A 57,671-nucleotide genomic window follows, 5' to 3' on the forward strand; every position below is an offset into this window, starting at 1 on the left:
TGGCGCTCGGTGCGGCTGCGCCGCACCATCGCTTGTGACAGTTGCGTAAGTCCTGGAAACATTAGAGTCCGCGTAGCTTGGACAAGCTAGTGGCAAAATCGCGATGAGGCGTTGTTCTCAGTTCTAAAGCTTGCTAATACAGGGGTTAGTTAAACTTCGCTGTAGCGTCCGGCGAGATTGTTCAAGCTATTAGCGACATGGGGATGATTATCTCCCAGCAGGCATTGTCTCAATTCTCAAGCTTGCTGAAACCTGAGAATTTATATTTTTCCTCTACCTAGAACTACGGTGTACACACAAGTCAAGTTGGGAATCAAATGGACGGAAAAGAACGGAAATTCTTTTTAAGATCCTTGATTTTACATTAGAACCTGTCAATAATGTGACATTATTGATAATCAACTTGCTCAACTCAAAACCTTACCTACTAAGGCTTGTATTTTACCAGGTAAGGTTTTTAGCACTTGTGCGTACACTGTAGCTACCTAGAGGAAGCACAAGGGTTTAAGATCCCACTGTTGCGTATGGGCTGGCTGTGTTACTGCCTCCTACCTTCTTTAATTATTCGCTAGCAGCACTATCTATCACCAACAGCATTTTCTAAAATTCATCCCTAAGAATCATATGCTCCCCCTTACCAGCTGCCACATACAGTCCTAAACTGAGAGTGAGAGTTGAAAGGCAGTCGGGAGAAATTTTGTGAAGAAAGTATTATCAATCATTCTTGGTGGTGGTGCGGGTACTCGACTTTACCCACTAACGAAACTACGCGCTAAACCAGCAGTGCCAGTGGCGGGGAAGTACCGCTTAATCGATATCCCTGTCAGTAACTGCATCAATTCCGAAATATTCAAAATCTACGTCCTGACACAATTCAACTCAGCTTCCCTGAATCGTCACATCGCCCGTACCTATAACTTTACTGGCTTCAATGAAGGGTTTGTGGAAGTGCTAGCTGCACAACAAACACCAGAAAACCCCAACTGGTTCCAAGGTACAGCCGATGCTGTCCGTCAGTACTTGTGGTTAATGGAAGAATGGAATGCAGAAGAATATCTAATTCTCTCAGGCGATCACCTCTACCGGATGGATTATCGCCAGTTTATCCAACGCCATAGGGAAACGGGGGCTGATATTACTCTCTCAGTCATCCCCATTGATGAGCGCCGCGCCTCAGATTTTGGTTTGATGAAAATTGACGATTCTGGTAGAATAATCGATTTTAGTGAAAAACCCAAAGGTGAAGCGTTAATCAAAATGCGTGTTGATACAAGCGTACTGGGATTAACAAAAGAACAAGCCCAGGAACAGCCTTATATCGCCTCAATGGGGATTTATGTCTTTAAAAAAGAGGTTTTGTTCAAGTTGTTGAGAGAAGGTATAGAAAGGACTGATTTCGGTAAAGAAATTATTCCTGATGCCGCTAAAGATTACAATGTTCAAGCTTACCTTTTTGATGACTACTGGGAAGATATTGGAACAATCGAAGCATTCTATCATGCCAATTTAGCCCTAACTCAGCAGCCTCAACCACCATTTAGTTTTTACGATGAAGAAGCGCCAATTTATACCCGCGCTCGCTACTTACCTCCAAGTAAACTTTTAGATTGCCAAATCACAGAATCAATTATCGGCGAAGGTTGTATTTTGAAGAATTGCCGCATTCAACATTCAGTGTTGGGAGTGCGATCGCGAATTGAATCTGGTTGTGTCATCGAAGAGTCCCTACTCATGGGTGCAGATTTTTATCAAGCTTTTGTAGAACGCCAATGTAACGTAGAAAAAGGTGATATCCCTGTAGGTATTGGTACTGACTCGATTATTCGCGGTGCCATCATTGATAAAAACGCCAGTATCGGTCACGATGTCAAAATCATCAATAAAGATAACGTGCAAGAAGCTGACCGCGAAAGTCAAGGTTTCTACATCCGTAGTGGCATCGTCGTCGTGCTGAAAAATGCTGTAATTCCTGATGGAACAATCATTTAATAGTGCTGAGTGCTGAGTTGTGAGTCCTGAGTTAGGAGTTATGAGTTATGAGTTATGAATAAAATTTCTAATCACTCTTCACTCCTAACTTCTTACTCAGCCCGGGCTGAACGCCCCGCTACCGCTAACAGCACTCAAAACTCAGCACTCACTTTGCTGATTGGTCTTCCAGGTAGCGGCAAATCAACTTTGGCAAAACAATTATTGGCAGAATGTCCCCAAATGCAGATGATTTCTACAGATGCCATCCGGGGACAATTGTTTGGTTCCCAAGCCGTTCAGGGGCCGTGGCTGCTGATTTGGCACGAAATTGAGCGGCAATTTCAGCAAGCTATTTCCACTAAGAATACAGCTATTTTCGATGCCACCAATGCCCAGCGCCGCCATCGTCGTGAGGTCATTACTTTAGCCCGTAATTTGGGCTTTACCCAGATTACGGGAATTTGGGTTGACATGCCAGTTTGGTTGTGTTTGGCACACAATAAAAGGCGATCGCGCCAGGTTCCAGAAGAAATTATTTTGCGGATGCACCGTCAACTCCGGGATGCTCCCCCAAGCTTGGAAGAAGGACTAGACAACCTGATCCGCTTATCAGAAAAATCGGAGTACGGAAATTGCGATCGCTTGGTGAGCGAGAACCACACTTGATTTTATATATTTTTTGTTAATTTAAAATCAGATTCTTTTTGTTTGGCACTCTACCAGGCAAATTAAACATCTCTGATCTTAAAAAAAAACATAACGGGAATTTCTATAGGAGGCTGGTAGATGGCTGCAACCGACTTCAAAGACTATTACGCTATTTTGGGAGTCAGTAAGACTGCCAGTCCAGAGGAAATTAAACAAGCTTTTCGTAAACTAGCTCGCAAATATCACCCTGATGTCAACCCAAACAACAAACAGGCAGAGGCACGCTTCAAAGAAGTTAGTGAAGCCTACGAAGTTGTATCAGATCCAGATAAACGCAAAAAGTACGACCAATTCGGTCAATATTGGAAACAAGCTGGTGAAGGTTTCCCATCTGGCGGTGTTGGTGCCGATATGGGTAACTTTGACTTTAGTCAATACGGCAATTTTGATGAGTTCATTAATGAGTTGCTAGGACGCTTTGGTGGTGCTACCCCTCGTGGAGGGCGACAAAGTAACTCACAAAGTTATTCTTACCGCACTCCTACAGGTGCGCCAAGTGGTTTTAGCGGCTTTAACGATTTTGGGTTTCAAGATGCAGGTGCAGGTACCGCCCAAGATAGTGAAGCTGCGATCGCTCTAACTTTTGCTGAAGCATTTAATGGTGTGCAAAAACGCTTCAGTTTAGGTAACGAAACAATAGATGTCCGCATCCCATCTGGGGCTAAAACTGGCACTCGCCTGCGCGTGCGGGGCAAAGGTCAAATCAACCCTATGACTCAACAACGTGGGGATTTATACTTAAAAGTCGAACTTCAGCCGCACTCGTTCTTCCAAATGGAAGGCGATAACTTGGTGTGCGAAGTAGCAATCACACCAGATGAAGCCACTCTGGGAGCGTCTATTGATGTACCCACTCCCGATGGTTCTGTTAATGTCAAGCTACCAGCAGGAGTCCGTTCTGGTCAATCTCTGCGTTTACGTGGCAAAGGTTGGCCTCTAGCTAAGGGTGGACGCGGCGATCAGTTGGTGAAGGTGGCGATCGTGCCACCAAAAGACCTCAGCCAACAAGAGCGGGAATATTATGAAAAAATCCGGGCTATACGTACTTATAATCCCCGCAGTCATTTGAACCAAGTCAGGCTTTAAAAAGTAAAAAGTAAAAAGAGAATCCCCATAAATTAAAGTTTGTAGTCAGGATTTTAGTCCTGAAAATCCTTGTATTGAACCATGAATTGCTCAATACAAGGATTTTATTTTATGTTTAACTTTTGCCTACTTAGTAAATTGCAAGGGTCTTATTTTACGTTGCCATTTTTGCGATCTACAAGAATCTTAAGAGTTCCCAATCCCTACTCCCTAGTCTCTAGCACCAAATTCTATTTATTTTTAATATTTATAATCAATTGAATTGTTCTAACAAAGTCTCAACACTAGCATTGTGATCCAAAAAAGAAAATAAATGCCAGTAGCGGAGTTTTCCTTCTTTATCTAATACAAGCTGTGCTGGTAAAGGCGCTCCTAGTGCTTGTCCTACTTGATATGTACGAAAGACTCGACAACTAGGATCGCTCAATAATGGCATTTTTAACCCTAAATCTCTGACAACAATTTGACTCTGCCGTTCATCGGTACTAGTAATCATCAAAACTTCTACACCAAGTTTTTTAAATTGCTCGTAGTTCTCATTCAAGGCTTTGATGTGAGGGAAACAAAAGGGACAATATTGCTTTTCAGTAAAGATCCGAGTAAAGGCAAGTAACACTGGTTGTTTGCCTTTATAATCAGACAATTTTACTAAAGTCCCGTTGGTAATATCTGGCAATTGAAAATCTGGCGTTCCCACTCCCAACCTGAGTTTATTGCTAGCTGGAACTGGTAAAAAATTTCGGAAGAATCGCTCATTTAATAAGCCACTAAAATCAGTTGAAGTCAGCATATTTTTAACCCTGATTATTTCAATACAATTTTATAAAAAAACCACAGATATATACGGAGGTTGACATTGTTTAATGTGTATCTCTGTTTATCTGTGGTTTTCATTGATTTTGCTCTCAACTCCAACAGTATGGATTAGAGTTTGCTAGCTAGCTAAATTTAGACAGCAGAGAAGTAAACTTTAGACTTCACTGGGTCAGGATTCATTGTCTTGTCACCAGGTTGCCAACCAGCTGGGCAAACTTCGTCGGGGTGAGACTGAACATACTGAATTGCTTGTAATGTCCGCAGGGTTTCATCAACGCTGCGACCAAAAGCTAGGTTGTTAATGGTGGCGTGCTGTATGATACCATCTTTATCGATGATGAACAAACCACGCAAGGCAATGCCTGCTGCTGGGTCAAGAACGTTGTAAGCGGCGCTAATCTCTTTTTTGATGTCGGAAACTAGAGGATAATTTAGGTCACCGACGCCACCAGACTTACGATCTGTTTGAATCCAAGCGAGGTGGGAGAATTCACTGTCAACGGAAGCCCCAAGGATTTCCGTATTAATTTTCTTGAATTCTTCGTAGCGATCGCTAAATGCTGTAATTTCAGTAGGACAAACAAAGGTAAAGTCTAGTGGGTAGAAAAACAGGACGACATACTTACCGCGATAATCGGAAAGTTTGATTGTCTTAAATTCCTGATCTACCACAGCCGTTGCTGTGAAATCGGGAGCTTGTTGACCAACGCGGAGGCTTCCTTCGGTTCCGTAAGTAAGGGACATTAACCTAATTCTCCTTTATCGGTTTAGTAGCGTTGGAATTTGGGTCAAGTAAAACTCACCCATCCACGCTCTCACAGTTTAATTACGATCTGTTACGACTATATCATACTCATAACGATTTTGAGTAGCAAATGCTTGATTTAGATACAAGAGAATGGTTGCTTACCAATGGCTTGGGAAGTTTTGCCAGCGGTACAGTTTCTGATGTCCGCACACGCACTTATCATGGTTGGCTGTTTGCCGCGACAAACCCACCTTCTGGGAGAACTCTGCTGTTTTCACACCTAGAAGCTAGCTTGGAAGTACTAGGGAACGTTGTGGCACTAGGGACAAATTTTTGGGGTAATGGTCAGATTGAGCGGGCAGGCTACGAACTGTTACGTCATTTTGATATTAACCCAGTTCCAAAATGGATTTGGGGTCAAGATAACTGGCAGTTAACCAGACAATTGGTGATGCCCTATGGTTTAGTGGGGACTGGGGACTGGGGAATGGGGGCTGAGGACTGGGCACAAGAAGCACAAGGGAGAATAAGTAATGCCCCATACCCAATGCCCAATGCCCAATGCCCAATGCCCAATGCTTCTGCCCAATTTTGCCATCGAATTTTAATCCAATATCGCTACGAGGGAAGTCATACAGCAATTTTACGGTTGCGACTGTTAATAGCAGAACGTGACTTTCACCACCAGCAGACTGCTAGTCCAGAATTAAAGTTCTCACAATTGCTAGGGCAACAGCAAGTCTGCCTGCAAGCAGTGAATTCTGGGCGTTTCGGTATACCTTGGCACTTGCGCTGGACACAAGGAAATTATCAACCAGATGCAGTTTGGTATTGGCATTATGGATTGCCCGAAGAGACGAAACGGGGATTAGGCGATAAAGAAGACCTCTACAGTCCTGGTTACTTGATAGTCCCCCTCCAACCAGGAGATACGGTGACTCTAGAAGCACGAGTGGGTTTTCCCGACTCGGTGCCAGGTATTCTTACCCCCGAAACCTTTGCAGAAGCCGTAGAGGCAGAGCAAGAAAGGCTCTCACATATTTTTGGATGGAGTAAAGGAGCAACTGAAGGTTGGGGACTGGGGACTGAGGAAGAGTTTTCCAATCCCCAATCCCTAATCCCCAATCCCCAATCCCTAATCCCCAGTCCCCAGTCCCTACTCTGGCAACAACTAATCAAAGCAAGCGATCAGTTTATCGTTTATCGAGCATCAATTGCAGGCCCTACAGTTATTGCTGGTTATCACTGGTTTAATGATTGGGGACGCGATACATTAATTGCCTTACCGGGGTTGGCACTAGTTCCACAACGCTTTGACCTGGCAAAAGGAGTATTGCGAACTTTTGGGCATTATTGTCGCCACGGTTTGATTCCTAATGCATTTCCTGATGTCAATGGCGAACCAATTTATAACAGTATTGATGCGGCGTTGTGGTGGATTGAAACTCTAGGACTTTATTTAGAAGCTACCCAAGACTGGGATTTTTTGGCAGAGCAATTCTCTGTAGTACAGCAAATCTACAAAGCATTTGTGGGTGGTACACATTTCAATATCCAGGTCGATGCTACTGATGGGCTAATTAGTTGGGATACTCGTGGTGTAGCCCTCACTTGGATGGATGTGGTAATTGGGTCACACCCTGTCACTCCCCGTCACGGGAAGCCAGTGGAAATCAACGCGCTGTGGTATTCTGCTTTATGTTGGCTGAGTCAATGGGCAAAGCGCTTGAGCCAGCTTGAGTATGGTGAGCCAGTGCGTCTCACTAAGCAAGCACAGCGTTATGCTCAACAAGCACAACACGTGAAAACCTCGCTGCAAAAGTTCTGGAATCCTCAGCTTGGTTATTTGTACGATACTATTGAGCCGGACGATCGCCGGAATTTTCAAATTCGTCCCAATGCTGTTTTGGCGCTGTCGCTACACCATTGTGGATTTTCTGAACAGCAAGGGTGTCAGATATTAGATTTGGCAACTGCCAGTTTGCTTACCCCCTATGGTCTTCGCAGTCTCGATCCAGGAGATCCCGAATATAAAGGGAAATATGAAGGCAACCAAGAGCAACGCGATCGCGCTTATCACCAAGGCACTGTTTGGGCTTGGCTAATTGGGCCATATATTCGGGCTTGGCAACGTTTTTATCCACAGCGATCGCTGCCTTTTAATTGGCAATCTCTGCTAGATCACTTTCTATTTGATGCTTGTCTTGGTTCTATTTCTGAGATTTTTGATGGCGATTCACCTCACACACCCAGAGGAGCGATCGCTCAAGCTTGGTCAGTTGCCGAAGTAATCCGCCACCTTAAATAGTGCTGAGTACTGAGTTTTGAGTCCTGAGTATAGATCGTGTACATTCACAAATTGAATGTCGCTATTTCACAAATTAATGTCGCAGTTTTTAAGCCATAAAACCTTTGCTAAGCAAGGGTTTTCTCAATTTATACGAGTAACCAAAAGTCACTATAGATTTTACCCTATTTCACAAATTCAGGTCGCAAAACCAAAAATTTCACATTTTAAGGGTCGTTTATTTTTTTCAGTAAGAAAGTGTGCTAAAAAACTTCACAAATTAGATGTCGGATTATTTTTTACCACAATGACAGGTAAATTACTGAAGCTTTCTGACTGGTTGGTAGCTTTAGAGTGCACGCACGTAGCAATGGAGAGTACGGGAGTTGTTAGCTGCGGTTAGATTTTCAAGTCAGTGTCTTTGAGACACAATACTACGTCGTATTCCGCAACAGTTTCCGCCGTCATTTGGCAGTGCGGCTGTATTAGGTTTAAAAATTTCACTTTTGGGTTGGCAAAAACTCATAAGCTCTCTTGAGTACTGTTTCACTGTTGATGATTTATGACAGTGCTTTGCCAAATCCTTGACTTAGCATCCCTGCGGGAATAAATTAAACAAACCTTCGATACCTCACGATTAATAGTGTGGCCAAAACAGATACTCCAAAAAAGGTTTGTTCAATTTATTTTTGCTCAACCCCTTAGAGCATAACCTATCGATATTGCACGCTCATTCAATCTGCGATCGCCTAACTCACAGGTTGCAAAATTTTTCTCCTACCAATCCAGCATTGCTCGTCTCCTTTAACACCCGATTTCAATTACTGTATTGTATATGCTGTGCTGTTTCTTAAATTCTTTGCCAGTCTGCCTTTCAAGACTTAACGGGAAAAGTCAGATATGAGCCAAGCGATCGCCAGTCTCCAAGTTAGATTTATCCCCTTTTCCCGTACCCTCTTGACAAATGTGCAATCCCTTAATTCTCATGGCTGCACAGGATCTACCAAGTGTGTATGAATAGAGTACATTTTCTTCTTCGTAAAGTTTCCTAAAGAAAAATGATCAAAATCAGTTACTTTTTTCGTAGCTACATCAGTTCTCTCGTATACTTTCTGTTATAAAAATTCAACCGTACTCTCAATAAAGCTACTGGACATCAGTAGGTAAAAGGCAAAGCGAGTAGTACTTTATATTAATATTATTAAATTATGGCCTATCCCTTTCGTATTAATACCTCCAAGGTTAGCGGCGATGCGTTAACCTCAGATACAGTTAGCGCTGAGTATTCAGAGCGCCTCCTGAAACTTATTCCATCAGAGGTACTTAGTCTTTATGTTGCAGTACGAGGGCTTTGGATAGATCCGTTGAAATTAAATTCTTCGCCCGCTGAAGGTGCTTCCCTAAGCTTTCTGGACTTTTGGCCGATTATTTGTATTGTGCTCCTTATCCTTTTCCGTTTATGGGGAACCCGACTTACCACAGACTGGAAAACCACCCAACTGAAGGCGGTTGCAATCTCTGCTATTTCCTTTGTTATTTGGGTTTATACGCTCGGCGACGATATTTTAGGATGGCACCTGCCTGACACGCGCTATGCCGCCACTGCAGCTATTGTATGGGTGTTTGCGATTCCCATCTTCTTTCCCTATTTAGTTACTGACACTAGCAAATCCTGAAAGGCATAGTTTTTTGTAATGCTGTGAGTATCTCATTCTCAAAGTTAGAAAATAAAAGTAGAAAACTAGGGTATGGATGAGAGTCAAATACTAAAAAATGAGTAAGCTAATGAGCATTTAAGTTGCATAAAACCAGGGATAAAGCCTTTACTACAAGCGAATCAGTCTGGAAAAATGAATGACGATTAGCTTATCTCAAACAGTGGGCACCCATAGTATCAGAGAAGATGCCACATCTGTCGATACCGCAAGTGGTGGGGCTGGCGACATGGAGTTTTGGCATGGTAATGACCAAAGAAGTGTCTCATGTAACAAAAATTACGATAATCATATTAATACTTATAAATAAAAGCACCTTACCTTACCAGCGAATTTGAGCTAAGTAAAGATAACAACAAAAAACTTGACGGAGACCAACTTATGCAATTCGACTCGGTTCTTGAGCTTAAAAACGAATTTTTAAGTAAAAACTTTAAAGACGATTTGGAAAGTAAGCAAGATAAAGACGATTTGCAGCCCAAAGCACATACAGATCACGTAAGTGAATTTAGCCTTATGAGGTCTTCAATGGGATATTTTGGTTTTGGCTACATAGCCAAGGGCAGGAATGATTATGAGCTCGATCTACGCCTTCAAAACCCAGACAAGGAGATGTATAAGGAAGCCGAAAAATTTAGGGATGAGAGAGCAAAGCGCGAGGCGCGCATAGCAGTTATAAAGGATGTAAAAATCCCTTCTCGAGGTACCCTTCCACAATCAGGAAGCGGTAATGGACATCTTCAGCTAATCGCCACAATGCGTCCACTTCACATAGGTTTATCAGTAGCGCATCTACATGGCCAGGCGGGCACACTAGGTGCATTCGTTCGCACATCCAACAGAGATATAGGAGTATTGTCCAATAACCATATTCTTAGCTCAATATCTACACTAAGACATTTAATAATTCAACCGAGCGCGCTAGATATAAAGCTCCAAAGTCAAGAGATCCAAAGGCACCACGAGATTGGTTACTTTGAGAACTGTATCCATATCTCTAAACGTGTAGATAATAAAGTGGATGCGGCTTACGCCATTCTTAATAAGGACATTTCTCATGAGGGTAATTTACTGCCAAGAGGATTCGCCATTCCGGATGAAGGACGGAGAATTGCGGAAGCCGCAGATCCTCTCGATCCTGAAGTGCTAGTCGGCAACAGCACTGTTGCGAAATTTGGTCGTACTACTGGATACACTAGTGTATCTGGAAATACTGATAAACCACTAGTAGCAGTAGCGAGTGTGTCAGTTAAGTTCGCAGATGTTGGGGAAATCAACTTTTGTGATGTCATTGAAATCCCTTGGGAATCAAATAATATTCCATTTAGTCAAGGCGGAGATTCTGGTAGCTTAATTTTCCTACCCGGTTCTCTTAGGGCTATTGGTCTCCATTTTGCAAGCGGTGAAAGAAAAGACCTTGATACTGGTAGATCGATAATGGTGAGCTATGCCTGTAATTTATCTTATGTTCTAAGGCATTTAGAACTTACTTTAGTGACGTAATTAGGGGTTCAGCCGAAATACATGGAAGTACGATTAGTTCTGGAGAAAACCATCCTAAAGGGAGAATTCCAGGCTTCAGTAGACTAACCCCAACAGGGGTTGAATTGGCACTTTAATCCTCTGCTGATGACAACTTGATATTCATGTAAGTGAAGTGAAATTTTCAACCAAATCCTATCCCCTGGTGCAGGGTTGAAAGCATCTAAAACTATTTAGATACTAGTAGCTTATACGGAGGAGACTGACTATCAAATTCGTAAAGCGGGGACAAAAGCGGTTATGAATCGTACCTATTATTGCAGTCTTTTGATCGGAAGTTAACATGAATTAAACTGTTTCCGTTTCATCTGGATAACAAGTATGTAGGCTCTTTATGCGTAGATAAGGAAGAGAAAAGGGGTAGCTAAACGCTACCCCTTTTCTCTGCATAAAATGATCATCATTAGAGAATCCTATCTATTTTTTTTTGTACAGATAATTTCTTACCTAGAAGTCCCTTATGAAAACCTCTAATCAGCTCGTGCGTAAGTCCTGACACAGTCAATTTTTACTACAGTGTTGGGCGGGTTTATATTCTTTAAATGTTTCTCTATCACCTCACGCCGAGTACCAGGGTCTACATCAATGCGAAGAACAGGTTGATCAGGGTTATCCCAGTATGCACCAATACTAGTAACTCCCGATACTCCTGTTAAAAGTTGATTTGCTTGGCTTTTTAATGAAACTAGACTTATTTTAGACATAAAAACGCAATCAAAATAAGGTTTAAAGCGTTTGGAAATTATTCTTCTTCAAATACCATCAAACCCTATATTTCTTAACTCTTGGTCGGACAAAGATGTAAAACTTGTGTAAAACTTGTGTAGAAGCTATCATCATAGCATGGGCAGATCATTCCAAGCATCGAAAGATGGGCTTCAAAAAGCTGCGAAAGCGTTAAAACTTAAAGGGTGGACGCAAGAGTACCTGGCGGGGGCTGTAGGTTGTACTCGACAGACCATAATCAAATTTTTTGCTAGGCGACCTATTGAAAAGCACTTGTTCCAAAATATATCTAATAAACTAGGCTTGGAATGGGGTGAGATTGTGGAACTGGAGTCAGCAGAAGAGCAAGCCAGGATGAGTCTTGGTATGGAGACAGAACGAGGGAAAACCTCTGAGGTTGTCCAGGAGGAGCGCAGCGCTACACAGATATTGACTTCTCCAGTATCCCTAGTAGAAAAACAAAATGCTAACTATAAAGAACAACTTGTTATTACACTTACTGGAGATGTAGAAAGTCTCCTTAATAATCCGGATGTTCAGGCAGCTTTGCTAGTGTTGATGCAACAGGCTTCAAAGGATGCAAGCTTAAGAATTGATAGGATTGAGAAAGGCAGTATAAAAATAACCTTCAGCGGTTCAAAAGAAGGTTTTAAAAGGCTTAATGAGCAAATCGAATCAGGCAATTTGACTGAAGTATTGGGTATTCCTGTTGAAGATGTACAGTTATTACCTAGCAGCACTACAAGTGAAGAGCAATATAAAATTCGTCTAGTCCAAGAAATTATTGCTCAGGGAGCTAGTGGTCGAGACCTAAGTGATTCTAACTTTAGTGGTTTAGAGCTATAGCTCACGACTCACTACTTATATTTTTTAAAGTGGCTCAGGTCGGAGTTGAACCAACGACCCCAGGCTTATGAGTCCCAAAATAAAGCCAACTATATAAGGAGCTTCAGCTCCAGGTATCTTATTGCATAGTCAGGTAATAGTCAATACCTATCTTATTTTATTGGTGTTTATTGAAACTAATAAATTCACTGATTAATATTGATACAGCTTAAAAGTCAGGATTAAAAACTTTATGAATATATACAAATCAGGTGATGGTTACAGTGACTACAAAGACATAACCCTTCAGGTAGTACTAAAATCAGGAAATACGTACCCAGAAATCAAGTGCCCTTGGTTTCGTATTTTCTCTCCTCCATTTAATGCTCTATTTGAAAACCCTTCTGTTTCGTATGATGCTAGTGTTCCAATTTATTATAGTGAAATAAATAGTGTAAGACTAGATCACAATAAAGTTGGCCCTGAAAATTATGTAAGTTTTATTGATGACGAAGGAGAAATTTGGAATATTGTTAGTTATGAAAAATTGAATAATATTCCAGATCCACCTGGGTTGGCTTTTCATTTAAAAAAACAAGAAAACTAAATAAAACATCTTTAGACAAAAAGGAAGGAATGTTATTTCCTTCCTTTTTGTCTACTTAGCTTAAGCAACTCTATCCATTAAATAGTCTGCTGCTTCCTCTTGATCGTAATAGGTATTATTACTCTCTCTTCTCTTCCAAGCATAGCTAGCTAAAGCCAAGCTCATAACTGTATCTGTAGGTAAACCTCGATCATCCAATTTATAAAATCTCATTTCAGTTTTAAGTTGCTTCAGACGGTCTAACTCATCATAAGGAATTACAAGTTTACCTCTCTCTACAATCCCTGCCAAGTTAGACAGCATAAAAGTTTTATGGTTATGTTTATTATTTTTAGCTGGCTTCTTAGTTGAATTGATTGGGGTACACATTAATATCTCTTCAGGTGTAAGCTCCTTCTCTATAGCCTCTTTCAGGTACTGACCAGCTAGGGCTGTCGCATCATAATAAAGTTCACCAGGGAATTGGTTTAACCTTCTTCTAATTCTTTCAATAGTGCCATCTTGTTGAAATAGTGGAGTCTTACTAATTCTTTCAAAAGCTACTATTCTTAATTCTCTATCAATATATTGAAGAGTAGTAAGTACAGTTGAGTCACCATTAGTACAACCAGCTACATCAACTCCAGTAAAGAATTGTGAAGTTGGTCCTCCTTTAGGGAGATAAGGATAGTCAGGATGAGTACCATGTTCAGGTAAACAGAAGCCTGTAACTGGGTCATCATAAGGGAAGAAGCAAGTATGCCTCTCTCCTTTTTCAACAGCAATATCAAGCCAATTACCAGCAAAGAATGTAGAACCATAGTTGGCAAACTTACCATATACCTCTTCCCTGATCTGAGCCTGGGTCATATTGACCATGTTGGCTTGGATAGTTTCAGGGGGATTGACAGGGTTATCAAACTGAGAAAACTCTGCGATCACAACTGAATTATCTTTTTTAAGTTTGCGCTCTTTAAACTCTGCCCATAGCTTTCTAAAATAAATAGCTCCCTGCCCTGCAGATTCCCCTTCTCCTTGAGGGGTAGAGATAAAGTACTTACGCCCACTAACTTCAGTTCCTCTGACATTAAGTATTTTCATACGTAAATGTTCTAAGGCATACTCAGAAGCAGACTCATCTAAAGTGGCTATATCTAAATAGAAACCTAGAATGAATCTTCCTCTTTGAACAGTAGCTTGAAACCAAATAATACTATTTAAACAAGTTTCTATAAAAGGTTGCTGTCCATCAGAGATGTGCTTAATGAAGCCTATGCTGGTCAGGAAGGGGCTATCATTAACTAGGTTGATTATTTCATCCTTTACTAACTTTGCTTGCTTCAGAGAGGGCGCACAGTTAATAGATTGAAACCTTTTACTATAGTCACCATAGAAGACAGAAGTAGTAGGGCGCTTTCTATAAAATAAAAACCATAAATGCATAAGAGCAGTAACAAAAGTCTTACCACTTCTACTACCTGCTTTTAATATTCCTTCTTGAGCATTAACAGCTTGCCTTAACCATTGTCTTTGTTTAGGGTGCCCTTTAACTGTCTCACCTGTTTCAGGATGTAAACGCTCAACTTCATTTAAATATAAGTTTACCTTTTCCCCTAAAAAGTATTTAACAAATAACACAGGATCATTTGCTCCAGCTAAGAATTGTTGTCTTAATGTTTCTGACTTTAATATACCTTCTAAATCTGATGGGATAGCACTCATTAGTCATCATCCCCTAATTCATATTCAACTTCTATATCAGCAGGTTTGAGAGCTAATAAGTCATCTAACTTAGCTTCAGGATTAGCAGACAAATAACCTCTAACCATATCTTGAATTAACATTACAGGGTCAACACTTATCTGGTCATATAAAGATTTAAGGATAGCTTCATTCTCATTTCTATCACGTAATTCTTTTCTAGTCTTTAAGGTGGAATTAATCTGAGCTTGATGGACTTGAATAACTTTAGATATATCAGTTATAGCTTTACTTAGTCCGTTAATATTATTAGTTAAAACTTCTAGTTCCCGTGGTTCTCTTCTTTTAGAACCAGATAATAATTCAACAGCAGTGTTATATCTTTCTATTATTTCAGACTGATGCTCAATTAATCTGCTAATCATGGCATCAGTAAGCATTAAACTATTATCTAGTAAGCTTTCTTTATTATAGTCAGTAGCTAATAGTTCCTTCTTTTCTTTACTTGTTAGTGATTTAATAGCTCTCATATTTTCATATTTAATTAATTTAGAATTTAAACCATGTGTAATCTTAGCTTTAGCTGCTTTACCTCCATGAGATGCACAACACTTATAGCCAAGCATTACTTTATTTTTACATTGTGTGCCATCTTTTTTAATAACAGAACATCTAACTGGTTCCTCTCTTTTACCTGATAAATATCTATGTTTATATACTGCACTTTCTTTATATGATGACAAAAGATATCCTCCAAATACTTACATAATTAAAGGATATCATATCGAGATTTAGCATAAATAGGATAATTATACCTTTACTTATTGCCTATAATTATTTTAATTTCTTTGACATCTAGCTCAATTGTTTCTAATTTAGTAATTATTTTATTATGAGCTTCACTTGCATCAGTTTCTATTACTATAAGATTTTTTTTAATATCTTCTGAATTAGAATTAATAGCTTTGATAAACTTTTCTTGAGTAGACAAATAAGACCTTAATTCAGGTACTATATGTTTACCTATAACCTGACTTATTTTTTTACCTAAAAAGAATATCCCTACTCCTACAATTGATAAAGTAATTAAGACAGTTAAAGCATTACTAGTAACTGAGTTTTTACCTATTTCATAAATATCCTCTTGGATATCAGCTTTATTAATTTTTTGAGTTTCTATTATTTTATTTAATTTCTCTATACCAGGTTGAGAAGTGGATTTTTGTATTTGGGTTTCCATTTACTAAACTCCATAGATATTGAAAGTAGAATTTAAATAAATATATAAATAAATCATTTTTTGTTTGTTGTTGAATAGATATAAACATACTTTTTAAGTAGCAGTTTTAAAGAACATAATTGGAACACCAAACGTTATATTACTAAGTCCATCTACGGGGGCATTAGTAGGTAAAGTACTATTAGCATAAGTCAAATTATTTCTTAACCCATATTGAACAATACTAGTAGAAAAAGTTGAATTAGATAGATAATAATTATAAGCAGGATATGCATTTTCACAAGAAAGACTTGGAGCTACATTTCCATTTATAGCCTTCCAATACCATCCTGGTGTAAGACTAATATTAGTATCAAATCCTTTTTCTCCTGTACCAGTTGCATTTATTTCTGTACTACTAGCTAATAAAATGTCAGGTAGAGCGGTACTATAGTTATTACTATAAATGCCAATTCTAAAACCCCCAGTGGCAGTAGTACCTTGATTAAAAGCAAATCTTACTATATTTACAGTTCTAGGAATTTGAAAAAGAAAATAACTTATAGTGTTAATAGCAGTTGTAGTAGTTACAGCACTATAGGCATCAAATAAAATAGTATCATTATACCAACTATTAGCCCTGTAACCTGGGTGTAAAGTGTTTTCCGTAGCTAATTGTTCAGTACCATTTAATTTAATAATACTTGAGCCACTTCTATTTAAAGTAGGTCCAGCTTTACCTATTTTAAATGAATCAATTGTTGTACCTTTTAAATCAAAATAAGAAGCCATATATTTTAGTTATCTTTTATTTATAAAAAAGTCATCAGGATAATTTTTAATTACCCTGATGTTAATCTCACATAATAGAATTTATTATTAACCAGGATTGCTGTAATAAACTAGGACTCTTGCAGCACCAGCAGAAGAAGTAGAAGCAGCATAAGTAATGATTAAAGACTCAGCAGAACCATTAGCAGTTTCACCAGGAGTAGATACATAAATATCTTTAGCTGTTCCATATAAATCAATTAGGTTGCTACCTGCATATTTAGCAGTAGTACCTGAAACTCCTACTGTCATTGTAGCAGTTCCAGTAGCCCAAGGTGTATCAATAATAACTTCAACTCTCTGAACAATTGCGTTAGCAGGTAGAGTAAACATTGATACAGAAGAAGCACTGTTAAAGGCTAAAGAGGTTGTGTCAACTAATTGACCATTAGCAGTACCACCTGAAGAAGTTGTCCAACTTGTATTACCACTACCATCAGTAGTAAGTACTTGAGAAGGTGAACCAGCACTAGTAGGTAAAGTCAAAGTGTAATTAGCCGTCATACCTGAGGAAGGTCTAGCTACTGTAATCTTCCAATCTGCTGCACTACCTGCTGCATCTGAATTAATTACTAAACCAATATCATTAGTTGATTCAAACTGAGATGCTGTAACTTTAGTAAAAGCAGAATCACCAGAGTTTTTAACTTGTAAATCACCAGTACTATTTTTTAGTCTTACACCTGCTTTTTCAATTTGCAGTGAAGAAATAGAAGTTCCTTTTAAATCTAAAATCTGAGCCATAATATTTATTAATTAATTTTATTATTATTTACTTTCAATTATAATGTATCCACTACCTTGAGTAGCTCCAGCACCAGGAGTTATTATTAAGTTAATAGGGGTAGCTGAAGTGTATTTGTAAGTAGGATTGATAGAATATTCTCCTACTTCATTAAGGTAAATCTGGGTATTGTTAGCCAACCTATCTGTTACTGTTGAATCTCCTATTGAAATAGAAGCTCCTGTTCCATTAAAAGGTATTAATATAACTACAGTTACAGTTAAAATTATTTCATTGATACCTGTAGTGTAAATTAATCTTGAAGTTACATCTGCATAAGTAAAATATATATCTTTTTCAGATGTATCAACTGTGTCATTTGAACCTAAAGCTAACACATCCCAATCAACACTATATGAGGAAGGTGTTTGAGTTGTAGTTTTATTTGCCCTATAAGAAGAACCTAAATAACTAACAGCTTGATTCTTTCTATATGTTTTTGTATTTAACCAATTTCCTGCCCATATTACTGATAAACCATTTACGGAAATAGTGTCATTAGTAACTTTATCAGGAGTAATTTCTATTGCCATTAAAAAGCAACCTCCATATTACAGATATTCCATTATTCATATTAGTTACTATGTAATTGTCCAGATAGTACAAGTTCAGTATTAGCTTCTAAACCAGTAATTACTATTTTTATAAGAGAAGTATTAACTAAAGAATAGCTTTTTACTATTGCATTATCTGTTAATTCTAGGCTGACATCTTCCCATTCAATACCTACAAGTTCTTGTAATTTGAAAGTAATATTAGCAGAAGCTACTATTGAAATATCTAATCTCTTATAGTTAATAACTGGTATTGAAGCTTCATAATTACCTGTTTGTAATATAGAAGGAATACCATAATCTGAGTTAGTAAAATCTTTAACAATTAAAGATACAGTATCTTCTAAATCAGTTGCATAGTAATCTAAGTAGCTAATAGTAAACTGTCCTGCTGAAGTCCATGCTCCATTAGTTGCAGTTCTTTCAATAAGAGCAGCTTTATTTTCTAGTTCATAAGCTTTATCAACTTGCTTTAATTCAATAGAAGATAATCTCTTCTGATCGCCTATAGCTAAAGCTTTATCTTCTTCTCTAGCAATCTCTTCTAACTTAGCATTCTTTTCAGCTTCAATAATTGCAAGTCTTTCTGCTAATGTTAATTGTCCAGATGTATTAGCAGTTTGGGTAGAAGAAACTTGTAACTTTTCTTTCCAAAAAGCAGAAGCAGTTATCTCATTAAGAATATGTATCCTTAAATAAGCAAGAATTAATGTCTCATAGTTTGCTTTACAAGCAGTCGTTAATGCTTCATTCTTTTGAATATCTAAACCAGCAGCAGTTTGTAATTTAACTACAGGGTCAGATACTAAAAAGTATTTAACTCCAGCAGCTAAAGTAGTAAAAGCATCTGCATGATCAGCAGTTAGTATTGTTAAATCAGTTACTAATAATTCAGAGTCAGTGGCTTCATTATTAATAATTAATTCTAATACAGGATTACCAGTACCTAAATCTCTTTCAGCTAATGTATAAAATTCTTGTGATTCTCCTAAGTTAGTTCCTACTAATCTTATTCTGGTAGAATCGTCATAAGCTGTAAACTTAGTATTAAAAGTAGAGTTTGCATTTATTAAACTAGTTAAGTTTGAAGTTACATTTCCAACAGTTGCAGCAGTAGCTGTAAAAGAAATAGAAGTATTATTATAAGTAAAAGAGAATTTATTTCCTATAGTAACTTGACTAGGATTTAAATAAGTTATTTGAGCAGTTGCAGGTATTACAGTAGTACTAGGTAAAGGGCCTATGTCTACTAATCCTTTACTAACTAAATCAACTATAGAAGCAGATGTAGTTTTCTTTAAAGTATCCTCATCATATTGAGCACCATATACATCAGATATCTGAGGTCTAAGATAAGTGCTTTCAAATAAATCCCAACTAATTGATGTAGCCATAAATATTAATATTCATATATAACTAAATAGTATCTTGAAAGTTAGCCATTAATTTGTAGCCAACCTTTTCTACATTCATATACAATCCGCCTTTAAAAGTTTTAGATAAAAAATCAGGTTTAAGTAATAACTTTAAATCTGATTTAAAATAGTATCCATTTCTTTTTAGTAATTCTTTATTCTTTTCTTTATTACTAATTAATTTAAAACTAATCTTTTCACTAACTGTACCTTCTTCTTCATCTACTATTAAATCAGAATAGGCAATAGCTGCATCAATACCACCAAGACTAGTAGGGTCTAAATATCCAACTAAGACAGTCTTATAAATAAGACTTCCTGTTCTAGTACCTCTTCTAATATTATTAACTTCTTGAGTTGCAAACAGAGTAGTACCTGTAGCAGAATCAGTAGCGTTAATATCGTAAACTCTATAATCTTGATTAGGTAAAATTTTAGTAGTAATGGCAGTTATTAAATCACCATCTTCTGTAGTTGTATAACCTTTTATAATTTTAGTAGTAAATATTCTTTTTTCTTTTCTAATAGCTACTGCTAACTTTGACCAAAACTCAGGGTCACTTTTTAATTGCTTTAATAGATTATCAATATAATTAATAACTTTTGTCGTCTTATCAGAAACAACAGCTATTCCAAATAAACCTATACTATTATTATATAAAAGATAATTAGCTTTATAGTTTTTTAGTAGAGCATAGTTACCATATACTGAAGCATCTTTCTTTTCAACATTTCCATATATTATGGTATAAAGGTTATCTATAATATCTGGACTTAAATTAATTTTAAGTAAGCCTGAGTTTAAGTCATCCATTAGTTATGTAAAATTAAAATCAAAATTTCCATTAAGAGAAGAAATAGTAGTAGCAGAAGCAGGTTGAGCAGAAAGTTGTATAACTAATACTCCCTCTTCTAAAATACTATTCTGTCCTACTTTAAATAATTGTCTATTATTCTTTAAATCTAAAAAAGGTATATCAAATCTCAACTCATAAGAATTAAGTTTATTCCCATTAGGAACTTGAGGATACCAGTAATAAGGTATTGTAGTAACTAGTAGAACGTCAGCAGGGGTGGTAGAAACAGAACCTGTAGGTAGAGTTGGTAATTCTATTCCTGGGCTAATCTGAGGGCGTTTAATACCCTCTAATAGATAACCAGGTAAAGCCCAAGCTCTCTGAGTTTTTTGAATTACTCTAGGACCATTAGAAGAATTCTCTACTTCTTTAAATCTAACAGCAGCATCATCAATAAAATAGTTAATACCAGAAGTAATATTACCTTTGTAATCAACAGCTAGTATTCCACTAAACTGAGATATTAAATGTGATAAAGAATTCCTCCTTGCCATTAACTCATAATGTTCAATGGATGTAATTAAACTCATACTGTTATACCTGCTATATCTAAAAGTTGTTGAAGGACTGCAATATCTATATCTATTCTGCTTGAATCTCCACCTGAAAGAAACCAAAGTCTACCAGCAGGAAGATTACTTTCTATATCAAAATTTCCACTAGTAATAATTTCATAAGTCTTAACACCAGAAGCTATTACATTTTCTATAGGGAGAGTAGAATTATCAAACTGTAGTGCATCAACTGTATAAGTTTCAAAGTTAGTAACTGATCTAATATTATTAGAATACTGCCAAAACTTTAAGCAGGTAGATTTACAATAATCAATTAACTCTTTAAGAAATGCACTAAACTTAATTCTAAAATAATATACAACTACATCTAATCCTCTAGTATCAGCTTCTGTTTTGAATTGAATTAATTCAGCAGAAGTAGGTAAAGGAATTATCTTATTATTTATATAATCTTCAAGGTAATTAAAATCAACAGGTACTTCTCTAACTGTAGCTGCACTAGATTTAATTTGGCTTTCTAAAAATATTCCACTAGAAGGTAATGTATAAGGCATTAACTTCCATTTATCTACATTGGTTCCAGTAAAGTTTACTAGTCCAAAAGCAGAACTAGCTACAGTATCTGAGAAAGTTACATTACCAATATCAAATGCTTCAGGAGAATAAGTAGTCCAATAGGCATCAGTATAAGTAGGGGTATAATTATTATTTACACTTACTCCATTATTTAATTGAGTAACAATAGATTTGATTGTCCCTTTAACATAAGGAAAACCAACAATGTAAGGTCTTAAAATTGTGTTATCTACTACACCTGAAGTTATTTCTAAAGACCTAATTCCTTTCATTGATATAGGAGATTCACAAGTACCATAACAAATTACTCCTCCTCCACTAGAACTTATGTCTATTACTTCAAAGTATCCATAATTTAAAGGAGCAAGAGCATTTGTTCTATACTGTAAAGGTATTAGATTCATCAAAGTACCAACAGTATATCTACTAATATTATTTTGAAAGAACCAAGTTTTTACAATACAAGTTTTAGGAACACCACTTTTATAAATAGTTATTACTTCTACTTCATGTCCTTTTAGAGCTTTACTAATTACAAATGAACTTAAATCATAACTAGAAGATTTAAAATCAATTGATTTTACTTTAGTAGGAAAAGGAGAATCATTAGTAAAATAAGTATCAATATTAGCTTGAGCATTATTTGGTATATAAGCTCCTAATAAACCTGAATAAGTAGAAGAGCAATAATTTGAAATATTATTTAAAGCTGTTACAAAACTAGGATTAGTAACTGTACCAATACCAGAACCAGATGTACCTATTTGTCTCCAGTCATAAAACTTATTAGGTCCTGTAGCTGTCTGAACTAATTGATTTAAAGCTGTAATGATTTTGTTATATTCAAAGGATGAAGTATAATTAATTCCATCATAAGAAGAACGTATCTTAAAATTACTAGGATAGAACCAATTAAATAAACCAGCTTCAGGTGTAGCAGGATCTGCTGTTGCATAAGGAGGAGGTATCAAAACTGAATCTATATCTACAGCACTATCAAATAATAGTTCACATTTAATAGGTCCTCCATATAAAGCAGCTATACTACCTACTGGTAAGCTAGCAAGCAAGTTTGCAGATACATCAGCTACATCAAATAAAACTGTAGGGATGTAAGGAAGTAATGATACTTCTCTAGTACTACCTGCTGTAGAAACTCTTTTAATTCCTGGGTCTGGAGTAGCTGAGTCATATTTACCTTGAGTAAAAGCTCCAGTTAATGTACTACCATCTATAGTCCCAGAGTTTAAATTACCAGTAAATTTTACTTGGTACTCATCAGTGCCTAATAATTTATTTTTGGTTACAACTGTAGAACTTAATGGATTTGAATAAGGTCTTTTAACAGATTTACACCAGTGGTAATAAGTTCTATAAGTAGCAGCCCATAATCTCATTAAACCAAAAGGATTAATATTATTTCTAACTAATCCTCCAGCTACCCACATATCTATTAAGTCATTAAAGTTAGCTGGATTACCTGCTTGATTTGATAACCCTACTGAACAACCAGGAGTAAAACTAGTAGTGGTATTACCATTTGATAATGGAGTGTTACCTGTTGTTAATATAAAATCTTCTGAGTTTGGATATCTTTTTATAAATTGAATTACTTTATTTTTATGTAAAGGATTAGCCATTTGTTCCTTAAATATTATTTATAAGGGGATATTAATAACCCCCTTAATTAATCCAATACTAAACAGTAGGAGCTGTGTAGGAAGTAGCATTCAATTGAAGTACAGCAGCAGCACCACGATGGTTAGGAGCAAATCCCCAACCTTCAGACATGATCGTGTTTTCCAGCGCAAATGTGCTCTTAACATCAGTCTGCAATCCAGCTAGTGAAGCTACAGCAGGTTGACGGCTAAGTAAAGGTGTGCGATTAGCTCCGCCGTCTGCGCCTATGCAAACTGCATATCCAACTGGAACTATAGGAGTTTTGACTACTGGCACATTACTAACAAAACCTACCAAACCTTCAAAAGGAGATAGTTGGCGTTGAGTTTCACCAGAAGCACCAGCAGTATTAATTTGCAGGTTACGACCAAGTTGATTTTCAGAAGGTATAAATCCTGTCAAACTTTCAAGTGAGTAATCATAATCTGATACCCAAATTTCAAGTTTACGGAAACCATGATGGCGAACTTTGTCAATTAGCTTAGTGCGTATTTCAGTAGGAGTAGGGCTACCAGCAGAAGCTACAGCGTTGTAATGTTGCAAGTCTCCAGCTTGGAATGTATAACCATTAATAGCAGGAGAAGCTGTGCTTGTATCACTGTTATAAAAAGGTAAGCTGGTAGTTTGATACTTATTAGTAGAATCAATAATTACTCTGTTAGTGTTGCTAAACAGAGCTTGACGCAGAGAAGAGAACCTAGACTTTTGGAAGCTGGTCAATTTAGATTGCACATAAGCTGCAACTTCTTCTGAAGTCATCAATTGTACAGCTCTTTTGGTAAGAGTCAAAGCTGTGAAAAATTCAGAGTAAGGAATCTCTTGCACATAATCATAGATCGTTTCTCTAGAAGTAGGTCTAGCTGCTTCTGTATAACTTTCTAAATCTTCTCCATCATAAACTTTTACAACTTTTTGAGGAGTAGAAACATTCTCAACTAAAGGACCAAAGAACCTTGAGTTCATATCAGTATAGAACTGCAAATCTTGGTCTAGTTCACGCAGAATAGAAACAACACTGATGTTGTCAACCGTGATTAATTCAGCATCATTTGAATTTAATTCACCAAAATAGGTAGTGTTATAAGTCATATATTTTTAAATAGTTTAATTAATAATATTAAAGAGAGATTTTAATCTTATTTGCAGTAAGAGCAACACCAACTTTATTGGTTCCTGTACCAGCTACAATACCCGCAGCTCCAGCAAATACTGCTGTGCCAGGTGTAAGAGCCAAGGAGGTACCTTTGTTTTCAATAATGCAATTACCTTCAACTGCAACAGTTGTACCAGCTTTACGAGAATGTCTAGCTACTCCAACAGGAATAGTAGAAGCGGTTGCAAGGATAGCTAAACCAGAAGAGTTAACAGAAACTACTGAACCTTCTGCAATATCAACTGCCGCAACTAGGTTAACAATTGAACCATCTAAGTTAGCAGAAGAAATGAAGCGGTATAGTACTACGTTGTAAGCTACATTTAACATAATTTTCTTTATAAATAATTAGGGGATTAATAACCTTTCCAGGCTTTAAGTTTACGTTCTATTTTGTCAGACTGAGAATTTACTGCAACACCAGGCTTAGGAGAAATATTGCTATTAGATTTACCTGCTGTCTTAGAAGTTAATCCTTGTAAAGCTGTTTGAATCTTAGGAACCAAATTAGTTTTTAAATCTGTTTCATAAGCTGTTTGTTTCGCAAGGATGTCTGTCTCAACTTCTTCTTGAGTACTACCAGAAGGCTGGATTCCTAGAAGCTTTACCATTCTCTGAAAGTCAGGTTTGGTTTTAGCTATGGCTATTTCATAATCAATAACAGGTGCAGCTACTTCTAAACCTAGATCCAGTTCTTCAGAGACAATATTTTCTTGTACAGTATCTTGAGTATCACTCATACTTTGAATTATTTTTTAACTTTACCAGGAGCCATTTTATTAGCTGGAACTTTAGCTGCTTTCTCTTTAGCTAATTTATCTTTTTCTTTTTGCTTAGGGTCAACTTTAGCAGGTGCAGCTTTCTTAATTGGGAATGCCATAATTATTGATTATTATTAATTGTATTATCTGGGTTAATTGAATTTGTATTTACTGGAGCTTCTTCATCTATTATATTAGATTTTAGTCCAGGATTGTTAATTGCTTTATCAGAGAATAACGTACCATCATCTGCATTAGGTGCGTCTTTTGAATCAACTAGAGCAGCAGAGAATTGAATATTTAATCCCTTCTCATTATCTAATTGTTCAAGTTCCTTAATTGCTTCTTCTTCTGATAATCCTTCTACCTGAATTAGATAACGTTTTCTAGAAATCAATTTATTCTTTACTGCTTCAACTTGCAACTTTTGATCTTCTAAATTCCTTGGCATCACATCAGGAAGTTCTACTCGATAAGTAATAGTAATCCCTAGTTGTTCAAATATAGAAGAAATAGCAGCTATTAAATAACTAGCCCTATTTAAAGTTGACCGTTGTAATGGTTCATAAAGGACTGAGAGGGAGGAGGAACTACTAGCTGATCTTGCATTTTGTAACTCAAGTACCATTACTCCACATAAAGAATAAATATCTTGAAGGATAATTAATCTTTGTCTTTCAAGGTATGAAGAATCAACTGGTTGTAGATAACCAATTTTAGGAGTGATACCTGACTCAGCAGCAGCAGCACTAATAGGTAAATGTAGAATACTAGCAGCATCATTTGTAAAAGCTGTCTGGAACTCAGCACTCCCAGTAGATGAATCAATTGCTTCAGGTCTACTACCATTGGTGCGTCCAATAATTGCAGGGGCAGATGTACCTATTGTATATAACTGAGGTTTTTGATGTTTACCATTTAAGTTAATCCTGCTACGAATATCATTGTATTCAAGCTGTAAGTGTATTAATCTTTCTACTGGAGATTTAGCTTCTTTACCATTTAGCGAATCTACTACCCTCACTATTGGAAGGCGATCGCCCATCTCAACAGGATCACTATTTCCTACTTTTACAAAGTATTTATAGTCAGGAAGATTAAGCAAATCTAAATCACTTTCACTTTGGGCAGTATTATTAACTCCTAAGTAATGTTCAACCTCAATAGTCTTGTAATTGTTTTCACTGGCAATGTAGAATTCCCTTTGCTCTTTTAAGTAAACAACTTTAAGAGGATCAGCAGGATCTACTTTTATTTCTGTTACATCTAAGGATTTAATATGTCTTAATACACCATTGGATATGTCAATGAAGCTTTCTCCATATAAGGGTACATCTAAATACAGATCATTCAATAATGAATATAATTTTAACTCATTTAATTTAGTATCTAATTCAGCTTGTTGGTCAGAGTTGGTTGCTAAGAACTTAATCTTTTTTTCAAAGCCATCTCCTAGTAAGAATGACTTAAGCTGCTCTACTACTAACTGAACTAACCTTATAGGCAACTCCCTACCACTCGCGGGATTAACACCTTTATAGGCATCTGATAATTCTTGTTTTGTAGCCATTTAAAAATAATATTATTAATGTATTTATATTACTATCTTAACTCTATTAAAAGTAGGATAAAAGTAATATGTAAAAATAGATATTAGTATGGTTAAAATTATATGTGAAACTGGGAGTACACAGAAAAGGCTCCCCCACCCCCGGCAGTCTTTATTTTTATTACATATAAATACCCCTATCTTTGGCTCCACAATTATGAGCTACCACTCCCTAAATTTATTCATTTTAAATGCTTCAGTAAGAAGGTTAGAAGACTGCTCTCAACAGCAATAGATAACACACTGATGTTAGGCTACTCTACTACATTCACTACATATATGTTGTTAGTAGTATCTTTGCTATTACTTTTCATAGATGAGTAAAGTGTGTATATAACAATCAATTAAGACTAAGTTACGGACAATTCTTAAGATTTAAGAATGCTTCAGTGAAGGTGTATGTTGCGATCGCACTATAAGAACGCTTCAGTGTAAAGATTACTCTATCTCTTACTACTCTCACATGCTTCAGTGGATAGGTATGTAGTGTAGTTACATCTAGTACACATCACTCTCACTTACTCACTGCTCACTAGTACAGTGGTGTGTAGTACCTCAGTGGGTAGTGTAGTGGGTGCTACTACCATACACTGCTGTAGACTGTACGCCGTACATACTCTGCTGTTAACTATTGTTTAGTTATGTTGTATAAGTATATACATCTGTGGTGTGGTATGGGGTACTGCTACTGTGTATACCAAGGGGTATGAGAGGGTGGGTATATATAGTGGTGGTATGGATAGTATGTATGGGTGAATATAGATTAGTTTCGGACCCCCTTTCAGGAGTCCTCATTGTACAGTATCCCTAAGTTTAGAAGCCTTATTTGTAGCTACCTTAACTATTTAAAAGCTTCAGTAAGGGAGTTCATAAGTCCTTTCAGGACACTTCTTTTTACGGATACAGAACTATTTAATACAGCTTTCTTAATTAAGATTGCTACACTTTACGCACCTGATAGTTGAAGAAAACTATACGCAGGATGCTGCAACTTTTCTTCACTAAATTGAACTTGACTTAAATATCGTTAAAAATATTCCTTCAATTAAGGCAAATTAACTGCTCTCTACTAATAAAACTTGTCCAAAGGCTTCAGTTAGGAGACTTAAATTTAAATAACTTCCTACAGTTATTAGGCTATTACAGTTTCTAAAGGTGTATATACTACTGCTGAAGTTCTCTTATGGTTTTAGGGATAGGTGAATATGTATTAGTGTTCTTCTCTCTATATAGTATTGATTGAGGCGGCTCAATTTTAAGTTAACTAAATTATTTAAACTGCTCAATTAATACAACTTTAGCTATGGCCATTTATTATTAAGCAGAATATAATAGATATAGAAGGAATACAAAAATTACTAAATATTATGAAACTAGATAAGATTACTTCAATTAGATTATTCCAAGGTCACAATGAGAAGCTAGAGATTGTAGCTAACCATCAGGGTTTAGATAGAGCTGATATTTTAAGGAAGGCTGTTAATGATTACTTAGCTATCTACTATAATAATCATTCCTTTCTTCCTACTACATTGAAAGAGGCGGCAGAAGATGAGGCTATCTTTAAAGTAAGCTCCTCTATTAAATAGAAAAACCACTCTTATTAAAAGGGTGGTTTAAATTAAAACTTATACAAAATTACTATTATTTAATTATATGTCAAATATTACTATTCAAACAATTGATTCCACTTTTGTAGTTGACTCTAGACTTATTGCTGCTGAACTTGGTATTACACATAAGTCATTTAAAGAAACAATTAGAACTTATAAAACTGACTTTGAAGAGTTTGGCAACCTCGCCGTTCACACCGAAGGGGTTAAAGGAACTTCTAGTTACTCTGAATTTCTTTACTTAACTGAAGACCACTCTTACTTATCTTTAACTTATAGCCATAATACCCCTCAGGTTCGACGAGCGAAAGTTAACTTAGTAAAGGCATTCAGAATAGCAAGAGAATCAACTGCTCCTAAAATGTCTCTTACCCTGATTGAATCTGTAGAAGCATACTTGAATACTCTTAAGGAAGTAGAGGCTACTAAACTCCTTCTAGCTGCTGCTGATGAGAAAGTAAAGGAGATGCAGCCTAAGGTTGAAGAATATAATTTACTTTGTGAGCAAGGTAAAGATATTAAAGTAGGTGAGCTATCTAAAATTCTTGGTGTAAAGAATATGGGACCTATAAAGCTATTTAAATTCCTTAATGCTCAAAAAGTTCTTATAGAAAAAAGTAACTTACCTTATGCTGAATATATTCATTGCTTTAATGTGGTGCGTAAACTTAATCCTCATAATGGGGATGTATATAATGTACCTTTAGTCAATACTGAAGGTGTTAGCCTTATTATTAAAAAGTTAAAAGCTGCTGGTCATATTGTTACTTCTATGTCTAAAGCCGCCTAATAGATAAATAACAAAGGGAGGGATGACTATTTCTCTCTCCTTTATTTCCAAGAAAACTAAAACTTAGATTTTAACTTATATAAAAAATTAATATACAACTGAATATGTCTGCACATATAATCAATACCTTTAGAAGCACAGAGAAAGTTAAATTATTTATTGATACCTTACTACAAGATTACAATCAACCTACATATCAAGCTTTTATTCACATCCTTGATGGAACCATGCACTCATACCTACAGAAAGAAGAAGGTTGGGTTCCTCTGCCTTCCACACTAATTAGGAAGCATTGGAAGAGGGCTAAGGTAGATTTAAAAGGATTATTAAATGCTGGTTTAATAGAGGTCAAGGTAATAGGTGAAATAGAAGTGGCTGAAGGAGTTATACTAACTCAAACCTACTCAAGGAGAGATAACCAATGCACTGAGTATAGAATCTGCCCTGAGATTCTAGATATTATTTCTACTCAGTCCCCTAAAACATTATCAGATTATAAGAATGCTAAATACTATAATTTAATGAAGGGTACTGCTATGAAGGTAGTACAGAGATATAGAAAAGTTGATGAGAATAAACATTCTTTTCCTAAATTAGTTCTTGATGCTATGTCTATTATTGAAAGCTGCCCAGTAAATCAAGTAGCCCTTGAGAAGTATATAGGTAAATTAGAAGCTGATTTAGACCCTGACTTTGGTGCTGATAATTTACAAAAAGCTAGAAAACTATATGCTATTGCTAACTACTGCTACACAAATATTATGAACAACATCAAAGAAGAATTAACTGATGGGCTTATAACCTACAATGTTGTATTCAAGGACCCACAAAACTCTGGTCGGTTAACTGAAAAGGGTGGGATGCAAGCTTGTCCAAGAGAAATGAAGAAGGTAGGCTTCTCTAATATTCCTAACATCAGAAACTATGATTTGAAATCTAGCCAAGTATACGGTTTAATCCAATGGTTTAAGTATGCTGGTATTAGTACCAACTGGTTAGACAGGTACCTAAGGCAAGATAAGCAGGTTTATGCTGACAGGGTTGGTATTTCAAAGGATCGATGGAAAGAGTGCTTCATGGCTTTAGTTATGGCAGCAAGGATTACTAAACAAACTAGTAGTACTAGGTTTGAATCAACGAAGGTAATCAGAAAAGGTAAAGAAGTTGAAGTAGGACCTACTGAAGCTATCATTGCTGCATTACTTGAAGAGGCAAATGGGGATATATTCTTAGCAATGGAATTCTATAATAAATTTCACAATGAGGTAGCTGAACTCAAAATTAATATTGATGACTGGCAGGATTGGTTGATTAAAACTCACGTACCTTTAGTTTCTATTTGCCCTGGTGGTAAGCAAATAATATATAACAGAGCTGGAGGAACCTTTGACCTTAGTTCATATAAAAATGAAAAGGGTGAATGGACTACCCTGAACAAGCTAAAGAGTAGATTATCTGCTTTCCTTTTACAAGGAGGGGAGGCAGCATACATTCACCATTTAACTTGGGTTAGCCAACATTATGGATATAAGGTTCTTTCAAATCAGCATGATGGGCTAGTGACTATAGGAGTCATACCACAGGCAGCTATGGACTATGCTTCGAGAGAAAGTGGGTTGGAGGATTACGCTTTGCTTGAAGAAAAGGAATTCTGTTAAATTAGACTGAAGATTACTATAAGCCTCTACGGGCAAATAAGGGGTGGTTGAACTTAAGCTTCGCCGCCCTATTTTGTTTTTTTACTGAAAAAAAAAGAAATATAGGAAGGGTAGGAATAGGAGAAGATATTGGGGGATATGGATGAGGAATAGAGATAGAGATAACTTAATATATAGAGTATGGCTAGTTGGCTAAGGTGATGGCTGAAAGGCATACCATATAAAGGTTTCAAGCGTTTTACTGAGGTAGCACATTGATAGTAACCTGACGGTTGAAAAGGGCGAGGGCAGGGGATATTTTTTTTTACTTAGCATAGGAAGTTAGGTATAGGAATATAAGGAGATATAGAGGTAGCGAGGGGAAGATAAGATATCTAGAGTGTATAGTATGGCTAGTTAGCTATAGCAACCTCTGTAACCTATACTAGGTAAGCTTTATAGCCATTTTGCTGAGGTAGCACATTTATACTTGCTTGATGGTTGAATTAAGGTCAGGCTTAATGCGATCGCACATACAGGTAATCAATTTGAATTTTTATAGTAAGTTTCCCAATCATCTACTATAAAAGTAACATCATCAACTCTTCCTGTTTTATTTGCAAAAGCAGCAGCTACTTCCATTGAGGAAACCCACTTTTGTATCCAGTCTATATTTTTACCATAATGGGTAAATAAGTCTTTAGTAATTAACTGTATTTGCAATTCAAAAGGTTTTTTATCATCTTGACCTCTAAACCACGCTCCTGCACTATTCTGACCCTTTAAGTAATTAGACCTTATCTCTTTTTTAGAATCTTCAATAAATTCTTTGATTGCTATATCAAATGGTATCTCTTGATCAGGATTGCCTTCAGACATCTTATTTACCTGGGTGTATTAATATACTTAAGTTGTATGCTGAAATTACTCTAGTGTCAACTTTAACTGAAGAGATGTATATGTACTGAAATTACCCTTGCCTTAGCTCACTTCATAAGCGATCGCACCTGTAGAAATATAAATCAGCAGACTTGGTTCAGGCCCCCATAAATCAAGGAATCTGTAGTGCGATCGCAGCACTATATAGATTAATTAGGGTATTATTTTAATCTTTCATTCCTGTCAAGAAAAAGGCACTGAGTCCTACCATACCAACAAATATAAACCCAATTGTTGGAGTTTCCCAAGTTAAATTCTGTTTTTGAGTGTATTCAGGTAAGTTTGTGGAAGGATTTATAACTTTATTTCTGGTCAAATCCTGAATTTTAGTGCAGCCTGTGTACCACATTATTATTACAATAAAAAGGTAGAAAGATGGATGAATTTTTTCTTGCATGATTTTCCAAAAAAATAAGGTTATAGAATCCTTACTCCTAGTGTGGGGCTAATAAGAATTTATTAAGAAACTAGATTATTAAACTTAGGGAATGCCACATCATCAGGCTAATCCTATTCAGTAACCAATAGCCTACATCTCAGACTAGCAGTACTCTTAAGAGCCTTTCATCTGAGTTTGACTTATTGAATGTATCCGCTAGTTGTACCCCTAAGAGCCTTTTGCAAATACAGTTACTGAATGTTTGACCTAATGGTTAAGCAAGCACATGCTGGCTTCAGTATAGGTTACAGATTTAACTTTGTCACTCTAGTCATTCCTATTTTTGAAGGCTATAATGTACCAACTTACTAGTCACACAGGGTAACTCCCATCTGCAGATGAGTTGCAGTTTAACTGTGTAAATCACCAGAGGGTACGGCCCATTTCTTAAGGATGGTTGAACGTTAACTTTAGTGCGGCTACATATAGAATAAGCACCCCCAGCTAGGTTAACCTAGTCTTTCTTAAATTCTCTCTTACAGTGAGTTACTAAAGAAAGGCTAGGTTTAAGTGGCATATTGTAAGCCCCTAAGTTTCCTCTTTATCTTCTACAGGTTCATTATCTTTTATTTTATATTCTTCACTAACATCAAATAAACGTTGCCAGATTGCATTGTCCATTCTTTTAACAACAGTTCCAAAAAAATTAATCTCAGCACCTTCTGGTAATTGAGAAAGCAAATCTACGAAAGCCTTATTATCCATAGGGACTCCTTGTATTTGGTTTATTTTTAAAATATTTCTGGCACTTCAAGTTGTTGGATTATTCCTGAATAATGCTTGTATATTACTTCAGGAGAATTACCCACCCATGAGGCTACTTGCTTAACACTAATACCTGCCTCCAGAGATAAGGTAATAAAAGTATGGCGACAGTGATATTGAGGTAGATAATACCTAATTAGATCATCATTCACTAATTTAGTTAATATAGGTTTCCACACTCTATTTAGAAAATTATGAGTATTTAGCTCTCTACCATTGCGGTTACAAAATAGTAATTTCTCAGCTTGCCCATACCCAATATTATTCAAAATCTCTCTCAATTGATTATTGATAGGAAATAATCTAATTTGATGAGTTTTTGTATCTTTCCTAATTCGGACATCAGAAGGTACAGCTTCTGCAAAAGTAATGTGTGTAGCAGTAATATGTTTCCACTTCAATGCCACAGCTTCTTCAGGTCTACAGCCTGAGAGAAATAATAGACGAACATAATTGACATAATATGAATGAGGCAGTGGTGAATACTTAGGACAATATTTATTGCTAATAAAAGCATCAATAATAGTATTTATTTCCTCTCTGTTAAAAGTGAGTATAGTGCTATCTTTTCTTTTGGTCTTAATACTTTTAGCTAAATCTTTGAAGGGATTACTTTCTATTAGCTTAGATAGGGCAGCCCAATTACAGCAGGCATTCATTTGTTTAAGAGTGCGCTTGGCTGTTTCAGCAGAATAAGTACTCAGTAAATGATCCCTTACCATCACTGCTTGATTAATATCAGCAGTAGGTAATCCTCTGATGCGCTTCTCTATTAATGAGTAGTCACGGACAAGAGTTGATTCCTGTACTTGACCATTTTTAAACTGAGTATACTTTTCCCATAAATCAAGTAGGCTGTATACCTTTTGTTTCTTAGGGGTAGCGGTGTGGTCAGCTTTGTATTTGGCAAGGGTAGGGTCAAAATAGCCAGCTAGGATATCTAACTCTATTCGTCGTGCCTGAATCTCAGCAGCCACTCTGTTCTCTGGGGTGTCAACCAAATTCAGAGATAAGTATTTCTGATTGCCATTAAATCAAGCTCTAGGAAATCTTAATCTAAGATAACCTTTAGATACTTCAATACCAACTTTCATGGTAATCCTTTGACTATTTTGGATAGTCATTGGATAGTCAAAGGAGAGTTAAAACAAAGATTCAGCTTCCATGACCACCAATGTGCAGAAGCTGAAACCCTTATAATATCGTACTTTTAAAGTGGCTCAGGTCGGAGTTGAACCAACGACCCCAGGCTTATGAGTCCCGTGCTCTAACCAACTGAGCTACTGAGCCATGTTTTTCCAAATCATTAACTAATATAGCATACAAATTTGCTCAAGACCAGCCCCTTTTGCAATTTTGTTAGAACTTCCATCCCTGTTGAGGTCATAGAAAGCAAATGAGGGAGTTTACCTCCCTCAACTAACAAATCAATGATTTAGTTACAGACAACTAAGAATTACAGGCGTTGCGGTAGGAAAGCTATTGGGTTAACAGCGCCCTTACCTGGTGGATGGACTTCAAAGTGGCAGTGTGTACCAGTGCTGTGACCAGTAGTACCCATTAAAGCAATTATTTCTCCTTGATGTACCTGCTGACCCGGTTGCACCAGAATCTTGCTGTTATGAGCATAGCGAGTGCTGCTGCCATCAGGATGGTGGATTTCGACGAGGTTGCCGTAGCCACCGCTGTTCCAGCCAGCTTTTTCTATCGTACCCTCAGCTGAGGCAACAACTGGCGTGCCAGTGGAGTTAGCAATATCAATTCCCTTGTGCGGTCTTCCCCAACGCATACCAAAGCCAGAAGTGAGAGTGCCCTTCGTCGGCCAGATATAAGCCAAGGTTGAAGTAGATGGAGGAGGTGTAAGTTCGTCAATCGGTCTGGGCAGATATTGATCCACTGCTGCTAAAGGCGGCATTGTCTGTGGAGAAACTGTGGTTCCCCGCATCTTTCCTAAAGAGTCAGAGGCATTTACTCTTCCAGAAGGCGTTGCAACCCTCGTAGCCGATTGAGTCCGAGAGGGAGTCCACTGACTAGCAGACCCTAAATTAGGCAAGAACTCTGGGTTTACTGCCTCGGTAGGGCGTACAGTAGTACGGAATTGGGGCTTAATTGGCTGAACGCTATAGTTAGACCGAATTGGTGTAGGAACTGGAATTGGTATCGCTACACTATTGGGTCGAGATACAGGGTTGGGTACAGTGAAGTTATTAGGCGTAGAAATAGGAGTAAGCATCGCAGCATTATTAGCTTCGATCGCTGCTGCTGGCACAACTAAATTACCAGACTGTTGAGCGCGATATTTCTGCTGTAACCTCTGGATTTCCGCTTGTAAGCCCCGCAAACGGTCATTATTGTTATTGTTTACCCTTGCTACCCTATTTGTTGGTGTTTTAGGCTGTTGCATTTCGGCAGCAGCTTGTGGCACTGGAATATCACCACCGACACCATAATATTTCGCAGTGGGGCGGGCTATTTCTGAGTTGGTCGCACTATTTGCCTGAATCTTAACAGTTACCGGTGTAGGGACGGCAACGCTACTGTTGTCGGCAATAGTTGGTGATTGTGAACTAGGTAGATATGAGTTGGCACTACCAATATTCAGAGGAGAAGTGGCTGCTTTGGGAGTTTTACTGGACTCTACGAAAGTGGGCTTACTCGCTACAGTTGCCTCAACTGGAACATTTGCCTCAACTTGAACAGCAGGAATAACTAGTTTTTGACTAATTTGCAGTTCATTTGGATTATTGAGGTTATTTGCCTTAACTAGTTCTGATACTGAAGTATTGTATCTGCTGGCGATCGCTGCTAGTGTATCTCCAGGCTTAACTTCATAGGCTGTTCGAGTCGAGGACGCAATAACTGTTGGTGTAACTGCTGGTACTGGTACAATTGCACTCGCCTGTGTCTTCTGTTTTAACTTCGATATCAGGTTCGCTTTGCTTGCATCGTCAGAAGTGTCCAACTGGGCTAATACAGTCTTCTCAACCACAGTTGTGGGCTGCGCCAACTCTATATCAGGTTGTGATAAATTTTTGGTCTCCCCAGACCGCAACTCCGCCAGACTCTTTCTTAAACGGTTCGATTTTTCTTGTAAGCGATTCAGTGCAAACTCTTGTTGCGCCTTAAGTTGTGCATTTATTTCACTGTTGGCTGCGGTTGACGTTGCCACTGTTTGTGGCTGGGCAGTTAGTGATGCATTTGTACTACCAACACCATCAGCACTATAGTCAGACAGATTATTGACTGTTGGGAAACTAGTTTCTGCTAAGGTATTGTTCAATCCCTGTGCCACTTGGGGCTTCAGGTGGGTGGAATTTTTATAAACCGCTGTTGCTTGGGAAAATGTTTCTGATGCAGGAACTTGCGAAGACATCCCACTTGCCGCAACTTGCCATTTAGCTTCAAGCCCAGGCACTTGGGAGACAGCCGTTGGTTCCACGATCACAGGATTTTCCGGCACGCTCGCTGATGAGACTGCTTGGGACTCCAGCTTTGTGGAGGCAAATTTCACCTCAGTGTCAGGAACAGCAGGAATCGCTGAAGTTGCCTTTTGGCTGCCTACTGGCACCGCTGCTTGGGCTTGATCGCTTTGTCGAGTCACCAAAAGGCTGGTTGCTCCCATAGAGATTGCCAAGCCAATCATGGCAGCTTTTGTCCGCACCCGGCGGTTAACTTTTGGATTCGTCACATTTAGCAGTTCTACCGGGGCATCATCGCTGCTGGGGTTATTGTTCAACACAGCTTTTACTCTCTTTTTCAATGCTCGTTTCAAAGACGACCTCCTATGATCACTAGCGCTTAACTGATCTCGATTTTTCAGTTGGATACTAGTCAATGATTTAGATCACAACGAACGATAGACCAAGATCACATTCACCAGAGATGCTTACGCAAGATTAACCTGCTTCTCTGATTTAGACAAGTTCACACGTGTTAGCAAAACTTAAATTTTGCTGTGTTTACTTATCCTAACCACTCCTAACACCACTTAGGACGTTTGTACTCTTTACCATTGTCCGCGCTTGTCTTGCGTCAATTGCGGGGACTGGACAAACTATTTGCCAAGTCCATAGTCGCTGCTGAGAATGAAATTGCTGCGACTTCTGGAAAAGTTATGCCCCCTGCTGTAGATATCTTCAAGATATTTCTACCCAATCCGTCTTCTCAACACGAGACTTTACGTTGATTATTCCCTAAAAAACAACCGTATTAACTATCCGCTACTTTTAGGCTGCTTTCTGACGTTCATCGAGGCAAAATAGCTCAAATGCAAGATATGAATGGGTTTTAGGGCGTTTGTTCCTCAATCTAGGATGTTTGAAATTCATCAAAATCTATCATTCAAATTTGGCAATATCCCAAGTTTTATATACAAATTTCTTATAATAACCTTCCTATGTTTGTAAGTATCTTCCACTACATTTTGGCAATAAACACAATTTTCGGTATATTGTTTTACATATTATCGCAGTAACCAAGAAAATTTTTGCTGTCAAAAATAAATCGTCTAATGGATTCTGGGATAGATGCGTAAGTAAATATACGTATGAGCGTAAAGGTAAACAACTATTGTAAATAGCCTAACTGACGACGGGTTTCAAATAAACCAATTGCCACACTCACTGACAGATTTAAGCTGCGAACCCCTGGTTGACTCATGGGAATATACAGGGTGGCATCGCAATCTGACAGAATTGCTGGTGGTAAGCCCGTGGTTTCACTACCAAATAGCAGCCAATCATCAGCTTGAAACTGAAAGTTGACATAATTACAATTTCCACCAACCGTATAACCCAACCATCTGCCTCCACGCTTCTGATGTACGGTTTTAAAGGCTTCTAGCGATTCGTGATAGTGTAGCTTGACATAAGGCCAGTAATCTAAGCCGGCTCTTTTGAGGTAGCGATCGCTAATTTCAAACCCCAAAGGCCCTACCAAATGTAACTCTGTACCCGTAGCTGCACAAGTACGAGCAATATTACCTGTATTAGGAGGGATTTGCGGGTTAACTAAAACTACCTGAGGCATTGTCCGTATAATTTACGTATTGTATAAAACAATCTATTGTCAATGTTAAATCTACCAAAAGGTAGAGGTGATTCATAGGTTTTGTTAATAATAATCAAGCATCATCTATCGATTAGATTTTTAAAACGAAACGCAAACCCTCCCAGAGCAATGCCTGAGAGGATATTTGGCTCAAATCAGAAAATATTAAGTTTTATGTAGTTTATGTAGAAAAAGTAAGTGCTTGTGTCTTTTAGGGCTAGTAATGTCTCCAAGAAAATCTACCATTTGTATGAAGACGAGAGTAATGAGCAAGGAGTAGGGAGATAAGGGAGAAATAAGCAATGCCCTCTCAATAGTGCTGAGTGCTGAGTAGGGGATCTTACTTTTTTACTCAGAACTCGGAACAGAACTGTTTTGCCCAATGCCCCATACCCCATACCTCTGGAGTTAAGCCAGCAGAGACGAGTACAATTTGTCTTCGAGTTCGATTTCGCGCTCTTGGGTGGCAACAATAGCCTGAGTGATGACACGCTGGCTGTCAAAACCGACTGCGTGCAATTGCAACCACTGTTGAGCTTCATTGCCTTCGCGGAGGATTTTTTGCAAAGGGGAAAGGAAACAGCTAAAGCCTCGTTGTTTGGCGATCGCCCAAACATCTTGGTACATTTGAGCAATCCAATCTCTGGCTAGGATGCTTCTGCCATCTTGCCAATGTCTTAAATAAGCATCAAGACTACCAGCAGCAGCAGCAGCTTCGTTGTCAGCAGTTAGGGTAACGAGTTCTTCAGCAGAGAAAGTACTTTGAGTTAACGGATCAATGTTGGGATTTTCGATTACTTGCAACAAACGCGCTTCTAATAAGGCAGTAATCGCCAGCAAGGCAATGGGATCTGTGACTAAATCACAAATTCGCAATTCTAACCGATTCAAGTCATAAGGACGGCGATCGCCATTTGGTCGCACTGATGCCCACAGATGCCGCACGTTTTGCATGGTTCCGGCAACGAGTTGATCTTCTACCCACTGGATATGATCGGCGTGGCTGGCAAATAACGGCACATGGCTAGGCGTTTGTGGGAAGAGTCCCCAACGCGTGGAGTGATAGCCAGTAGTTTTGCCATCTAGGAAGGGAGATGAGGCACTCAGAGCAAGGAAAAGAGGTGCTTCCATGCGGATTACCCGACACGCCCGCATTAATACTTCTGGGTCGCTGATGCCTACATTAATGTGTACGCTAGCTGTGACTACTTTCGTACCGTAGGTATTTTCAATGTAGTCATGATAGGGATTTGCTGGATCGGAACGGAGAAAGCGATCGCTCCCACCCAAAGATAAAGTACTCCCCGGTATCAGCGTGTAATCGCCCAAGCGATTGAGGTAGTTTCGCAACTCGCGCCGGGGACGCAGCAACGCACACAATAAATTTTCGTAATTATGGGATGGTTGGGTTATGTATTCGACGTTGCGGCTATCTGGCTCCCGCATAAATTCACCCAAAGCGGCAACAATTTTGTCGGAGAGACCGACGATTTCACCTTGAGGCGTGCCAGTGTAAATCTCAATCTCAAAGCCTTTTAATAAGACCACCTTGTTCTCCTCGGCTCTCTCTACCTATAAATTGTATCGAATTAGACGAATCTCTGGATCTATCTTTCAGTTAATCAAAGGTTAAGAATCATTTAATTGCCAACTCACACTAAATCAGGATGCCAGCAGATTTCTTAGCTGGATTCGGTAAAATTATTATTACTTAAGTATGAAAAACATCCTAATTATGATTTATGCGATGTACAAATAGACACCATGCATGTATGCTAGTAAGCTTATGTCATTTTTAGACAGTTTTTTAGACAGTTAGCGTAGACCAAACACACACTTGATCGCTTCCTATCTGAATAGATAAATATCTCTCTCAAGATACATATTCGTTTTACGTGCATACACTATGACCTTAATATTACCTAATACAGCAGATATAATGTTAGCGTCTCTGGATAATAGAAATCTTTAGTATAGTACTAAGGGTTTCTACTATTGAATTATGTATGTTGTAATATAAAACCACTGGGTGAATCACTCTTTTTAACAATATTGAGACGTAAAAACTGCGCCCACACTTCATCACTAAGTAAGTTTAAAGCAGCATCAGGATTGTGACTTGCGATCGCGCCTATAACTTTACGCCATCCCTGTTGTAATAACTCAAGAAAAACCTCTTCAAGAGAAACTTTACTTAGCAACAAAAGTGCCGTTTTAAAACTTACTGAATCAGCTTGTATATTCTTCAACCTTAATCCTTGAAGTGCTATATTCAACCACACAGGCAGAAGTTCCAGCCAATTGTTTTGCTGTATCTCTTTGAGTGCAATATCTTCCATACCTAGCGCACCCCACAGACATAAAGACTGTACAGCAAGTTGAAAATCGCGGTTTTCTAGAGCATTATGCCATAAATTTTGAGCGTGATTTTGGAAGCGATTAGCGAGAAATTCATAAGCTTCCTTAACTTGATAGGGAATTGTAACTTTATAAACTGACTCACCTAGTGGTAGGTAGTCGCCGCGATAAGATAGCCAGTTATGAGAGCCACAAAGATAGATTTCCTGATCAACTATTACTTCTTTAACATGTGAATCTCCCAACCAAAAAAACTGTACAGATGGTAAACCATCAGGTGTTTTTATTGCTCGAAGTTTTTTCTCTACTTCTGGTGGAATTGGGTTATCTTCATCTTCTAGTTGCCGCGCAATTCCGTGTCCAATCAAAATCCAAACTCCGCGATTAGCTAATTTCTGTAATAAAGGAAGAGATTTTTCATTTATAATTGCCTGATTTCCCCAAGGAGAATAAATCATAACCTGACTTTTAGCCGAATTTAAAACTTCTGAAAAAACTTGGCTAATTTGTCCATCACGTAACTGCACAGCTTTAGCTAGCACTATGGAATTATCTACTTTTTTACCAGCTTTTGTGGCAGCCTCTAGCGCCTTTTGACGAATGTTTTCGAGCCTAGCTTCTATTTCTGTGTTTTTCTGCTTTAGAATAGCTTCAGGCTTATAATGGATGGTTTCAGTTGACAATTTACATAATGTTTGGAAAGATATTTTACCTTCAGTATGTAGAACTTCTAACCAATTTGATGCTGACTCTAAAATTTGCTTTCCATTTCTTATTTGAATAGTCAATTTATCTTCAAGAGAATCAAACATAACGAAAAGCGATATCTTTCTCCAGATTTTTTGAGTTGAAGCTAGCACCCTATAGGAAGTTACGATTTTTCCCTCTTCTGGTACATGAAGTGCTAAATTTGAAGCTTGAATACTTTTTTGTATTGCCTCAAGCGGTAAAGAAGCAATATCAGCAATTGTATGATCAATAGTTATAAAGTCTGCCAAGTCAGGAAAATTTATCACTGTCTCATTTAATGATTCAGATTGAAAGGTTATATTGTCGCTTAAAGGGTCTGTAATAGCATAAATTTGTATAGGATATGGTGGCTGTGGTACAGACCCTTTTTCATAGAATGAGCGACCTTCAGCAGTAACTGTTAGTGGCGATGTTGGTGATAAAGTTTGTAAGGAACGAAGAGTTGTAGTAGTAGTTTTGATAAATACAGAATCAAGTCCAAGTACAGATGCTAATTCATCCTCTGTTGGCGGAGGTTGAAATTCAATAGCAGCGCGGATAATAAATTCTTCGAGTACGTTAAACTGGCGGGGTTCTTTGATATTGAGTTCTATAGGAGTTTGGCGCAAGCTATAACGGAATTGACGCGCTGCTAAAACTGATAAACTAGAATTTTGCGCTTCTATTTCGTCTACCAAATTTTTGAGATTGTCATCAATAGGTTTAGCAGAAGAGGCGAGAAACATCAACGAAACCTCCATGAAGACTTACAATATTTGAAACTTCCGAATACATCCTTCCCACCTTACCTGATTGATGAGTAAATAAATTATGACAACCCACAATTATCAAGAGTTCTTGAGCGCGAGAAAAAGCAACATTCACCCGTTCTGGCTTCTTAGCAAATCCCACATCTCCTTTGCTATTGTTGCGAACCATACTTACAATTACAACAGGTCTTTCCATACCTTGAAATCTATCTACTGTCCCAGTACGAATTTCTAGCGAAGGGAAAAGTTCAGATTGCAGACGTTCATCGATTTTTCTTAATTGAGCGCCATAAAATGTAATTACGGCAATTTCTTTTTTTGCTTCACAATTAGCAACTTTAGAAGCCCAAGTAGCCTCAAATTGCTGACACAGACGTTCAATCGCATCAATTTCTGGAGTATTAAAGTAAGAGGTTCCATTTCGTTGCTCTAAAAACTGGTTCTCTATAGGAGTTTTTACCCAAATAAGATGCTGAGATTCTTGAATAATTTCGCCTGCTAGATGATGTGCGCGTTTTGTGTCTGGCTCCACAATACCAGATTCTAGTTTACCGTCATAAAATTGGTTGATTGCTCCCATAATAAATGGGTGCATTCGATACTGTGTAGTTAGCATTTGTTTCACGCTTTCATCAGCAGATTCAAACTGACTTTTGAACAATGATTCTTCTAAGAATTGTAGTTCTTCTCGTGTATTGCCAATTGTTTGAGCAACTTCTTCTAAAGTGCTAGTATCAAGCATGGGTGGTAATTGCCGATGATCGCCTACCATGACTAACTTTTTGCCTTTCAAAGCTGGGATTAGTAATTCTGGTGGAGTACACTTACTAACTTCATCAATGATAACGACATCAAAGGATTTGAATTCTTCAGAAAAACCTCTATTTGCAGCTTGAACACAGGTGATACCGACGACGTTTGCATTATCTAGATAGATACGCCTTAAATCGTCGCGATCGCGTTCATTTGGCTGTCTTAATTTTTCTATCCAATCTTGTACAAAGTTCTGATATCTATTGATATAGCTCTCGTCTTTTTGGAGTTGCTGATCCAAAGATTCAAACTTAATATTAATGCTGCGTAAAAACTCTAAATTAAATAATTCACCATTGGAACTTTCAACCTTAAAATTATCAGGTATTGTTTGCCATTCTTTCACCCACCAGTTTCTTTCTAATATTAAAGTTTCTGATGGCTGCGGTTGTGACTTCTGTTCTATTTCACGTAGATTAGTTTGTAATTTCTGTAGATGTTTTAGAGAAGTTTCAGTTTCTTCTTGTAGCTTTGATAAATACTCATTTAGAGAATGTTTAATTATCTCCAGTACAGTAAAAGGTTCTAATGATGAGATTAAGGTTTCAAATTGATTAATGGAAGTTCTACAATAATTCACTTGATTTGCAAATTCTTGAGGATGCTCCCAAATATTTGATTGTGTTGCAAGATATTTTTCAACTATAATACGTAATTGATCAGGGATATTTTGTTGATTAAGTTCTTGCAAGATATTAATAACTTGTCCAAGTTGCAAATTAGCATCTTGCTGTGCTTTTTCCACCTCAGCTTGAGTAATGGATATTTGCTGTTGACTAACTTCATTTTTCTGAAGTTCATTTAATTGTCGTTGCAGATACTGAAGCTGTTGATCGGTTTCAGTTTTGACTTTTAAAACACATTGACGCGCATTTGCCAGGATTGTATCTAGCAATTCTTGGGTAATTTTGGTGAGAGTAGAGTCAATGTTATTCCATTCCCATGATGCACCATAAGTTTTTTGAATTCTAATTAAAAAAACTTGGGTATTTTCAACTAATAACTTTCGCTGTTTGGGGTTTAGTAGCTGATAATTACTAAACTGTTGATAGGTTTCTTGCCATTGGGTGCGATCGCTCTTTGATAGCACCATCGGAATCTGACTAAAATTTTCTTGTAAAAAATAGCTAAAATTATGCTGTTTGCCTCGCCTATCAGTAAAACCTCCGTCTATCTCATAAGCGATCGCCTTTGCCAATACTTCCCATTCGGGTAGGTTTATTTTGTATGTTTTTGGTACTATGGTGAGCTTTAATGTATTAGCAAACATCAACAAACCTAGCGGTAAGTCTACTAAATTCTCTGTTAGTGGTAAACCTGATTGATGGCATTCTTTCAAGGTTTGATACAGATGAGAAGGTGCTGTAGATTTCCATTCCTTAACTGCTGAGATAATATAATCAATTTCCCGTTGGCGGTTTTCCCAAATCTGGATTGTTTCCTGTAGGTTTTGCAGCTTGTTAAGATATTGCTGATAATCTGGTTGTAGCTGATTTAATGAGGCAAAATTTTGTTTGACAACTTGCACCAATGCCGCAACTTCTGAAATGGCTTGACTCGCATTTTGAGCAGAAGTCAACGCAGTTTTAAATTCAGCAATTTCTGTTGCTACAGTTTCACGCAACCAAGCCGCTAAACCAAAAGCACCAAGTGCCGGACGCACAAAGCCAAGTTCATTAGTATATTTGATGGTTTGACGAACATTTGCTAAAAATTCTTCTACTAAACTGTTACCTTCTGTATATGGCTTAAGAATTGGCAAAAAATCTATGACTTCTGGAGCTTCCCAGTTTACATTTTGTGAAGCATTTAATATGTTTTCTAGTCCGGAAATTAGGGATTTAACCTCGTTCCCTTTTTCTAAGGTTTCGTTGTAATAATTTTCTTGATTTTTAAAGTTTGTTTCTAGTTTTATCTTATTTTTATTGAATTTATTTTGTTGCTGATTGAATTCTTCCTCCGCTTGTAAGTAAGCTGTAAATCTTGGTGCTGATGCTAGTAATTGACTGAAAATTTTGATGTTTTCCAGCCGTTGAGTCAGATTATTTTCACAGTCAGTTGCAGTATTTTCTAGCCATCTGCCAATCACTTGGTCTTCTAAAAAGGGCTGTCCTTCTTCCCCAACTTTTTCGGCTCTCCCCTTGCGTACTGCCCGAATCACTGGGTTGTGAACTAATCTACTCAGAGCATTATCTACTGCTAAATTGGCTTGAGATGCAATTAAAGTTCGTCCACCGCGAAGGGCAATTTGATAGCAAATTTCGGCAATTACGGTAGTTTTCCCAGTACCTGGTGGCCCTTGGATGAGAACAAGATCCTTAGCGGCAAGTACCTTTTCTACTGCTGCTTTCTGACCAGGATTTGCAGAAGATAATAATAAATCTTGTGGTTGAAGTTCAACAGTTGTTTTGATTTGTCTAGCCTGAGAAGCATCGAATAAAAAGTTACCCAAATAGGGATTTTGGGTGTAACCATTATTCAAATCATCTAAAGCTTTTTTCTTACGCTGAATCTGCTGAATATCACCAACTGCCTCAAAACACAAAAATCCTGTATCTGGCAACTTATAACGTTCTGCTGCCATGAATTCAGCTAAGTCGCGTTCTAATCTGAGGCTGATAATACAACGGTTGGGGTCAACTTCTTCAACAGTTCCTAATTGACGACCGCTAATCCAATTTTTGCCGACGGGAGCAGTTTCAAAAAGTTTTAAATCTTCGTTTTTTGTGCGTCTTGCTCGTTCCCAAAAGTTTTCTAATTCGAGGGAATTTTGATAAAAGCCGTCAAGGGTAGCTGAGGCTACATCAATTTCAAAACTGATTCGTCTTTTGAAGTTATAGTTATGACTTACGTAACGCACGCAAAACTGACGCGCTTTAGCGATTTTTTCTTCAATCTGCAAAAACGCTTTCCAAGCTTTAAGCTGATCTTCTGTAGGCACATTTTCGCCACAAACTGGCGCAGCAGCGATGCGTTTTAATGTCGTGGGTGCAATGTCGAGATGATGCTGATGATTAGGTAGCAAACGTAAGCGACAAGGTATAGCATAGCTATCAGCGTGTCCCCGTGAGGGTTGTAATAACTGAGCCGATAGTATTTTTAAACCGCCGCGTCCATCTTTTGGTACAGCCGCTCTAAATCCTAATGTTTTTCTGAGCTTCTCAAGTCTTGTCGGTAACTGAAAATCATTGCTGTCTGTTGCTATTGTCAAATCCCAAATTTCTTCTCTTGCTTCTTTGCCTGCACCTTTGCGGCGTACATAAAATAGAGAGGGCTTTTTACCAACACATTCCAACATTAACTCGTTGGCGCGATCGCGCCGCTCCCTAAATTCGGGATATGATTTCAGGGCAGTTTCACCTTCAAGATGGCGGATAAAACTATCAATTGCTGAAGCTATAAACATATAGCCCCAATCTTCAGAGTTTGTTTTAGTTTTCGAGGATTTTGCCGTTAGTTTATTTGCCACTGAACGAATACGTTCTGCATCTGATTCTGAGATTGCACTGGTATGACTTTTGACTGCAATTTTGAGTTTTTCGCAAATTAATAATAGCTTCTTGCTATCCAAATTTAATTCTTTTGCTAGTTCGTAGATTCTGAGTTTGCCGTTGTTCATCCAGTACTGCCTTTGCACACAAAGTTTTTATATTTTAAAACTTACGCAATAACTCTGTGAAACTCTTCTTCAGTTTCTCTAAGAAAGGCTGCATCAAAGTTTATATTGCTGGTAAACTTCACTGGCGGCGCGATGCAGCAGGGAGTGTCGCCAAACCAGGGATTTCATATCATCCGCATAACCACCGCCAATGACGCAAGCAACAGGATAACCGCTACTCATACAGGTACTCAAAACCTGCATTTCTCGGCGAAAAATCCCAGCATCGGTAAGGGCCAATTTGCCCAAGCGATCGCCTATATGAGGATCAACACCAGCATCATAAAATACTAAATCTGGCTTGACTTTAGACAATAAATCTGCTAGATAATTTGCCAAGGTTTGTAAATAAGCGTCATCCTCCATTCCTATCGGCAAAGGAACATCCAAATCGCTGTTTTGTTTAGTACCAGGGAAATTGACTTCGCAGTGCATAGAGAAAGTAAAAACACTGTCATCGTTTTGGAAGATAAAAGCGGTACCGTCTCCTTGATGGACATCCAAATCTACAATTAGGATTTTTTCAACGAGTCCGAATTTTTGTAAAACGCGACAGGCGATCGCTAAATCGTTGAAAATACAAAAACCAGACCCATAACTAGGAAAAGCATGATGAGTTCCACCAGCCGTATTACAAGCTAAACCCTGACTTAGTGCCAGTTTAGCAGTCAGTATCGTACCACCTACCGCCACACAGGTACGATTCGCTAATGCTGGACTCCAAGGTAAACCAATGCGTCGCTGTGCTTTAGGGTCTAGGGTTCCTTCACAATAAGCTTGAACATAGCTTGGGGTGTGAACTAACTCTATCAATTCTAGCGATGGACGTTCGGGGGTGTGAAATTGTTCTTGATTAGCCACACCATCAGCTAACAGCAATTCATAGAGTTGTCGGAACTTAGACATCGGGAAGCGATGTCCTTCAGGTAGCGGAGCAATATAATCTGAGTGGTAAATAATTGGCAAGTCCATAATCCAGAAAATCTCAAGCAGGTAATCCGGCAAATAACAAGGTAAAATTTAGCCATAATCGCAGCTACAGTGCTGTTATCCTAAATCTAAAATTCCAAATTTAAAATTGATATGATTGAATGGATTACGCCATTAGTGTTTATTCTAGCTGGCTTCCTGGCTGGAATAATTGGTGAAAAAGTTCTCTTCAAAAAACTGGAAATATTCGTTAATAATAAACGAATTGCTGGGGGTAATATTATATTTCACTCTCTGCACCGCATGACTTTTATTTGGTTTGTTATTAGCGGTTTTTTTTGGGCAGTTGTGAGCGCACCTATCAAGCCAGATATTGCGATCGTACTGCAAAAAGTTCTGACGATCGCACTGCTCTATTCAATAACCCTCGTCTTAGCCAAATTGACTGCTGGTTTTGTTAATTTATTTATTCAGAGAGCAGAAGGGGTTCCCACATCACTAATTTCTAACCTTGCTAAGGCTACTGTTTTAATTTTAGGAACATTAATTGTATTGCAAACGGTGGGGATTGAAATTACCCCAATAGTCACGACTTTAGGTATTGGTGGTATAGCAGTTGGTTTGGCACTGCAAGATACACTTGCAAATTTGTTTTCTGGCTTTTATTTAATTATTTCTAAGCAAGTTAGAACGGGAGATTATGTAAAACTAGATGCTGGGCATGAAGGATATGTCATAGATATTTCTTGGCGCAATACGACTATTAAAGAAATGTCAAATAATGTAGTCATTGTTCCCAATTCTAAGTTGTCTTCTGCAATTTTCATAAATTATCATTTACCCGCAAAGGAAATTACTTTAACAATGGATGTGGGTGTCAGTTATGATAGCGATTTGGAAGAAGTTGAAAAAGTCACTGTAGAAGTTGCCAAAGAAGTCATGCAAGAAATTGCACCGGAATTAAAAGAAAGTGAACCATATATCAGATTTCATACTTTTAATGATTTTAGTATAGATTTTACGCTTTATATGCGCGTAAGTGAATACTTTGATCAGCGGATTGGTAAACATCTATTTGTCAAAAAATTACACAAACGTTATCAGCAAGTAGGAATTCAAATTCCCTTTCCCATCAAAGAGGTTTATGTACGAAATAATATAGATAAAAATTCGGTATTAAATCCAGACTAACTCTTGCTAAGGGAAGTATTTTGGAAGGTGAGGGAGACGGCGTTTATATCGTCCTTGCAGGTTTTTGGTGAGCAACACGCAGGCAAATATGGCGGTTGACAGCAGCACTACACTAGCTCCAGAGGCAATGTCGAGGTAGTAGCTGAGGTAAATGCCTACAAACGAAATCGCAGCTCCTAAAATCCCGGAAATAATCATGATATAACCAAAGCGATCGCTCACTAATCGGGCAATTGATGCCGGAATCACCACTGCTGAAATAATCAGAGTTACCCCTAAGACGTTCAACGTCGCCACCAGTAAAGTCGCCAACATCAAAGCAAATAAAGTATCCATTGCAAAAATGGGTACGCCATGAACCTGAGCAACTTCCCGGTCAAAACACCAAAATAGCAACGGGCGATAAAACAAGAAAACGAGGCTGAGTAAGACAATCGTCACACCCGTTACCACCCACAAATCATTAGGGGAAACGCCCAACACATTACCAAACAAAGCGGCTTCAAAGTTTTGGCTAAACTTACGATAGCTACTGATTACAGCTACTCCTAAAGCAAAGCTAGCAGTTGTCACAATTCCAATAGCTGCATCCGAGTAGACTTTGCGTCCTGTCAAATACTGAATCAGCAGGGCAGCTGCAAAACCCCAAATTCCAGAGCCAATGTAGAAATTTAAGCCCAGTACATAACTCAGCACGGCTCCTCCCAAAATCGCATGAGATAAACCGTGGGCAATGTAACTCATTCTCCGAGTTGTAATATAAACTCCCATAATGCCGCATAATAGCCCTGCCATCATGCCTACTAAAATGGCACGGCTAAAAAATTCATAGCGAAAGGGTGCTAGTAAAAAATCCATATTATGTTTATGTTAAGCAGACTTCGACGAGTTGGAGCGGCGCAATATTTCCGGCAAGTTGTCTTGCATTTGATGACGTAGGGAAGTACCGCCGCTAGCGATCAAGATTCGGTCTTGTTGGTGGAAAACTACCATTTCTCCACCAAAAGTCTGCTCAAGATTTGCGGGAGTAAAGACATCAATAGGTTGACCTTGGCAAATTAAACCCTGGTTGAAACACAACACCCAAGGTAGATGAGTTGCTACCGAGTTGAGGTCATGGGTGGAGAGGATAATTGTCAAGCCTTGCTGATTCAAATCAGCCAATAGGTGCAATAGTTCGTGTTGAACGTGCAAGTCTGAACTACTGGTGGGTTCATCTAGAAGAACTATTTCTGGTTCTCCGACTAAAGCCCGGGCAATGAAAACCCTTTGCTGTTGCCCACCAGATAGATTACCGATCGGTTGATGGGCTACATGGGCAACTCCAACGCGCTCTAGCAGTTCCTTGGCAACTTGGCGATCGCGCTGCGAAGACCAAGGCAACATCTTCTGCTTTTGATAACGCCCCATCATCACCACTTCCAAAGCCGTAACTGGAAAAGTCCAATCTACCGTTTCTACCTGCGGCACATAGCCCACCAAAGGCGGCGCTACTCCAGGTTTTAAGCGCTTTCCTCGAAACCAAATCTCTCCAGCCCAAGGATGAACAAGCCCTAAAATCGCTCTGATTAAAGTGCTTTTACCGCTACCAGAAGGCCCTACCAAGCCAGTCAGTTGACCAGGGTAAAGCGTCAAATTAACATTGCTAAATACTGGCTGGGTTTGATAACCACAGGTTAAACTTCTAACTTCAAGTATTGGTTGCATATACAGCAGATTTCAAGTTGGTGAAGTACATAAGCTAAGTTTTCAAGCCAGGTATAAAGCCTGTTTTATCGAGGAAGGCCGGAGGCAGGAAGAAAACTGCGGACTCGCTCTCCGTGGTGCTATCTGTCTCCTGCCGCAACCAGATGGGTCTTGGGTTTAAGACTCATCTGGTTGCGGCAGATTCCCGCTCTTTACGAGAGTTCAATGGCTCCAAATCATCTGGGTCTAATAAAGGGATGATTTGCTCCTCCTGCCTCCTTCAATCCTGAATTCTGCTGTATTTATTTTGTTGCTCTTACTTGGTTGCTGTTGGCCCAACAACATTTCCAGTGTTCAAGTTCTTCGCTAAATCAGGATTTCCTCCCAAATTAGAGGCGATAATCCGCATATTGTTAGCCATCATGCCAATATAAGTATGCTCAGGATTCGTGTTTTCAATTGCATTAGCTGAACCCGTTCCTGGTAACTCATCATCGGCTGTGTTAGCTGTTTTTATCTTAGCTTCGCGGGCAATTTGTTCTTCTACCTTGCTGGGGTAGACCTCAGAACCAAAAATGGCTGGAACGCCTGTTTGACGAATTTGGTCAATTAGCTTTGTGACATCTTGAGCGGATGGTTCCTTGAAATCTGAAGGTTGAATCGCACCAATTACTTGAAAACCATACTCTCTAGCCCAATACGCCCAAGAATCGTGGTAGGTCAAAAGTTTACGGTTTTTGGCAGGAATGCTGGCGACGATTTCCCGTGTTGCTTTGTCTAGAGCATCCAGGCGTTGTAAATAATTTTTCAGATTAGTCGCGTAGTAGTCTTTGCCAGCAGGATCTAAGGCTGTTAATTGTTGGGCGGCTAGTTTGGCATAAGCCTCAGCATACTTGGGGTTTACCCACAGATGAGGATTGGGATCACCCTTTTCTTTAGGAAAGCTGAAGTCGAAAAGCCATTGGTCTTGGGTAATAGTTTTACTGCCTAGTTCAAAGATTTTAGTTTCTTTGGGCTTCGAGGCTTTAGCTAGTTTTTCTGTCGGGGATTCCAAATGCAACCCATTGGCGATGATCAGATTGGCTTTGGATAGCAAATCAGCATCGCTGGGACGAGGTTCAAAGGTATGGGAGTCGGTTCCTTCTGGAATAATACCCTTAACTTCTAAGCGATCGCCTGCAATATTACTCACAATATTAGTTAAAGGAGCAACTGTTGTCACAACTAAAAGCTTATTTTGTGTCTTTTCCTCTCCTACTTGAACTGGAGTAGTTCTGACTTCAGGGTTGGAAGACACCGTTTTATCTGGAGACGGACTGCAAGCTACTACCATGAAGCTAAGTAAAAATAGCAATCCAGCAAGGGTCTTCATTACACTCAAGCCTTCTAAATTCAAGGATCAACCTTTGATTAAACCTTTACCCGATATCAAAATGCAATGCCCCATCAGGGTATTTTCGGTTGATTTTTTAGATTTTTTTACCCCACACTGGCTTTGATCAAATTTCAGTGTGAGGCTTCTGTCGGTTGAAGACAAACATTGGTCGGATGTCGGCATCCACTCCTCTCAGAGTTAGATTGCTAATGCTCGTTTTTCTAATGGTAGTTCAAAGCGATCGCCTGGTTTAGGTTCCATCACCCGCGTCGAAAGATTGTTTTTTTCTAGTAAGGAACGAAATTCCTCACCACTGCCTTTTGTCTGAATGAATTTCATCAACAATCCCTCAAATGCCACATCCCCGCCAGCCGCAGTAGGTAATATTACTTGAGGCTGTAACGACTTTACTACTTCCAAGGCACTGTTATTTCCTTTAATAATCGGCCCAAGCAAAGGCAAAGTCATGTCAATAAATGGTGTAATCACTACATCGATAGGTACAGCCTGCTGAAGTTGTGGAGAATGATACCCATGAGGCTCGTAGTATACAGTTAAACCACTCTCCAATTCTTTGAGGAGATAACTATTTTCTACCAGAGTTGGGCCAATGGGCGAGCCGGGGAAAGCCTTGATTTCAACTTGATTATTTAAAGTGAAAGTTTCACCGTGAGCCAATACTGTTACTTGGGTGTAGCCTAACTGCTGTACTACCTTAGCTGCATTGGGAGAAGCGACAACCTTAATGCTGTGATCGAGCAGCTTAAGCGTTGGTGGATGAGCGTGGTCTTCTAAACCCTGAGACAGCAGGATCAAATCAATATTATCTGGTATTGGACGATTTTGCGATCGCGAACCTTTAAATAACCAATCCAAATTGCTAAAAATTAACGAACCAACCAGCCAAGGGTCAATTAGTATTCGTTTCCCGCCGATTTCCAGCAGCCAAGAGTTGCTGTCTAACCAAGTTAAAAACATAAATTTTGTGAAGATAACGCCTATCTTCATTATCAATCGTGTCAGCTTTCTTGCGGGTGTCGAGGTTAGTGCCTACATTTATTTGATGCTGGGGTTCGCTAGTCTTGCTTGATGATAAGGTTACATATATTGAGTTATATTTTCTGATAAGTCGCTCCAAGTCTACACACGGAGTTTTCTTAATGTCCGATCTTGGTTTCACTCACATTGCACTTGCAGTCAGTGATATTGATGCAAGTATCTTATTTTATGCAAAGTACGCTCAGATGACAGTCGTACATCATCGCATTGATCGAGCGACTCAATCAGATGTTGCTTGGATTAGCGACCTGACTAGACCTTTTGTGATTGTCCTAATTAAAGCAGCTAAAGTAGAAGGCAAATTGTTACCGCAATCCCATCTTGGGGTAGCTTATCAGAATCGTGAGGAAGTTACTCGCCTGTGCAATGAGGCACGCACTGAGGGAATACTACTGGCTGGGCCAAATGATTGGGGTTCTCCAGTTGGTTACTGGGCTTTTATTCGAGACCCTGATGGTCATACACTGGAAATTTCCTATGGTCAGGAAATTAGTTTTACAATCGAGCAAGCTAGAGACGCGATTAATCGCGTCTTTTAAAAAAAATGGTATTACCTGTTACCAGGAGTACGTCACCTTCATCGTTACTACCACCGTGAGGACGGAAATTGCCTGGATTACAGCCCTCAACACCATTACTTATTCCTTGGTTGCAATGGCGACGCCGTTTGACGCCCTCCCTTGAAGTTTCAGTCTGCTCATCAACTGCAATTTATTGTTGTCCAACGACGTACTGCGAGGAGATATTTGCTACCTGTCCAGTGCTAGATAGGGCTTGGTAAAGTAAAGCAGACACTTCAGACCTGGTTGCTACCCGTCCTGCATTTAGCAACATCATATTTGGATAGTTGACGACTATACCGCGTTCTGTCAGAGCAGCAATCAAACTGCGATGTTCACTAGCAATAGTAGTTGCATCGCTATAAACAGATAAAATTGTGTCCGTGGAACCACTGACTTTGTAATTTAGTAACCGCGCTAATGCTACCAAAATTTCAAGGCGAGAAAGGCTTTGAGTGGGGTTAAAATCCTTGCCAACAACAGCGTTTAAAAAGCCCATTTGATAAACTTCGCTGATGGCATTGTAAGCCCAAGATTGAGTTGGAACATCCTTAAAAGCAATCCCTTGGCGAATTTTCCCTTTAGCAAACGCTTTCCGCAGCATTACTGCAAATTGGGCACGAGTTACCGGTGCATCAGGGCGGAAAGTCCCATCAGGAAAACCTTCAAGAATTTCCATCGCTGCTAATTTGGCAATAAAATCTTTAGCCCAGTAGTTTGTGGAAATATCAGAAAACCCAACCTGGAGAGGACGAGACATGCTGACTTGGCGATAATTCATTAGCATTTGGCTGATGTCGTAGCTAGAGTTATTGCTGACTTCAATCACCTGCACCAAGCTGCCAGGAGTAGCTTGCAAAACCTCTGCCAAATCGGAACTAAAGATGCTAATGAACGACTGGCGCACTACAGCAAATTCACCTTGCGTGAAAGAGAGGGGATAAATACTAGTTGCTGCAATTTTTGACAAACCTTCTACTTGAAACTGACTACCTTGGAAAGTTTGGGAACTGCTCAGGAAAATAACACGTTGGTTTCTGACTTGGGTAAAATAGTCGTAGGTGGTAGTACCTGTGTCAATAGTGCCATTTTGGTCAGCATCAACACCATAAACAGTCCGAACGACTTGGTATTGTGTAGGTTTGGCTGACAAAATCAGGTTAACTGTGGTATTTGCCGACAAACATTCAAATTCGCTGTAGCCAATAAAGCGGTTTTGAACATCATACAATCGCACGACGATGCGATCGCTAGCTTTTAACCCTTTAGCAAATTTCGCTTTTTGCTTAATTTTGTACTTGTAATCACCCAAAAACCGCTCTTTTAAATAGTCATTGCCACGTTTACTCTTGACAGAAATACGAGCAATCACTTCTGAAAAATTACCAGATGGTTGCCAAATGGCAAGGCTAAAACCTGTTTTTTTCGATTTTACCGAAACATTACGGCTGACTGTAGTCACAGTTTGCCGTTGGATAGTGGGGCGATTCCTTGTTTCTACTTCGTTATGGGCTAAAAGTTGTTGTTCTGTGGAATTATCTGTTATTTGGGCGACGGTGGTAGAGAAGCCTACAGCTGCATAGGCAGAAGCTATTGGCGAAAATATTGCCACAGAGGTTGCAGCAAGAACAAATTTGCTCAAATAAGCAAAGTAACTTTGAGTTATGTATTTCATCCCACACTACCATTCGTCTAAAAAGTCACAGGGGTATTTGGTATCCCTCGACTTATTAATCCCTTGGGGTGGATGGAACTAACATCTAATGAGTAATGAGTAATAAGTTAGGAGTTAGGAGTTAGGAGTTAGGAGTTAGGAGTTATGAGTTATGAGGTCAGAGAACATTACTATATTGAAGAAGAAACACTTTATGAATCTTATTAATGACTGTCACTACACAGCAGCTTGCAACCCAAGACGCCTTTGAAAAATTCTTTTGGAATTGGCAGGGATACAAAATTCAGTATACTGTCATGGGTACAGGACGCCCTTTGGTACTGGTTCACGGCTTTGGTGCTTCCATTGGACACTGGCGCAAGAATATCCCAGTTTTAGCTCATGCTGGCTACCAGGTATTTGCCATAGACCTTTTAGGTTTTGGTGGTTCTGATAAAGCGCCCATTGATTACAGTGTGGAAGTTTGGGTGGAACTGCTGAAAGATTTCTGCACAGCACATATACACGAACCTGCTGTATTTATTGGCAACTCTATCGGCGCACTTTTGAGCTTAATAGTACTGGTAGAACATCCAGAAATTGCTGCTGGTGGTATTTTAATTAATTCTGCGGGTGGGTTGAGTCATCGGGCCCACGAATTGAACCCACCACTACGGATTGTCATGGCAGCTTTTAACAGGTTTGTACGATCGCCAATTACAGGTAAATTTGTCTATAACCGCATCCGCCAAAAAGCCCAAATTCGCCGTACCCTCTACCAAGTTTACCGCGATCGCCAAGCCGTCACGGATGAATTGGTCGATTTACTTTATACTCCCTCTTGCGACCCAGGAGCGCAACAAGTCTTCGCCTCCATTCTCACAGCACCTCCTGGCCCAAGTCCAGAGGAACTATTGCCTAAAGTAGAACGTCCTATATTAGTGATTTGGGGTGCTGACGACCCTTGGACACCAATTACTGGGGCCAAGATTTACGAAAAGGCCCGTGAGAATGGCAAAGAAATCAAAATTGTTCCTATTCCCAATGCCGGTCATTGTCCCCACGATGAAGTTCCAGATGTTGTCAATGCCCAGATTCTCGATTGGCTGGCGCAACATCAAGAGTCCTAAGTCAGGAGTGAGGAGTTAAAAGTTAGAAGTGAAGAATTATTAAAAGTTTTACTCCTAACTCATAACTCCTAACTCACAATTAAACACTCAGTTAGTCAATAAATTCGTGTCTAGACTCAAGACGAGGGCAAACTGTCCATTAACAACACTTGCGTGTGACATTAAGCAAAGTGTCCGTCACCAAAAATAATTTTGTGCCTATGCACCTCGGCGCGTGCAAGGTAAAAATGCGGCTAACAATCTGGGTGAGTCACTCTTATTTTTTTATTGCACTTTGAAAAAATCAAACTCATTTGGTGAATGTAATGGAGCTTGATGTGCGTAATGGATATAAAGGGTTAATTCCCTTAAATCACCATCCAGATTTTTCTAAACAAGGCTATAAAGTCATCAGCGAACTAGGACGCAACCGAGAAGGAGGACGCATTACTTACCTCGCTAATGTCCTCAACTCTAATCAACAGGTAGTAATTAAAGAGTTTTGTTTTGCTTGTGCGAGTGCTGATTTGTCAGGTGTAAAAACCTATGAGCGCGAAATTGAAATTTTGCAACAACTGAATCATTCCCGCATCCCTCGCTATATAGATTCCTTTGAAATGTTAGGGGATTTTTATCTAGTGCAGGAATATAAAAATGCCCCATCTTTGGGATTAAGACGCAACTTTCATCCTGAAGAAATCAAGCAAATTTCTCTGTCAATCTTAGAGATTCTAGTTTATTTACAAAAGCAAGTTCCCCCAATTATTCATCGGGATATTAAGCCAGAGAATATTTTGGTTGATGAGCAACTAAATGCTTATCTGGTTGATTTTGGTTTAGCTAGGATACAGGGTGCAAAAATAGCTCTTAGCAGTTTTGTAACAGGAACTCCAGGTTTTATGCCACCAGAGGAACAGTTTGGTCATTCCCTGACTGAAGCATCAGATTTATATAGTTTAGGAGCAACACTAATTTGCTTACTTACTAATACCCGTTCTGTTGAGATTGGGAAATTAATTGATGAGAACTATCGCTTTAATTTCCAGAAATTAGTTCCTCAAATCAGTCCGCGTTTTCGGTCGTGGTTGATGAGAATGGTGGAATGTAAACGGAAACGTCGCTATGTCAATGCATCTTTTGCTTTAAAAGCACTTGGGCCAATTGAGGTTGTTGGTACTGCCAATGGGATAGATACTTTAGTTAGTACAATCAAACCTAGAAAACGAGCAACAGTGCTGGGACTAGCTACTGTTGTTACACTGGTTGCTGTGGGATCAACTTTGATGAGTTGTCAGCCGGATGATCAGGTTAGACAATTGCTGGAAGCTACAGAATGTCAACGCTTTTATTTAAACTCAAGCTGCCAAGAAAAAACCGGACATTAAAATTAATTAGGTCGCATCCAGCTAAGGATTATAGCGCTTTTTATGGCATGGCTAAGGAGTCGTTAGGGTAGATGAGCGATCGCTCTACCTGAAGGCAAAAAATTCACAAAATAAAATGGCTAATTGTGATTCAATTAGCCATTTTATTTTGTAATTAACATCCGTTAAGCTGTCCGAAAACGTGCTAGTTCTTCACCCGTTTTGGCATCATGGGCGTGGACTGTACAAACTAAACATGAATCAAACGATCGCGCCACATGACCAACTTCCACCGGATCGCTAGAATCATAAATGGGTGTCCCAATTAAAGCTTCTTCAATGGGCCCGCGGATACCTTCACCGTCACGAGGGCCAATATTCCATGTACCAGGGGCAATCACTTGGTAATTCTTAATTTTACCGCCTTCCACTTCTACCCAGTGACACAGGGAACCCCGCGCTGCTTCTGTTGCACCCCAACCACGACCATCTTTTTCTGTGGGTTTGATATACCAAGG

Annotated in this window: 51 protein-coding genes and 1 tRNA gene (1 of these 52 running past the window's edge); 17 read left to right on the top strand and 35 right to left on the bottom strand. The window is 38.6% G+C overall.

Features of this window, described 5'->3' with window-relative positions; all coding sequences use genetic code 11:
* Positions 1 to 699 precede the first annotated feature (699 nt).
* From HWQ44_RS06075 to HWQ44_RS06085, 3 genes are all read left to right on the top strand, one after another.
* A complete protein-coding gene (locus tag HWQ44_RS06075) occupies positions 700 to 1,989 on the top strand; it encodes a glucose-1-phosphate adenylyltransferase (RefSeq protein WP_292716245.1) in 1,290 nt (429 codons plus the stop codon).
* A 54-nt stretch (positions 1,990 to 2,043) separates the two neighbouring features.
* Positions 2,044 to 2,637 carry an AAA family ATPase gene (locus HWQ44_RS06080; protein ID WP_292716248.1) on the top strand — a complete coding sequence of 198 codons (594 nt, stop codon included), beginning with the start codon at positions 2,044 to 2,046 and terminating at the stop codon, positions 2,635 to 2,637.
* Between the two features lie 120 nt (positions 2,638 to 2,757).
* Positions 2,758 to 3,765: a DnaJ C-terminal domain-containing protein gene (locus HWQ44_RS06085; protein WP_292716250.1), complete on the top strand. Its 1,008-nt coding sequence runs from the start codon at positions 2,758 to 2,760 to the stop codon at positions 3,763 to 3,765.
* A 253-nt stretch (positions 3,766 to 4,018) separates the two neighbouring features.
* Here the strand turns inward: HWQ44_RS06085 and HWQ44_RS06090 are convergent, their stop codons facing one another.
* Together HWQ44_RS06090 and HWQ44_RS06095 are read right to left on the bottom strand one after the other, a co-directional pair.
* Complete coding sequence (locus tag HWQ44_RS06090; protein WP_292716253.1) at positions 4,019 to 4,555, bottom strand: peroxiredoxin; 537 nt, start codon at positions 4,553 to 4,555, stop codon at positions 4,019 to 4,021.
* A 158-nt stretch (positions 4,556 to 4,713) separates the two neighbouring features.
* Positions 4,714 to 5,325 (bottom strand): peroxiredoxin, encoded by a 612-nt coding sequence (locus HWQ44_RS06095; RefSeq protein WP_073644091.1) that lies wholly within the window; start codon positions 5,323 to 5,325, stop codon positions 4,714 to 4,716.
* A gap of 131 nt (positions 5,326 to 5,456) precedes the next feature.
* On the opposite strand from HWQ44_RS06095, the gene HWQ44_RS06100 reads away from it, so the two are divergent.
* The 4 genes from HWQ44_RS06100 (at position 5,457) to HWQ44_RS06115 (ending at position 10,834) form a co-directional block, all read left to right on the top strand.
* A complete protein-coding gene (locus HWQ44_RS06100) occupies positions 5,457 to 7,637 on the top strand; it encodes an amylo-alpha-1,6-glucosidase (protein ID WP_292716259.1) in 2,181 nt (726 codons plus the stop codon).
* Positions 7,638 to 8,824: 1,187 nt separating this feature from the next.
* Positions 8,825 to 9,292, top strand: a complete 468-nt coding sequence (locus HWQ44_RS06105; protein WP_292716262.1) for a hypothetical protein — start codon at positions 8,825 to 8,827, stop codon at positions 9,290 to 9,292.
* Positions 9,293 to 9,470: 178 nt separating this feature from the next.
* Positions 9,471 to 9,641, top strand: a complete 171-nt coding sequence (locus tag HWQ44_RS06110; protein WP_292716265.1) for a hypothetical protein — start codon at positions 9,471 to 9,473, stop codon at positions 9,639 to 9,641.
* Positions 9,642 to 9,712: 71 nt separating this feature from the next.
* The gene (locus tag HWQ44_RS06115) at positions 9,713 to 10,834 is read left to right on the top strand and encodes a hypothetical protein (RefSeq protein WP_292716268.1); all 1,122 of its coding nucleotides are present in this window, start codon (positions 9,713 to 9,715) and stop codon (positions 10,832 to 10,834) included.
* Between the two features lie 509 nt (positions 10,835 to 11,343).
* Here HWQ44_RS06115 and HWQ44_RS06120 read toward each other — a convergent pair.
* Positions 11,344 to 11,577 (bottom strand): hypothetical protein, encoded by a 234-nt coding sequence (locus HWQ44_RS06120; protein WP_292716271.1) that lies wholly within the window; start codon positions 11,575 to 11,577, stop codon positions 11,344 to 11,346.
* 139 nt (positions 11,578 to 11,716) lie between these two features.
* On the opposite strand from HWQ44_RS06120, the gene HWQ44_RS06125 reads away from it, so the two are divergent.
* Positions 11,717 to 12,445 (top strand): helix-turn-helix domain-containing protein, encoded by a 729-nt coding sequence (locus tag HWQ44_RS06125; protein ID WP_292716274.1) that lies wholly within the window; start codon positions 11,717 to 11,719, stop codon positions 12,443 to 12,445.
* 232 nt (positions 12,446 to 12,677) lie between these two features.
* Entirely contained in the window at positions 12,678 to 13,031 is a 354-nt protein-coding gene (locus HWQ44_RS06130; protein WP_292716278.1) for a hypothetical protein, read from the top strand.
* 60 nt (positions 13,032 to 13,091) lie between these two features.
* Here HWQ44_RS06130 and HWQ44_RS06135 read toward each other — a convergent pair whose 3' ends face one another.
* The 15 genes from HWQ44_RS06135 to HWQ44_RS06205 all read right to left on the bottom strand — a co-directional run bounded on the left by HWQ44_RS06135 (position 13,092) and on the right by HWQ44_RS06205 (position 26,626).
* Positions 13,092 to 14,732: a hypothetical protein gene (locus tag HWQ44_RS06135; RefSeq protein ID WP_292716281.1), complete on the bottom strand. Its 1,641-nt coding sequence runs from the start codon at positions 14,730 to 14,732 to the stop codon at positions 13,092 to 13,094.
* Entirely contained in the window at positions 14,732 to 15,454 is a 723-nt protein-coding gene (locus HWQ44_RS06140) for a hypothetical protein (protein WP_292716284.1), read from the bottom strand. Before HWQ44_RS06140 ends, HWQ44_RS06135 begins: the two co-directional genes overlap by 1 nt.
* Before the next feature lie 74 nt (positions 15,455 to 15,528).
* Positions 15,529 to 15,951 carry a hypothetical protein gene (locus HWQ44_RS06145; protein ID WP_292716287.1) on the bottom strand — a complete coding sequence of 141 codons (423 nt, stop codon included), beginning with the start codon at positions 15,949 to 15,951 and terminating at the stop codon, positions 15,529 to 15,531.
* A gap of 93 nt (positions 15,952 to 16,044) precedes the next feature.
* Complete coding sequence (locus HWQ44_RS06150) at positions 16,045 to 16,722, bottom strand: hypothetical protein (RefSeq protein ID WP_292716289.1); 678 nt, start codon at positions 16,720 to 16,722, stop codon at positions 16,045 to 16,047.
* An 87-nt stretch (positions 16,723 to 16,809) separates the two neighbouring features.
* Positions 16,810 to 17,505: a hypothetical protein gene (locus tag HWQ44_RS06155; protein WP_292716292.1), complete on the bottom strand. Its 696-nt coding sequence runs from the start codon at positions 17,503 to 17,505 to the stop codon at positions 16,810 to 16,812.
* Between the two features lie 24 nt (positions 17,506 to 17,529).
* Complete coding sequence (locus HWQ44_RS06160; RefSeq protein ID WP_292716295.1) at positions 17,530 to 18,078, bottom strand: hypothetical protein; 549 nt, start codon at positions 18,076 to 18,078, stop codon at positions 17,530 to 17,532.
* A gap of 41 nt (positions 18,079 to 18,119) precedes the next feature.
* Positions 18,120 to 19,493 carry a hypothetical protein gene (locus HWQ44_RS06165; protein ID WP_292716298.1) on the bottom strand — a complete coding sequence of 458 codons (1,374 nt, stop codon included), beginning with the start codon at positions 19,491 to 19,493 and terminating at the stop codon, positions 18,120 to 18,122.
* Between the two features lie 22 nt (positions 19,494 to 19,515).
* A complete protein-coding gene (locus tag HWQ44_RS06170) occupies positions 19,516 to 20,328 on the bottom strand; it encodes a hypothetical protein (RefSeq protein WP_292716300.1) in 813 nt (270 codons plus the stop codon).
* Between the two features lie 3 nt (positions 20,329 to 20,331).
* Positions 20,332 to 20,901, bottom strand: a complete 570-nt coding sequence (locus HWQ44_RS06175; RefSeq protein WP_292716302.1) for a hypothetical protein — start codon at positions 20,899 to 20,901, stop codon at positions 20,332 to 20,334.
* Entirely contained in the window at positions 20,898 to 23,102 is a 2,205-nt protein-coding gene (locus HWQ44_RS06180; protein WP_292716304.1) for a hypothetical protein, read from the bottom strand. The genes HWQ44_RS06175 and HWQ44_RS06180 overlap by 4 nt, the downstream gene beginning before the upstream one ends.
* 58 nt (positions 23,103 to 23,160) lie before the next feature.
* Complete coding sequence (locus HWQ44_RS06185) at positions 23,161 to 24,231, bottom strand: hypothetical protein (RefSeq protein WP_292716307.1); 1,071 nt, start codon at positions 24,229 to 24,231, stop codon at positions 23,161 to 23,163.
* Positions 24,232 to 24,259: 28 nt separating this feature from the next.
* Positions 24,260 to 24,625: a hypothetical protein gene (locus HWQ44_RS06190; RefSeq protein ID WP_292716310.1), complete on the bottom strand. Its 366-nt coding sequence runs from the start codon at positions 24,623 to 24,625 to the stop codon at positions 24,260 to 24,262.
* Positions 24,626 to 24,651: 26 nt separating this feature from the next.
* Positions 24,652 to 25,035, bottom strand: coding sequence for a hypothetical protein (locus tag HWQ44_RS06195; protein ID WP_292716312.1), 384 nt, complete (start codon positions 25,033 to 25,035; stop codon positions 24,652 to 24,654).
* A gap of 8 nt (positions 25,036 to 25,043) precedes the next feature.
* A complete protein-coding gene (locus HWQ44_RS06200) occupies positions 25,044 to 25,175 on the bottom strand; it encodes a hypothetical protein (protein ID WP_292716315.1) in 132 nt (43 codons plus the stop codon).
* A gap of 2 nt (positions 25,176 to 25,177) precedes the next feature.
* Positions 25,178 to 26,626 carry a hypothetical protein gene (locus HWQ44_RS06205; RefSeq protein WP_292716318.1) on the bottom strand — a complete coding sequence of 483 codons (1,449 nt, stop codon included), beginning with the start codon at positions 26,624 to 26,626 and terminating at the stop codon, positions 25,178 to 25,180.
* Between the two features lie 1,406 nt (positions 26,627 to 28,032).
* Between HWQ44_RS06205 and HWQ44_RS06210 the strand changes: the two genes are divergently transcribed.
* The 3 genes from HWQ44_RS06210 (at position 28,033) to HWQ44_RS06220 (ending at position 30,726) form a co-directional block, all read left to right on the top strand.
* On the top strand, positions 28,033 to 28,254 hold the full coding sequence (locus tag HWQ44_RS06210; RefSeq protein WP_292716321.1) for a hypothetical protein: 222 nt from the start codon (positions 28,033 to 28,035) through the stop codon (positions 28,252 to 28,254).
* Positions 28,255 to 28,321: 67 nt separating this feature from the next.
* The gene (locus HWQ44_RS06215; protein ID WP_292716324.1) at positions 28,322 to 29,068 is read left to right on the top strand and encodes a phage antirepressor KilAC domain-containing protein; all 747 of its coding nucleotides are present in this window, start codon (positions 28,322 to 28,324) and stop codon (positions 29,066 to 29,068) included.
* Positions 29,069 to 29,172: 104 nt separating this feature from the next.
* Positions 29,173 to 30,726: a hypothetical protein gene (locus HWQ44_RS06220; protein ID WP_292716326.1), complete on the top strand. Its 1,554-nt coding sequence runs from the start codon at positions 29,173 to 29,175 to the stop codon at positions 30,724 to 30,726.
* A 522-nt stretch (positions 30,727 to 31,248) separates the two neighbouring features.
* On the opposite strand, the gene HWQ44_RS06225 is transcribed toward HWQ44_RS06220, so the two are convergent.
* From HWQ44_RS06225 to HWQ44_RS06250, 6 genes are all read right to left on the bottom strand, one after another.
* Complete coding sequence (locus tag HWQ44_RS06225) at positions 31,249 to 31,584, bottom strand: hypothetical protein (protein ID WP_292716329.1); 336 nt, start codon at positions 31,582 to 31,584, stop codon at positions 31,249 to 31,251.
* Positions 31,585 to 31,810: 226 nt separating this feature from the next.
* A complete protein-coding gene (locus tag HWQ44_RS06230) occupies positions 31,811 to 32,041 on the bottom strand; it encodes a hypothetical protein (protein ID WP_292716332.1) in 231 nt (76 codons plus the stop codon).
* Positions 32,042 to 32,611: 570 nt separating this feature from the next.
* On the bottom strand, positions 32,612 to 32,788 hold the full coding sequence (locus tag HWQ44_RS06235; RefSeq protein WP_292716335.1) for a hypothetical protein: 177 nt from the start codon (positions 32,786 to 32,788) through the stop codon (positions 32,612 to 32,614).
* Positions 32,789 to 32,814: 26 nt separating this feature from the next.
* Positions 32,815 to 33,825, bottom strand: a complete 1,011-nt coding sequence (locus HWQ44_RS06240) for a tyrosine-type recombinase/integrase (protein ID WP_292716337.1) — start codon at positions 33,823 to 33,825, stop codon at positions 32,815 to 32,817.
* A gap of 239 nt (positions 33,826 to 34,064) precedes the next feature.
* Positions 34,065 to 34,138 (bottom strand) — tRNA-Met (locus tag HWQ44_RS06245).
* A 166-nt stretch (positions 34,139 to 34,304) separates the two neighbouring features.
* On the bottom strand, positions 34,305 to 36,587 hold the full coding sequence (locus HWQ44_RS06250) for a peptidoglycan DD-metalloendopeptidase family protein (RefSeq protein WP_292716340.1): 2,283 nt from the start codon (positions 36,585 to 36,587) through the stop codon (positions 34,305 to 34,307).
* A 273-nt stretch (positions 36,588 to 36,860) separates the two neighbouring features.
* Between HWQ44_RS06250 and HWQ44_RS06255 the strand changes: the two genes are divergently transcribed.
* Entirely contained in the window at positions 36,861 to 37,034 is a 174-nt protein-coding gene (locus HWQ44_RS06255; protein ID WP_292716343.1) for a hypothetical protein, read from the top strand.
* A gap of 380 nt (positions 37,035 to 37,414) precedes the next feature.
* Here the strand turns inward: HWQ44_RS06255 and HWQ44_RS06260 are convergent, their stop codons facing one another.
* From HWQ44_RS06260 to HWQ44_RS06280, 5 genes are all read right to left on the bottom strand, one after another.
* Positions 37,415 to 37,876 (bottom strand): tRNA (cytidine(34)-2'-O)-methyltransferase, encoded by a 462-nt coding sequence (locus HWQ44_RS06260; RefSeq protein WP_292716345.1) that lies wholly within the window; start codon positions 37,874 to 37,876, stop codon positions 37,415 to 37,417.
* A 429-nt stretch (positions 37,877 to 38,305) separates the two neighbouring features.
* Positions 38,306 to 39,445 carry a glutamate--cysteine ligase gene (gene gshA / locus HWQ44_RS06265; protein ID WP_292716347.1) on the bottom strand — a complete coding sequence of 380 codons (1,140 nt, stop codon included), beginning with the start codon at positions 39,443 to 39,445 and terminating at the stop codon, positions 38,306 to 38,308.
* Between the two features lie 452 nt (positions 39,446 to 39,897).
* Entirely contained in the window at positions 39,898 to 41,730 is a 1,833-nt protein-coding gene (locus tag HWQ44_RS06270) for a hypothetical protein (protein ID WP_292716350.1), read from the bottom strand.
* Positions 41,708 to 46,186, bottom strand: coding sequence for a translation initiation factor IF-2 N-terminal domain-containing protein (locus HWQ44_RS06275; RefSeq protein WP_292716353.1), 4,479 nt, complete (start codon positions 46,184 to 46,186; stop codon positions 41,708 to 41,710). Before HWQ44_RS06275 ends, HWQ44_RS06270 begins: the two co-directional genes overlap by 23 nt.
* Before the next feature lie 93 nt (positions 46,187 to 46,279).
* Entirely contained in the window at positions 46,280 to 47,197 is a 918-nt protein-coding gene (locus tag HWQ44_RS06280; RefSeq protein ID WP_292716356.1) for a histone deacetylase, read from the bottom strand.
* 111 nt (positions 47,198 to 47,308) lie between these two features.
* Here HWQ44_RS06280 and HWQ44_RS06285 point away from each other — a divergent pair, with 111 nt between their 5' ends.
* Positions 47,309 to 48,346, top strand: a complete 1,038-nt coding sequence (locus tag HWQ44_RS06285; RefSeq protein ID WP_292716359.1) for a mechanosensitive ion channel family protein — start codon at positions 47,309 to 47,311, stop codon at positions 48,344 to 48,346.
* Between the two features lie 6 nt (positions 48,347 to 48,352).
* Here HWQ44_RS06285 and HWQ44_RS06290 read toward each other — a convergent pair whose 3' ends face one another.
* The 4 genes from HWQ44_RS06290 to HWQ44_RS06305 all read right to left on the bottom strand — a co-directional run bounded on the left by HWQ44_RS06290 (position 48,353) and on the right by HWQ44_RS06305 (position 52,385).
* Complete coding sequence (locus tag HWQ44_RS06290; protein ID WP_292716362.1) at positions 48,353 to 49,204, bottom strand: metal ABC transporter permease; 852 nt, start codon at positions 49,202 to 49,204, stop codon at positions 48,353 to 48,355.
* 12 nt (positions 49,205 to 49,216) lie between these two features.
* Positions 49,217 to 50,053, bottom strand: coding sequence for a metal ABC transporter ATP-binding protein (locus HWQ44_RS06295; protein ID WP_292716365.1), 837 nt, complete (start codon positions 50,051 to 50,053; stop codon positions 49,217 to 49,219).
* A 295-nt stretch (positions 50,054 to 50,348) separates the two neighbouring features.
* Positions 50,349 to 51,404, bottom strand: a complete 1,056-nt coding sequence (locus HWQ44_RS06300) for a metal ABC transporter substrate-binding protein (RefSeq protein WP_292716368.1) — start codon at positions 51,402 to 51,404, stop codon at positions 50,349 to 50,351.
* Between the two features lie 201 nt (positions 51,405 to 51,605).
* Positions 51,606 to 52,385, bottom strand: a complete 780-nt coding sequence (locus HWQ44_RS06305) for an MBL fold metallo-hydrolase (RefSeq protein ID WP_292716371.1) — start codon at positions 52,383 to 52,385, stop codon at positions 51,606 to 51,608.
* Positions 52,386 to 52,567: 182 nt separating this feature from the next.
* On the opposite strand from HWQ44_RS06305, the gene HWQ44_RS06310 reads away from it, so the two are divergent.
* Positions 52,568 to 53,005, top strand: coding sequence for a VOC family protein (locus HWQ44_RS06310; protein ID WP_292716374.1), 438 nt, complete (start codon positions 52,568 to 52,570; stop codon positions 53,003 to 53,005).
* 172 nt (positions 53,006 to 53,177) lie between these two features.
* Here HWQ44_RS06310 and HWQ44_RS06315 read toward each other — a convergent pair whose 3' ends face one another.
* Complete coding sequence (locus HWQ44_RS06315) at positions 53,178 to 54,701, bottom strand: S-layer homology domain-containing protein (protein WP_334858007.1); 1,524 nt, start codon at positions 54,699 to 54,701, stop codon at positions 53,178 to 53,180.
* Positions 54,702 to 54,907: 206 nt separating this feature from the next.
* On the opposite strand from HWQ44_RS06315, the gene HWQ44_RS06320 reads away from it, so the two are divergent.
* Both HWQ44_RS06320 and HWQ44_RS06325 read left to right on the top strand, forming a co-directional pair.
* Complete coding sequence (locus HWQ44_RS06320; RefSeq protein WP_292716377.1) at positions 54,908 to 55,810, top strand: alpha/beta fold hydrolase; 903 nt, start codon at positions 54,908 to 54,910, stop codon at positions 55,808 to 55,810.
* Between the two features lie 305 nt (positions 55,811 to 56,115).
* Positions 56,116 to 57,174: a serine/threonine-protein kinase gene (locus HWQ44_RS06325; protein ID WP_292716379.1), complete on the top strand. Its 1,059-nt coding sequence runs from the start codon at positions 56,116 to 56,118 to the stop codon at positions 57,172 to 57,174.
* Between the two features lie 164 nt (positions 57,175 to 57,338).
* On the opposite strand, the gene HWQ44_RS06330 is transcribed toward HWQ44_RS06325, so the two are convergent.
* A protein-coding gene (locus HWQ44_RS06330) for a nickel-dependent hydrogenase large subunit (RefSeq protein ID WP_292716381.1) crosses the window boundary here: on the bottom strand, positions 57,339 to 57,671 show its end. Its footprint extends 1,263 nt past the window's final position; 333 of the gene's 1,596 nt are visible here — the last part of the coding sequence; its start codon lies off the right edge, out of view; it ends in the stop codon at positions 57,339 to 57,341.

The sequence above is a fragment of the Nostoc sp. JL34 genome, assembly GCF_017114945.1.
Classification (GTDB): domain Bacteria; phylum Cyanobacteriota; class Cyanobacteriia; order Cyanobacteriales; family Nostocaceae; genus Nostoc.

Bases quoted from the DNA above. Each gene is read 5' to 3' on its own strand.
- HWQ44_RS06080 (WP_292716248.1), top strand. From the start codon at position 2,044: ATGAATAAAATTTCTAATCACTCTTCACTCCTAACTTCTTACTCAGCC.
- HWQ44_RS06085 (WP_292716250.1), top strand. From the start codon at position 2,758: ATGGCTGCAACCGACTTCAAAGACTATTACGCTATTTTGGGAGTCAGT.
- HWQ44_RS06090 (WP_292716253.1), bottom strand. From the start codon at position 4,555: ATGCTGACTTCAACTGATTTTAGTGGCTTATTAAATGAGCGATTCTTC.
- HWQ44_RS06095 (WP_073644091.1), bottom strand. From the start codon at position 5,325: ATGTCCCTTACTTACGGAACCGAAGGAAGCCTCCGCGTTGGTCAACAA.
- HWQ44_RS06100 (WP_292716259.1), top strand. From the start codon at position 5,457: ATGCTTGATTTAGATACAAGAGAATGGTTGCTTACCAATGGCTTGGGA.
- HWQ44_RS06105 (WP_292716262.1), top strand. From the start codon at position 8,825: ATGGCCTATCCCTTTCGTATTAATACCTCCAAGGTTAGCGGCGATGCG.
- HWQ44_RS06110 (WP_292716265.1), top strand. From the start codon at position 9,471: ATGACGATTAGCTTATCTCAAACAGTGGGCACCCATAGTATCAGAGAA.
- HWQ44_RS06115 (WP_292716268.1), top strand. From the start codon at position 9,713: ATGCAATTCGACTCGGTTCTTGAGCTTAAAAACGAATTTTTAAGTAAA.
- HWQ44_RS06120 (WP_292716271.1), bottom strand. From the start codon at position 11,577: ATGTCTAAAATAAGTCTAGTTTCATTAAAAAGCCAAGCAAATCAACTT.
- HWQ44_RS06125 (WP_292716274.1), top strand. From the start codon at position 11,717: ATGGGCAGATCATTCCAAGCATCGAAAGATGGGCTTCAAAAAGCTGCG.
- HWQ44_RS06130 (WP_292716278.1), top strand. From the start codon at position 12,678: ATGAATATATACAAATCAGGTGATGGTTACAGTGACTACAAAGACATA.
- HWQ44_RS06135 (WP_292716281.1), bottom strand. From the start codon at position 14,732: ATGAGTGCTATCCCATCAGATTTAGAAGGTATATTAAAGTCAGAAACA.
- HWQ44_RS06145 (WP_292716287.1), bottom strand. From the start codon at position 15,951: ATGGAAACCCAAATACAAAAATCCACTTCTCAACCTGGTATAGAGAAA.
- HWQ44_RS06150 (WP_292716289.1), bottom strand. From the start codon at position 16,722: ATGGCTTCTTATTTTGATTTAAAAGGTACAACAATTGATTCATTTAAA.
- HWQ44_RS06155 (WP_292716292.1), bottom strand. From the start codon at position 17,505: ATGGCTCAGATTTTAGATTTAAAAGGAACTTCTATTTCTTCACTGCAA.
- HWQ44_RS06160 (WP_292716295.1), bottom strand. From the start codon at position 18,078: ATGGCAATAGAAATTACTCCTGATAAAGTTACTAATGACACTATTTCC.
- HWQ44_RS06165 (WP_292716298.1), bottom strand. From the start codon at position 19,493: ATGGCTACATCAATTAGTTGGGATTTATTTGAAAGCACTTATCTTAGA.
- HWQ44_RS06170 (WP_292716300.1), bottom strand. From the start codon at position 20,328: ATGGATGACTTAAACTCAGGCTTACTTAAAATTAATTTAAGTCCAGAT.
- HWQ44_RS06175 (WP_292716302.1), bottom strand. From the start codon at position 20,901: ATGAGTTTAATTACATCCATTGAACATTATGAGTTAATGGCAAGGAGG.
- HWQ44_RS06180 (WP_292716304.1), bottom strand. From the start codon at position 23,102: ATGGCTAATCCTTTACATAAAAATAAAGTAATTCAATTTATAAAAAGA.
- HWQ44_RS06185 (WP_292716307.1), bottom strand. From the start codon at position 24,231: ATGACTTATAACACTACCTATTTTGGTGAATTAAATTCAAATGATGCT.
- HWQ44_RS06190 (WP_292716310.1), bottom strand. From the start codon at position 24,625: ATGTTAAATGTAGCTTACAACGTAGTACTATACCGCTTCATTTCTTCT.
- HWQ44_RS06195 (WP_292716312.1), bottom strand. From the start codon at position 25,035: ATGAGTGATACTCAAGATACTGTACAAGAAAATATTGTCTCTGAAGAA.
- HWQ44_RS06200 (WP_292716315.1), bottom strand. From the start codon at position 25,175: ATGGCATTCCCAATTAAGAAAGCTGCACCTGCTAAAGTTGACCCTAAG.
- HWQ44_RS06205 (WP_292716318.1), bottom strand. From the start codon at position 26,626: ATGGCTACAAAACAAGAATTATCAGATGCCTATAAAGGTGTTAATCCC.
- HWQ44_RS06210 (WP_292716321.1), top strand. From the start codon at position 28,033: ATGAAACTAGATAAGATTACTTCAATTAGATTATTCCAAGGTCACAAT.
- HWQ44_RS06215 (WP_292716324.1), top strand. From the start codon at position 28,322: ATGTCAAATATTACTATTCAAACAATTGATTCCACTTTTGTAGTTGAC.
- HWQ44_RS06220 (WP_292716326.1), top strand. From the start codon at position 29,173: ATGTCTGCACATATAATCAATACCTTTAGAAGCACAGAGAAAGTTAAA.
- HWQ44_RS06225 (WP_292716329.1), bottom strand. From the start codon at position 31,584: ATGTCTGAAGGCAATCCTGATCAAGAGATACCATTTGATATAGCAATC.
- HWQ44_RS06230 (WP_292716332.1), bottom strand. From the start codon at position 32,041: ATGCAAGAAAAAATTCATCCATCTTTCTACCTTTTTATTGTAATAATA.
- HWQ44_RS06235 (WP_292716335.1), bottom strand. From the start codon at position 32,788: ATGGATAATAAGGCTTTCGTAGATTTGCTTTCTCAATTACCAGAAGGT.
- HWQ44_RS06260 (WP_292716345.1), bottom strand. From the start codon at position 37,876: ATGCCTCAGGTAGTTTTAGTTAACCCGCAAATCCCTCCTAATACAGGT.
- HWQ44_RS06270 (WP_292716350.1), bottom strand. From the start codon at position 41,730: ATGTTTCTCGCCTCTTCTGCTAAACCTATTGATGACAATCTCAAAAAT.
- HWQ44_RS06275 (WP_292716353.1), bottom strand. From the start codon at position 46,186: ATGAACAACGGCAAACTCAGAATCTACGAACTAGCAAAAGAATTAAAT.
- HWQ44_RS06280 (WP_292716356.1), bottom strand. From the start codon at position 47,197: ATGGACTTGCCAATTATTTACCACTCAGATTATATTGCTCCGCTACCT.
- HWQ44_RS06285 (WP_292716359.1), top strand. From the start codon at position 47,309: ATGATTGAATGGATTACGCCATTAGTGTTTATTCTAGCTGGCTTCCTG.
- HWQ44_RS06290 (WP_292716362.1), bottom strand. From the start codon at position 49,204: ATGGATTTTTTACTAGCACCCTTTCGCTATGAATTTTTTAGCCGTGCC.
- HWQ44_RS06295 (WP_292716365.1), bottom strand. From the start codon at position 50,053: ATGCAACCAATACTTGAAGTTAGAAGTTTAACCTGTGGTTATCAAACC.
- HWQ44_RS06300 (WP_292716368.1), bottom strand. From the start codon at position 51,404: ATGAAGACCCTTGCTGGATTGCTATTTTTACTTAGCTTCATGGTAGTA.
- HWQ44_RS06305 (WP_292716371.1), bottom strand. From the start codon at position 52,385: ATGTTTTTAACTTGGTTAGACAGCAACTCTTGGCTGCTGGAAATCGGC.
- HWQ44_RS06310 (WP_292716374.1), top strand. From the start codon at position 52,568: ATGTCCGATCTTGGTTTCACTCACATTGCACTTGCAGTCAGTGATATT.
- HWQ44_RS06315 (WP_334858007.1), bottom strand. From the start codon at position 54,701: ATGAAATACATAACTCAAAGTTACTTTGCTTATTTGAGCAAATTTGTT.
- HWQ44_RS06320 (WP_292716377.1), top strand. From the start codon at position 54,908: ATGACTGTCACTACACAGCAGCTTGCAACCCAAGACGCCTTTGAAAAA.
- HWQ44_RS06325 (WP_292716379.1), top strand. From the start codon at position 56,116: ATGGAGCTTGATGTGCGTAATGGATATAAAGGGTTAATTCCCTTAAAT.